General features: G+C 60.1%; 46 protein-coding genes, 3 tRNA genes and 2 pseudogenes (2 of these 51 cut by a window edge). 41 read left to right on the top strand and 10 right to left on the bottom strand.

Annotated features, from left to right (window positions below):
- The 7 genes from GKC41_RS02615 to mtnN all read left to right on the top strand — a co-directional run.
- Positions 1–353, top strand: partial view of a pyroglutamyl-peptidase I gene (locus tag GKC41_RS02615; protein ID WP_029678109.1) — the final stretch only. Its footprint begins 367 nt before the window's first position; only the last 353 of its 720 coding nucleotides appear in the window; its start codon lies off the left edge, out of view; the stop codon is at positions 351–353.
- Positions 354–497: 144 nt separating this feature from the next.
- Positions 498–2,201: a cell division protein gene (locus tag GKC41_RS02610; protein WP_154312813.1), complete on the top strand. Its 1,704-nt coding sequence runs from the start codon at positions 498–500 to the stop codon at positions 2,199–2,201.
- Between the two features lie 319 nt (positions 2,202–2,520).
- A complete protein-coding gene (locus GKC41_RS08990) occupies positions 2,521–3,417 on the top strand; it encodes a CPBP family intramembrane glutamic endopeptidase (RefSeq protein ID WP_195760124.1) in 897 nt (298 codons plus the stop codon).
- A gap of 112 nt (positions 3,418–3,529) precedes the next feature.
- Positions 3,530–4,894, top strand: coding sequence for a C1 family peptidase (locus tag GKC41_RS02600; protein WP_154312811.1), 1,365 nt, complete (start codon positions 3,530–3,532; stop codon positions 4,892–4,894).
- Positions 4,895–5,051: 157 nt separating this feature from the next.
- Complete coding sequence (locus tag GKC41_RS02595; protein ID WP_418904383.1) at positions 5,052–6,173, top strand: 3-deoxy-7-phosphoheptulonate synthase; 1,122 nt, start codon at positions 5,052–5,054, stop codon at positions 6,171–6,173.
- A 77-nt stretch (positions 6,174–6,250) separates the two neighbouring features.
- Complete coding sequence (locus GKC41_RS02590; RefSeq protein ID WP_418904382.1) at positions 6,251–7,390, top strand: 3-deoxy-7-phosphoheptulonate synthase; 1,140 nt, start codon at positions 6,251–6,253, stop codon at positions 7,388–7,390.
- A 65-nt stretch (positions 7,391–7,455) separates the two neighbouring features.
- The gene (mtnN, locus tag GKC41_RS02585) at positions 7,456–8,190 is read left to right on the top strand and encodes a 5'-methylthioadenosine/S-adenosylhomocysteine nucleosidase (protein ID WP_154312809.1); all 735 of its coding nucleotides are present in this window, start codon (positions 7,456–7,458) and stop codon (positions 8,188–8,190) included.
- Positions 8,191–8,388: 198 nt separating this feature from the next.
- On the opposite strand, the gene GKC41_RS02580 is transcribed toward mtnN, so the two are convergent.
- A complete protein-coding gene (locus tag GKC41_RS02580; RefSeq protein WP_229281565.1) occupies positions 8,389–9,273 on the bottom strand; it encodes a substrate-binding domain-containing protein in 885 nt (294 codons plus the stop codon).
- A gap of 201 nt (positions 9,274–9,474) precedes the next feature.
- A pseudogene (locus tag GKC41_RS09080) lies at positions 9,475–9,726 on the bottom strand (DeoR family transcriptional regulator); the annotation flags it as partial.
- 306 nt (positions 9,727–10,032) lie between these two features.
- Between GKC41_RS09080 and GKC41_RS02575 the strand changes: the two are divergent.
- The 12 genes from GKC41_RS02575 (at position 10,033) to GKC41_RS02520 (ending at position 27,487) form a co-directional block, all read left to right on the top strand.
- Complete coding sequence (locus tag GKC41_RS02575) at positions 10,033–11,385, top strand: ABC transporter substrate-binding protein (RefSeq protein ID WP_195760123.1); 1,353 nt, start codon at positions 10,033–10,035, stop codon at positions 11,383–11,385.
- 130 nt (positions 11,386–11,515) lie between these two features.
- A complete protein-coding gene (locus GKC41_RS02570; RefSeq protein WP_154312806.1) occupies positions 11,516–12,505 on the top strand; it encodes a carbohydrate ABC transporter permease in 990 nt (329 codons plus the stop codon).
- Between the two features lie 4 nt (positions 12,506–12,509).
- Entirely contained in the window at positions 12,510–13,409 is a 900-nt protein-coding gene (locus GKC41_RS02565) for a carbohydrate ABC transporter permease (protein ID WP_154312805.1), read from the top strand.
- Positions 13,410–13,412: 3 nt separating this feature from the next.
- Complete coding sequence (locus GKC41_RS02560; RefSeq protein WP_154312804.1) at positions 13,413–14,306, top strand: hypothetical protein; 894 nt, start codon at positions 13,413–13,415, stop codon at positions 14,304–14,306.
- A 101-nt stretch (positions 14,307–14,407) separates the two neighbouring features.
- Positions 14,408–17,065 (top strand): alpha-L-rhamnosidase N-terminal domain-containing protein, encoded by a 2,658-nt coding sequence (locus GKC41_RS02555; RefSeq protein WP_195760122.1) that lies wholly within the window; start codon positions 14,408–14,410, stop codon positions 17,063–17,065.
- A 225-nt stretch (positions 17,066–17,290) separates the two neighbouring features.
- Positions 17,291–17,812 (top strand): 50S ribosomal protein L10, encoded by a 522-nt coding sequence (gene rplJ, locus GKC41_RS02550; RefSeq protein ID WP_015022404.1) that lies wholly within the window; start codon positions 17,291–17,293, stop codon positions 17,810–17,812.
- Between the two features lie 103 nt (positions 17,813–17,915).
- Complete coding sequence (rplL, locus tag GKC41_RS02545; RefSeq protein ID WP_154312802.1) at positions 17,916–18,296, top strand: 50S ribosomal protein L7/L12; 381 nt, start codon at positions 17,916–17,918, stop codon at positions 18,294–18,296.
- Positions 18,297–18,574: 278 nt separating this feature from the next.
- Positions 18,575–20,116, top strand: coding sequence for a glycoside hydrolase family 30 protein (locus GKC41_RS02540; RefSeq protein ID WP_154312801.1), 1,542 nt, complete (start codon positions 18,575–18,577; stop codon positions 20,114–20,116).
- 52 nt (positions 20,117–20,168) lie between these two features.
- Positions 20,169–21,704 carry a glycoside hydrolase family 30 protein gene (locus GKC41_RS02535; RefSeq protein ID WP_154312800.1) on the top strand — a complete coding sequence of 512 codons (1,536 nt, stop codon included), beginning with the start codon at positions 20,169–20,171 and terminating at the stop codon, positions 21,702–21,704.
- 259 nt (positions 21,705–21,963) lie between these two features.
- Positions 21,964–23,535, top strand: coding sequence for an FHA domain-containing protein (locus GKC41_RS02530; protein ID WP_195760121.1), 1,572 nt, complete (start codon positions 21,964–21,966; stop codon positions 23,533–23,535).
- An 8-nt stretch (positions 23,536–23,543) separates the two neighbouring features.
- Positions 23,544–27,254, top strand: a complete 3,711-nt coding sequence (locus GKC41_RS02525) for a helicase (RefSeq protein ID WP_154312798.1) — start codon at positions 23,544–23,546, stop codon at positions 27,252–27,254.
- Complete coding sequence (locus GKC41_RS02520; RefSeq protein WP_154312797.1) at positions 27,254–27,487, top strand: hypothetical protein; 234 nt, start codon at positions 27,254–27,256, stop codon at positions 27,485–27,487. The genes GKC41_RS02525 and GKC41_RS02520 overlap by 1 nt, the downstream gene beginning before the upstream one ends.
- A gap of 9 nt (positions 27,488–27,496) precedes the next feature.
- On the opposite strand, the gene GKC41_RS02515 is transcribed toward GKC41_RS02520, so the two are convergent.
- From GKC41_RS02515 to GKC41_RS02500, 4 genes and pseudogenes are all read right to left on the bottom strand, one after another.
- Positions 27,497–27,907: an MscL family protein gene (locus tag GKC41_RS02515; protein ID WP_418904381.1), complete on the bottom strand. Its 411-nt coding sequence runs from the start codon at positions 27,905–27,907 to the stop codon at positions 27,497–27,499.
- A gap of 718 nt (positions 27,908–28,625) precedes the next feature.
- Positions 28,626–28,964 (bottom strand): annotated as a pseudogene (locus GKC41_RS09075) (SAF domain-containing protein); the annotation flags it as partial.
- Between the two features lie 76 nt (positions 28,965–29,040).
- Positions 29,041–29,253 (bottom strand): FmdB family zinc ribbon protein, encoded by a 213-nt coding sequence (locus GKC41_RS02505; protein WP_198187461.1) that lies wholly within the window; start codon positions 29,251–29,253, stop codon positions 29,041–29,043.
- A 101-nt stretch (positions 29,254–29,354) separates the two neighbouring features.
- On the bottom strand, positions 29,355–30,032 hold the full coding sequence (locus GKC41_RS02500; protein WP_195760120.1) for a 5-formyltetrahydrofolate cyclo-ligase: 678 nt from the start codon (positions 30,030–30,032) through the stop codon (positions 29,355–29,357).
- Positions 30,033–30,111: 79 nt separating this feature from the next.
- Here GKC41_RS02500 and GKC41_RS02495 point away from each other — a divergent pair, with 79 nt between their 5' ends.
- From GKC41_RS02495 to rpmG, 13 genes are all read left to right on the top strand, one after another.
- Positions 30,112–30,765, top strand: a complete 654-nt coding sequence (locus tag GKC41_RS02495; protein WP_154312794.1) for a GNAT family N-acetyltransferase — start codon at positions 30,112–30,114, stop codon at positions 30,763–30,765.
- A gap of 76 nt (positions 30,766–30,841) precedes the next feature.
- Positions 30,842–32,266, top strand: coding sequence for a hypothetical protein (locus GKC41_RS02490; protein WP_154312793.1), 1,425 nt, complete (start codon positions 30,842–30,844; stop codon positions 32,264–32,266).
- Between the two features lie 178 nt (positions 32,267–32,444).
- Complete coding sequence (groES, locus tag GKC41_RS02485) at positions 32,445–32,738, top strand: co-chaperone GroES (protein WP_015022393.1); 294 nt, start codon at positions 32,445–32,447, stop codon at positions 32,736–32,738.
- A 119-nt stretch (positions 32,739–32,857) separates the two neighbouring features.
- Positions 32,858–33,958, top strand: coding sequence for a histidinol-phosphate transaminase (locus GKC41_RS02480; protein ID WP_154312791.1), 1,101 nt, complete (start codon positions 32,858–32,860; stop codon positions 33,956–33,958).
- Positions 33,959–34,136: 178 nt separating this feature from the next.
- On the top strand, positions 34,137–34,625 hold the full coding sequence (gene nrdI / locus GKC41_RS02475) for a class Ib ribonucleoside-diphosphate reductase assembly flavoprotein NrdI (RefSeq protein ID WP_045935729.1): 489 nt from the start codon (positions 34,137–34,139) through the stop codon (positions 34,623–34,625).
- A 65-nt stretch (positions 34,626–34,690) separates the two neighbouring features.
- Positions 34,691–35,686, top strand: coding sequence for a class 1b ribonucleoside-diphosphate reductase subunit beta (gene nrdF, locus GKC41_RS02470; protein ID WP_045925134.1), 996 nt, complete (start codon positions 34,691–34,693; stop codon positions 35,684–35,686).
- A gap of 175 nt (positions 35,687–35,861) precedes the next feature.
- Entirely contained in the window at positions 35,862–36,359 is a 498-nt protein-coding gene (gene nrdI / locus GKC41_RS02465) for a class Ib ribonucleoside-diphosphate reductase assembly flavoprotein NrdI (RefSeq protein ID WP_015022389.1), read from the top strand.
- A gap of 51 nt (positions 36,360–36,410) precedes the next feature.
- Entirely contained in the window at positions 36,411–38,606 is a 2,196-nt protein-coding gene (nrdE, locus tag GKC41_RS02460) for a class 1b ribonucleoside-diphosphate reductase subunit alpha (protein ID WP_154312789.1), read from the top strand.
- A gap of 171 nt (positions 38,607–38,777) precedes the next feature.
- Positions 38,778–39,773, top strand: coding sequence for a class 1b ribonucleoside-diphosphate reductase subunit beta (gene nrdF, locus GKC41_RS02455; protein WP_029678084.1), 996 nt, complete (start codon positions 38,778–38,780; stop codon positions 39,771–39,773).
- A 117-nt stretch (positions 39,774–39,890) separates the two neighbouring features.
- Positions 39,891–39,972 (top strand) — tRNA-Tyr (locus tag GKC41_RS02450).
- Position 39,973: 1 nt separating this feature from the next.
- Positions 39,974–40,045 (top strand) — tRNA-Thr (locus GKC41_RS02445).
- A 4-nt stretch (positions 40,046–40,049) separates the two neighbouring features.
- Positions 40,050–40,123: transfer RNA gene (locus GKC41_RS02440), tRNA-Met, on the top strand.
- Between the two features lie 46 nt (positions 40,124–40,169).
- On the top strand, positions 40,170–40,337 hold the full coding sequence (gene rpmG / locus GKC41_RS02435) for a 50S ribosomal protein L33 (RefSeq protein WP_015022386.1): 168 nt from the start codon (positions 40,170–40,172) through the stop codon (positions 40,335–40,337).
- A gap of 58 nt (positions 40,338–40,395) precedes the next feature.
- On the opposite strand, the gene GKC41_RS02430 is transcribed toward rpmG, so the two are convergent.
- On the bottom strand, positions 40,396–41,727 hold the full coding sequence (locus GKC41_RS02430) for an O-acetylhomoserine aminocarboxypropyltransferase/cysteine synthase family protein (RefSeq protein WP_154312788.1): 1,332 nt from the start codon (positions 41,725–41,727) through the stop codon (positions 40,396–40,398).
- Positions 41,728–42,089: 362 nt separating this feature from the next.
- On the opposite strand from GKC41_RS02430, the gene GKC41_RS02425 reads away from it, so the two are divergent.
- A complete protein-coding gene (locus GKC41_RS02425) occupies positions 42,090–43,322 on the top strand; it encodes an FAD-binding protein (RefSeq protein ID WP_154312787.1) in 1,233 nt (410 codons plus the stop codon).
- A 31-nt stretch (positions 43,323–43,353) separates the two neighbouring features.
- On the opposite strand, the gene GKC41_RS08755 is transcribed toward GKC41_RS02425, so the two are convergent.
- Positions 43,354–43,548, bottom strand: a complete 195-nt coding sequence (locus GKC41_RS08755; protein ID WP_198180466.1) for a hypothetical protein — start codon at positions 43,546–43,548, stop codon at positions 43,354–43,356.
- A gap of 12 nt (positions 43,549–43,560) precedes the next feature.
- On the opposite strand from GKC41_RS08755, the gene GKC41_RS02420 reads away from it, so the two are divergent.
- From GKC41_RS02420 to GKC41_RS02410, 3 genes are all read left to right on the top strand, one after another.
- A complete protein-coding gene (locus tag GKC41_RS02420) occupies positions 43,561–44,565 on the top strand; it encodes a sugar kinase (protein ID WP_154312786.1) in 1,005 nt (334 codons plus the stop codon).
- A gap of 92 nt (positions 44,566–44,657) precedes the next feature.
- Positions 44,658–45,323, top strand: coding sequence for a bifunctional 4-hydroxy-2-oxoglutarate aldolase/2-dehydro-3-deoxy-phosphogluconate aldolase (eda, locus tag GKC41_RS02415; protein WP_154312785.1), 666 nt, complete (start codon positions 44,658–44,660; stop codon positions 45,321–45,323).
- 96 nt (positions 45,324–45,419) lie between these two features.
- The gene (locus GKC41_RS02410) at positions 45,420–46,865 is read left to right on the top strand and encodes a tagaturonate reductase (protein WP_324612009.1); all 1,446 of its coding nucleotides are present in this window, start codon (positions 45,420–45,422) and stop codon (positions 46,863–46,865) included.
- A 354-nt stretch (positions 46,866–47,219) separates the two neighbouring features.
- Here the strand turns inward: GKC41_RS02410 and GKC41_RS02405 are convergent, their stop codons facing one another.
- Both GKC41_RS02405 and GKC41_RS02400 read right to left on the bottom strand, forming a co-directional pair.
- Positions 47,220–48,347, bottom strand: a complete 1,128-nt coding sequence (locus GKC41_RS02405; RefSeq protein WP_144178437.1) for a mannonate dehydratase — start codon at positions 48,345–48,347, stop codon at positions 47,220–47,222.
- Between the two features lie 74 nt (positions 48,348–48,421).
- Positions 48,422–50,008 carry a mannitol dehydrogenase family protein gene (locus GKC41_RS02400; protein WP_324612008.1) on the bottom strand — a complete coding sequence of 529 codons (1,587 nt, stop codon included), beginning with the start codon at positions 50,006–50,008 and terminating at the stop codon, positions 48,422–48,424.
- A 301-nt stretch (positions 50,009–50,309) separates the two neighbouring features.
- Between GKC41_RS02400 and GKC41_RS02395 the strand changes: the two genes are divergently transcribed.
- From GKC41_RS02395 to GKC41_RS02375, 5 genes are all read left to right on the top strand, one after another.
- On the top strand, positions 50,310–51,377 hold the full coding sequence (locus tag GKC41_RS02395) for a LacI family DNA-binding transcriptional regulator (protein ID WP_154312783.1): 1,068 nt from the start codon (positions 50,310–50,312) through the stop codon (positions 51,375–51,377).
- Positions 51,374–52,384: a LacI family DNA-binding transcriptional regulator gene (locus GKC41_RS02390; protein ID WP_154312782.1), complete on the top strand. Its 1,011-nt coding sequence runs from the start codon at positions 51,374–51,376 to the stop codon at positions 52,382–52,384. Before GKC41_RS02395 ends, GKC41_RS02390 begins: the two co-directional genes overlap by 4 nt.
- 154 nt (positions 52,385–52,538) lie before the next feature.
- Entirely contained in the window at positions 52,539–53,981 is a 1,443-nt protein-coding gene (gene uxaC, locus GKC41_RS02385) for a glucuronate isomerase (protein ID WP_154312781.1), read from the top strand.
- A gap of 492 nt (positions 53,982–54,473) precedes the next feature.
- Complete coding sequence (locus tag GKC41_RS02380) at positions 54,474–56,090, top strand: UxaA family hydrolase (protein ID WP_229281564.1); 1,617 nt, start codon at positions 54,474–54,476, stop codon at positions 56,088–56,090.
- A gap of 216 nt (positions 56,091–56,306) precedes the next feature.
- Positions 56,307–57,671: the 5' portion of an amino acid permease gene (locus GKC41_RS02375; RefSeq protein WP_154312780.1), read on the top strand. Its footprint extends 159 nt past the window's final position; 1,365 of the gene's 1,524 nt are visible here — the first part of the coding sequence; it begins with the start codon at positions 56,307–56,309; its stop codon lies beyond the right edge, outside the window.

Below are 57,671 nucleotides of genomic sequence, written 5' to 3'. Positions count from 1 at the left end.
ACGACCGCGAGGCCAGCCGTCAGCCCATCGACCCCCAGGGTCCGGCCGCCTACTGGACACGGCTGCCCTTGAGGGCCATCCTGCACGATTTCGGCACCTGTGGCATTCCCGCCACGCTGAGCTCGGACGCGGGAACCTATGTCTGCAACGCGCTCTTCTACAACTTGCTGGCATGGGCCGCAGGACACAAGGATGTCCTGGCCGGGTTCGTCAGCCTTCCCCTGGTCAACGAAAGCGGCGGTCAGGAGTGCGGCCTGCCCCTGAACCAGCAGATACAGGCTGTGCGCGAGGTGGTCAACGAGACCATTCGCTACTATCGCAGGCCCTCCTCCAGCCCTATTCTTATTGCCTGAGACCGGTATGTAAGGCCAATGTGTCGGCGGCAGGTCAGACGGCGAATTTTGGCCTGCCATGGGGTAGAGTCGAGGTAAATCCACCGGACCGAAGACATTCTTGTCACGGGCCGGCATGTCCTGGTGGCGAAGAGGAGTGTTTCCATGGCCGAAGATCAGTTTCCCGTTGTCCTGCGAGGTTATGACAAGGAGCGGGTCGACCAGGCCCTGGCGGCCTCGCGGAGCAATCTGGCCCGGTTGCGTCAGCAAATCAAGGCTGACGATGACCGCATTCTGAAGCTGGAGGCGGAACTCCAGGAGGCCAAGTCTCGCAAGGTCGAACAGCCGCGCAACTCCTTCGCCTCCCTTGGAGCCAATGCCCAGCAGCTGTTGGCTTCGGCCGAGCAGACCAGCACCGAGCTGCTCAACCGCGCCAAGCAGGATGCGGCGTCCACCAAGACCTCCGCCCAGGAGAAGGCGACGACCCTGGTTAACGAGGCCCAGCTTGAAGCCAAGCACATCGTGGACGAGGCCAACGCCAAGGCCAAGTCCATCGTCGAGGCAGCAAACGACGAAGCCAGGACCGTCACCACCACCGCCAAGCAGCAGAGCGAGCAGAGCAAGTCCGCAGCAGACAAGGTCGTGGCGGAACGCCGTCAGGCCCTGGATCTGGAGCTGCAGAACTCCCGCGAGGAGCACGAAAAGCGGCTGGCCACCAGCAAGGCCACCCAGGACAAGGAACTGTCCGAGCAGAAGGCCAAGGCCGCCAAGGAGATCGCCGACAAGCGGCGCAAGAGCGACGAGGAGATCGCCAAGCTCAAGAAGGATGCCAACGATCAGATTCAGAAGGCCCTGGCCGAGGCCAACAAAAAGCTGGCCGACGTGCGTGAGCAGGTCTCCAAGAGCCTGAATGATGCCCGCAGGCAGGCCTCGGAGATCACCGACAAGGCCAAGTCCGAGGCCCAGCAGATCGTGGACGAGTCCAAGGTCACCAGCGCCGAGACCATGGCCAAGGTGAACGCCGAGGCCGAGCAGGTCCGCTCCGACATCGCCGCCCAGCAGGAGGATGCCACCAAGAAGGTGGGCGAGCTGCTCAAGAGCCTTGAGGAACGGCGGGTCAAGACCGAGAAGGAGTCCCAGGAGCTGATTGAACAGGCCAAGGCCACCCGCAAGGATGCCGATTCGTTCGCCTCCTTCAAGCGCGAGGAGTCCGAACGCAAGGCCAGCCAGCTGCTGGAGGAGGCCAAGCAGCGCGCCCAGGACGAAGTCGAGGCCCATCGCAAGGCCGCCCAGGCTGAACTGGACGGGCTCAAGGACCACATCACCAAGCTGCAGCACCGGGAAGCCACCATCACCTCCCGGGTTGACGAGCTGCGGAACATCTTCTCCAAGTCATTCGGTAACTTCGATGGCTTCCACGATGAGGCTGTGGTCAATGACGAGGACGAGGGGCAGGCTCCCAGTGTTCCCGTAGTCAATGCTGTACCTGCCGCGGATCCGCTACCTGTGCCTGCTCCGAAGGCCGAAAGCGAGGATGATGGTGTCGGTCAGCCCGTCACCGAGAACCAGGAAGAAGCCACTCAGACTTCGGTCGATTCGGTCGCAGAGAGCCAACCGGCCGATGACCTGGCGGCTGATGATGCGGCAGCTGATTCCGTCAAGGATGCCAAAGATGAAGCCAGCGCAGCTGTGGCTGTCCGGTCCTCGGCCAATATGCCGACCCAGGTCCTGCCCTCCCCGGCACCGAGCGTCCTGCCTGATGCATCCGTCCAGGCCAAGGATGGACAGGTGGAGAAGGCGGTCACGGACCAGGAGACTACGGTCATTCCGCCCATCAACGATGACGTGACCCCGACCGATCGGGACTGATCAGCGAACGTCCATATTCGCCAAGGCCGGCTTGCAGGCATGATCTGGAAGCCGGCCTTTCTTTTTCCCATCCTTCCTGGAAATTGCGTGACCCCATGCCGAACCGGCATGGGCGTCAATCTCGATCCGAACCGCTGCCGTGGCCTAGAGTCAGTGGTGAAAGGGTGCAGGCCAGAGGTCACAGGGTTGGGAGAGCATCATGCAGCATTCACAGCACGCATCATCACATGTGTCTGCCACAGATTCGATCGAGACGGATGCGGGCAGACAGAGAGGGTCGAGCGCATCCGAAGGACCTGTACGCTCATGGAGTGCCCAGGTGCGTCGTGGGGTGGATCTGCAATCTCTTTATGCTCTGGTGTACCTGGTGGTAGCCAATCTGATTGCGGGAGTTCTGAATCTACCCTCGGTGGCAGCAGCCCTGGGCATTGCTCGTCAGCCAGGTCTAGCTGATTTGCTGGGCGATCTGGTTATGCTGGTCTTTCTCTTCGGCACTCGCGGCCAGGACCTGCTCGGCCGTGGCTCCAACCCGGTACAGTACAGGGCTCGGACCAATCCCGGTCCGGCCGTGCTGATCGGGGCCATCCTGCTGATCATGCTGGCCAGCAGCATCGAGACGGGCTTCACCTGGGTGGTCAACCAGGGATCCCAGGCCCTGGGGCTGGTCTACCATTCCACCACCTCCCAGATCGCTGCGGGCCAGCACGGGTTCCTGTCGCCTCTGGACACGGCCATCATGGTCCCCGTCGTCGAGGAGTTCCTGCTGCGCGGCGTGGTCATGGGCAGGCTCAGACCCTTCGGACGGACCTTCGCCATCGTCACCTCCTCCTTTATCTTCGCCTGTCTGCACGGGGACATCACCCAGAGTCTGTTCACCTTCCTGCTGGGTCTGGTCCTGGGCTTCATCGCCATGGAATACTCCATCCTCTGGTCCATGGCTCTGCATATCTTCAACAACCTGGTCCTGGCTGACGCCATGATGTGGCTGACCCAGACGGTGCCGGCCCGCACCGGCACGATGATCAACCAAGGAATGACCATTCTGGGCCTGGTTGGGGGACTGGTCGTCCTCTGGCTGATTCGTGGACAGCTGGCAGACTACCTGCGCGCCAACCGCTCACGTCACGGAACCTATAAGGGTTGGATCTCTCTTGGGCTGGCCGTCCTGGTGGTCCTGGCAGTGGTCAATGCAGCCCAGCGCTTCTCCTTGGCTTGATAGGTACAGTTGTCCACATCCTCCTCCAGGCGAACCCTCGATGACCGATTCCCGCTATGCTGGATGCAGGGATGCAGATACATCCGCATGAAAGGAAACAAGGATAAACCGTATGACATCAGCACTGACACCACTGGATCAGACCCGTTTGGAGGGCCTGCGCACCGCCTTCGATGAGCGCGAGGCCAACCACGTCGCCATGAACGCCGTCACTCAGGTAGGCATTGACGAAGTGGCCCACAACTATAATCGCTCCCGCCTGCTCCAGCACCGATTTTCGGTCAGCATCGACAATGGTACGGTCACCTCGCAGGCGCACTCGGGCCGCTGCTGGCTCTTCAGCTCGCTGAATGTAGCTCGATTCGTTGCCCGCAAGGCTCTGAACATTGACGGCGAAAGCACCGCCAACCCCATGGGCGACTTCGAGCTGTCCCAGAACTACGCCATGTACTATGACAAGCTTGAGCGCGTCAACTACTTCCTGCGCGACGTGGGGGCTCTGGTGCGTGCGGGCGAGCCCGTCGACTCCCAGCTCATGCGCTTCCTGATGGGCGATGCCATGGGCGATGGCGGCCAGTGGATCATGGCCATGAACATCTATAAGAAGTACGGCGCAGTGCCCAAGCAGTACTATCCTGAGACCGCCTCCTCCCAGAACACCAGCCAGATGAACGATCAGCTGCGTCGTCTGCTCCATCAGGCCACGGCTCACATGGTGGCCAAACCGGACGGAATCGATGAGATCATCGACCGGACCCTGGAGGCCGGTCACCGTATCCTGACCATTCATCTGGGCACCCCGCCCACCAGCTTCGACTGGGAGTGGACCGACAAGGACAGCGTCTTCCACCGGGATGGGCGGATCACCCCGCAGGAGTTCTGGAAGCGCTATGTGAATGCCGGGCTTGAGGACTATGTCTGCCTGGTTGACGATCCGCGCCCCGAGCACCCCAAGGGTCGCAAGATCGGCATCGAGCATCTGGGCAACGTGGCCGGCGGCGACCCCACCGAGTACCTGAATGTCCCGGTTGAGGTCATGAAGGACTGTGCCCGTCGTCTGATGAGCGAGCAGGGTCTGCCGGTCTGGTTCGGCGCCGACTGCCACCCCATGATGGACCGCAAGGCCGGTCAGTGGGCAACCGACCTGTTCGAGTACGGCCGGGTCTACGGTGTGGACTTCGATATGGACAAGGAGCAGCGGGTGCGCTTCGGCGACTCGGCCCAGAACCATGCCATGGCATTCGTGGGCGTGGACGTGGCCGATGACGGTCGGACCACCAACCGCTGGCGGGTGGAGAACTCCTGGGGTGGGGACATCGCCAACAAGGGCTACTTCACCATGAGCGACGACTGGTTCAGCCAGTATGTCTATGAGGTGGCTGTACCCAAGTCCATGTTGTCCGAGGAGTATCGCAAGGCCTTCGACCAGGAGGCCATCATGCTGCCCGCCTGGGACCCCATGGGTGCCTTGGCCTGAGCTTACCTATCTGACTGTTCGCTCCCGTGGTCTACAGGGGTCGCGGGAACGGACTGTCCACATTGACCCGGATGTGGGCGGTCATAAGCAATTCGGGCATGATCGTCGTAGCGCGACAGAGAGGAGAGCGACCGTGGCATTCGTCAAGGAACCGGATATCATCCCGGAAGAGGAGCGGCAGTATTTTGCCGATACGGCCGTCTTTCCCGAAACAGTGGATGTCAACATTCGTCAGCTGGATCCCATCCCGGCACCTAGGGTTTTTCTGCGCTCGCGGCCCCTGGATTCGAAGCGTATGGAGCTGGTCCGGGACTCCCGCCAGGCCATTCGCGATGTTCTGCATGGCAGGGACGACCGGTTGCTGGTCATCACCGGCCCCTGCTCCATTCACGACCCGGAGGCTGCTCTGGAGTACGCCCGTCGTCTCTCGGCCGTCAATGAGCGGTTGAAGGATCGGCTGCTGATTGTCATGCGGGTCTACTTCGAGAAGCCCAGGACCACGGTCGGTTGGAAGGGGCTGATCAACGACCCCGACCTGGATGGAACATTCAACATTCGCAAGGGGATTCGTCTGGCCCGTCAAGTGCTCTGGCAGGTCCTGGGCCAGGGGATTCCGGCGGCCACAGAATGGCTGGATCCCATCACCCCACAGTATCTTTCCGACGCGGTCAGCTGGGGGGCCATAGGTGCTCGGAATACGGAGAGCCAGGTCCACAGGGAGCTGGCCAGCGGCATGTCCATGCCCATGGGCTTCAAGAACTCGACCGAGGGCAGTGTAGAGGCTGCGGTCGATTCCTGTCTGGCTGCGGCATCCGAGCATCATTTCCTGTCCATCAACCTGGACGGTCATGTCATCGCTGCGGAGACCATGGGCAACCCCGACTGCCACATTATTCTGCGCGGTTCCAGTCATGGGCCCAATTACGATGCGGAATCCGTCCGGTCCGCCCTGGAGGTCCTGCATCAGGCACCGCTGGGTCCTGGTGCATGCCGGGGTCTGATTGTGGATGCAGCCCATGGCAACTGCGGCAAGGACCCCGTACGCGAGGCCCAGGTGGTCGAGGAGCTGGCAGACCGTCTCGCCAAGGGCGAGCAGGGCTTGTCGGGGATCATGATGGAGAGTTTTCTTGAGGGCGGTCACCAGAAGCCGGCCCCACTGGATCAGCTGGTCTTCGGTCGGTCCGTCACCGATTCCTGTATCGCCTGGGACAGGACCGAGGAACTGCTGCAGATCCTGGCCGATGCCGTGCAAGCCCGTAGGGAAAGGATGAAGGCATGAGTGGGATGAAGGATGATCCACAGGAGCCTCTGCCCCGACCCAGCAAGGCCTATGAGGTTGAACTGGTGCACAAGGCGCTGGCGGCCGGCGTCAACCCCCTGCAGACCGGGAACGTGCCCAGGTGGGAGGACGAGGTAGGCATAGGCCGGATCGTTAACAGGCGGGTCTTTGAGCTTGACCGCCTGCCTTCGCCCGCGCAGATGCTGACCCGATATCCCTTGGATGGACCGGCCAAGGACCTGGTCATCCGCTCCCGGCAGGAGATTGTGGACTGCCTGCATGGGCGGGACGACCGGTTGCTGGTCATTGTGGGCCCCTGTTCCATCCACGACCCCGATGCTGCGCTGGACTATGCCCGTCGTCTGTCGGCCGTCAATGATCGGTTGAAGGATCGGCTGCTGATTGTCATGCGGGTCTACTTCGAGAAGCCCCGGACCACGGTCGGCTGGAAGGGGCTGATCAACGACCCCGACCTGGACGGCAGCCACAACATCCAGAAGGGACTGGTTCTGGCACGGCGCATCCTGCTGGGTGTGCTGGAGGCCGGACTTCCGGCGGCCACTGAATTCCTTGAGCCTACATCACCCCAGTACATTTCTGATGCGGTCAGCTGGGGGGCCATCGGTGCTCGGAACACGGAGAGCCAGGTCCATCGGCAGCTGGCCAGCGGCATGTCCATGCCCATCGGTTTCAAGAACGCCACGGACGGCAGCGTGGATGTGGCCATTGACTCCTGCTATGCGGCCTCTCAGCGCCACACCTTCTTCGGAATAGACCACGAGGGTCAGGCCGCAGCCGTAGCGACCATGGGCAACCCCGACTGCCATCTGGTCCTTCGCGGCTCCAAGTCCGGCCCCAACTACGATCAGGATTCGGTGCGCGCGGCTCTCGCCGTACTTCGCCAGCGCATGCCCAAGGACAGCGCGGCTGCCCACGGACTGCTCATCGATGCCTCCCATGGCAATTCCGGCAAGGATGAGCGGCGTCAGATCCAGGTTGTCCATGAGTTGGCCCAGCGGATAGGCGACGGCGAGGAGGGCTTTACCGGGCTGATGATGGAGAGTTTCATACGTGGCGGCAATCAGAAGCCGGCCCCGCTGGACCAACTGGTCTACGGGTGCTCGATCACCGACCGCTGCATCTCCTGGCCCGACACTGAGGATCTGCTGAAGGAGCTGGCAGAGGCAGTGGAACGTCGTCGTAGCACGGCTCGTTGACTCATGGCTTGCAGTAGGCTGGTCGGGCCGCAGTCGCAGGTGAAATCATGGATAAGGAGTCAGGCATGAGTGAAACAGACGGTTCCCTGGAGGGTGAAGATCGACGGCCGGTTGTCGTCATAGGAGCCATGGACGAGGAAGTGGCCCTGATTGGCCAAGGCCTGAAGCAGGCGGATCAGGATCCGCACGCCAGTGATGCTGGACTGAAAGTCATATGTGGCACCCTTGATGGGTCGCAGGGCCCGGTTCGATTGGCTGCCACCGTGGGCGGCATGGGCACCGTCAACATCGCCGCCACCACACAGTATCTGATTGATGCCTTCCATCCCAGGGCCGTCATCTTCTCCGGCATTGCAGGCAACCTGAACAAGGAGCTGCACATCAACGACGTGGTTCTTGGAGGCACCCTGCGCTATCTGGACACGGACATGCGGTTGGTGGCCCAGTCGGTCCCAGGAACCGAGGAGTTCCACTCGGACCCCCACCTGCTGGATCTGGCAAGCCGGACTCTGGATACTATGGGAATCAAGCACATCGTCGGCACCATTGCCACAGGCAACTACTTTGTGGATAGCCCGGAGAAGATCGCCCAGGTCAAGGAGCAGACCGGGGCTGATGCGGTCGAGATGGAGGGGGCGGCCGTCTGCCATGTGGCGGCCCGCAACAAGGTCCCGGCTCTGGTCATCCGTGCTCTGAGCGACAACGCCGATACCGACTATGAGGTTTTCCGCGAGTTCGACATCTCTGAATATGCCGACACGGCCGCCAGGCTGGTGCTGGGCATCGTGCGTGAACTTTAATTGCCGACCAACAGGGATTCCCTGTTTGAGGGGCTTTTGCCTGTTGGAGGCTGTTGGCTGTGGGTTGACGGACTTTGCTTGCGCATTCATTGGCTGGTTATTCATCGATTACATGGTTATTGCGGCCACTCTGGCCTTGACCGGTTTTTGGGGCAGCTGCTTGCCAGTTGCTCCATGCAGGCCATAGGGAGACGCTATCTACTTGTCAGCCATGTCGGCAACTGATCCCCTGTCGATGAGTGCGGGTTCTATGTAGGCGTGCTCGGTGCGCTGGTCCGGGTCTTGTATCCGCCGCACCTGGAGGCGCAGAGCGGCGGATGCCAGATCCTGGGCCGAGGATCGCAGGACGGTCAGGCGCTTGGTGTAGCCATCGATGGTGATCATGGATAGATCGTCGGGAATACGGCACCCCCGTTTTCCCAGTGCCGGGACCAGAGCGATGGACAGGTAATCCGGATGGACCAGGACAGCCGTTGTGTGTGTGTCGAGAATCGTCTGGACGATCTGCTCGACATCCTCGGCTGCATATGGCTGCTTGTCCTTGAGCAGGAAGGTCTGTTCAAGCCCGTTTCCTTCTCGCATCATCAGCTGCCAGCCCAGCTCGATATCGCCTGCGGTGGGTGTCCTGCCCAGAGCCAGTCCCACCCGGTGGTGGCCGTGCTGACGGAAGTGCTGCAGTCCCCGGCGGACTCCGGCTGGATGGTCGGTATGAACCGAGTCGAAGAAACCGGGCATCCACTGTGGCGGATGGCGTTCCAGAATGGTTACTGGCAGTTGGCACTCGGTCAGCCATTGCCAGGTTTCCGGCGCGACATCCGGTTCAATGCTTGGGGCCACGATCAGTCCAAGCATCTGTGGATCAGTGGCCAGATCTTCCAGAATATCTACCTCAGGAAAGGTCTCATAGGAGGTTTCCTTGGCCACGACCTCCAGTCCGAATTGCTCAGCCGCCATACGTCTGATGGCATCGTTCACTGAGGGCCAGATGAAGCTGGGCTCGGGCAGAGCCACCCCGATTCGGCTTCTACGAACGACCGCTTCTCTATCCTGGCTGGAGGCTTTATCCATGGTGATGCTTGACATACCATCACTGGTTTTGCCGTTGGTGCTTCCACTGCTGCTGGCTTGATGTGGGTTGCCCTTTCTTCTGGTTTTCCTTTTTGAGGCGACTTTCGTTCTGCCTGATGACTCCGGTATTCCAACCAAGGCTGGGTCAGAATTGTTGGAGGATGAGATTGTGAACGATTCAAAAGATTGACCTTGGGAATCCAGCGATTTGACCGCCAGGGCACCCCCACGTACTCGTCTGACGAGACCAGCTCTGGCCAGATTATTCAAATCCCTTCGGACTGTTATTTCAGTGGTGCCCATCATCCGCGCCAGGTAGGGTACTCTGACTACGCTCTCTCTAAGAAGTGCGTTGAGGATCAGCTCTCGTCTCTGAGCCGGGAGCCATCCTGCTGCCGGGGGCTTTGGAAAGGACCCCTCAGCGGGGTCCTGTCTTTTACTCCCTGCCCCTGATTTTCTTTGATCCATGCCCGGCCTCGATGCTTTGCTACTATGCTGATGAGGGCAGTCAAGACGGCCAACATCTCCGATTTCTAGCTTCCCTAACTTTCATAGTGTATACCTGAGTTATGGCCTAAGAGCGATGGAAACAGACTGCAACAAACTCTTCAGGTCATTTTCCGACCAATTAGTCTGGATTTGTTCGTTCGGAATCTTCATGGGCAGGTAAGCCAACAAAGGTTCACCTGGAGACTGTGATGAATCTGGAGCGAGAGAGGGGTCGGCCATATCCGGCCTCTTCCCCGGCATTGTCGCCGAAGGAAAGGGATGACCATGAACGTGAAAACTGTAACCAAGGCTCTGGCGGTGACCACTGCGGGCATTATGTTGCTGGCCGGTTGTGGAGGCGGCGGCTCAAGCAAGCAGGCCTCCTCGGGTAGTGACGGATTCGACAGCAAGGCCAAAACGACCATCACTTTCGCAGGATGGTCGTTGGATATGACCCCTGAGTTCAAAACTCTGGCTGACGCTTTCCATAAAGCCCACCCCAACGTGACCGTCAACGTTAAGCAGTACTCCGCTGATGACTATGACAAGCAGCTGACAGCAGATATCTCCTCTGGTGCCCAGCCGGATGTCTTCCCCATCAAGAACATGCTCAAGTACGTCACCTATTCAGATTCACAGGGACTGGCGGATATCTCCGACATCGCCAAGAGCTACCAGGGCAACAAGTACATTAATCTGGACGGCTATGAGCACAATGGCAAGTACTTCGCCCTACCCTACCGCAGTGATACCTGGGTGCTCTTCTACAACAAGGACATGTTCAAGAAGGCCGGGGTTGAAGAGCCGAACGCCAAGTGGACCTGGGATGATTACGCCAAGGCTGCCAAGGAACTCAAGGAGAAGCTGCCGGCAGCAGGTTACGATGCCAACAGCGTCTACCCCATGTACATGCACAACTGGCAGTCAGTCGTGCAGTCCTTCGCTCTGGCACAGTGCGGCAAGTCTGCAGACAGCACCTTCCTCAAGGCCGACTTCTCCTACATGGAGCCTTTCTATAAGAGGGCCTTGGAGTGGCAGAAAGACAAGTATACGATCGACTGGAACACCTCATTTACCAACAAGGTTCAGTATCAAGCGCAGTTCGGCACTCAGAAGGCCGCTATGATGCCCATGGGCACCTGGTACGCCGCCACCCTTGTCAGTCAGCAACAGTCAGGCGAAGCCCAGAAGTTCAGCTGGGGCATGGCTCCGGCTCCCCAGAACCCCGACAAGAAGCTGCCCAAGACCCCGATTACCTTCGGGAGCCCTACCAGTCTGGCAATCTCTTCCAAGTCTTCCGGCCAGAAACTGGCTGCTGCCAAGGAGTTCGTCAAGTGGGCCACAGGTCAAGGTGGTGCTCTTGAACTGGCCAAGCTCTCCACCACCCCCGCCTACATTGACGACAAGGTGACCGAGACCTTCTTCTCTCCTGAGGGTATGGCCTCCGACCAGGCCTCCAAGGATGCATGGAGCAAGCACGACATGAAGATGGAAGCCCCCGTGGCCACGGCCACGGATACCATCAACTCCATCCTCAAGGACACCCACTCCTCGATCATGACCGGTGCCAAATCTCCATCCGATGGGCTCAAGGAGGCAACTCAGAACGTCAAGGACCAGGGCGTGCTGGACGAATAGTCTCCGGTGACGCAGGGAGGCTTCAGGATGCATATACGTGTTCTGAAGCCTCCCACTGAGCCAATTGGAGTAAGAGCGGCTGGGGACTGCTCAAACCCACGACGCGTGATGGTAGTAAGGAGAGGCACAGATGTCAGAAGAAATCGGTGTGGTCGACGATCGACAGGCGGTCGCTGATCACAAAACGGGGTCTCATGGGCCCGGCGGCGGGCGACGAGCCCCCAAAATTAAGCAGGGCAAGTTCAACGCCAAGGCTATTTCACGAAGGAACCTGCGCAATGGCTTGATATTCATATCGCCGAATTTCATAGGTTTTATCTGCCTGACTCTCCTGCCCACCCTGACGCTCTTTTATATAGCCTTTACCAAGTGGTCGGCTTTCGGCAACCCAGTCTTGAACGGTGTGAAGAACTGGGTCAGGCTATCCCACGACAAGATCTTCATGACCTCGGTGTGGAACACCATTTACTACTCGATAGTCCACATCCCCCTGACTCTGGTCCTGGCCTTCGCCCTGGCCGTCCTGCTCAACTCCAAGCTGCGCGGGCGCGCCTTCTTCAGAACAGTGGCCTTCTTCCCCTACATCACCTCCATAGTGGCTGCGGCCCAGGTTTGGGGAATGCTCTTCGACCCCAAGTCCGGCCCCATAAACTCCTTCCTGCGGCTTTTCATCAGCAATCCCCCGGGGTGGCTGGGCTCGACGGCCTGGGCCATGCCTGCCGTCATCGTCGTGGGCACCTGGCGTGAGGTTGGCTACTATATGATCCTGCTCCTGGCAGGTCTGCAGACCATCCCCTCAGAGCTCTATGAAGCCGCTGAGCTTGATGGCACAAACGGATGGCAGCGCTTCTGGCATGTGACCGTTCCCATGATGCGCCCCACACTCTTCTTCGTCATGGTCACCCTGACCATCGGATCCTTCAAGATCCTTGATCTGACACTGGTTATGACCGATGGCGGCCCTGGCACCAGCACTCTGGTTCTGGCGCAGTATATCTACCGTGTAGCCTTCGAACGTGGTGACTTCGGCTATGCTTCGACCGTCTCCCTGGTTCTTCTGGCCATCTGCATGGTGGTCACGCTGGTCCAGTTCTGGTACAACAACCTGAAGGAGGACTGAGATTATGTCCACCAACACAGTCTCTGCAACCGTTCCCTCGCCTACTGGTGAGGAGATACCCTGGAACAAGAAGCAGGTCCCCCCGGCCAAGATCGTCGGCACAATCATCGGGTATCTGGCCATGATTGCTGTCTCCGCCTTCGTGCTCCTGCCATTCTTCTGGATGTTCCTGTCCTCTCTGAAACCCAACAATGAGGTCTATGCCATCCCCATTAAGTGGTTCCCATCGGTCTGGCACTGGGAGAACTACGTAGCCATCTGGACCAAGTCCGATATGACGACTTGGTTGCTCAACACCATCTTCTTCGCTGTTATTGTGACCCTCTTGCAGGTCTTTACTGGATCCTTTGCAGCCTATGGCTTCTCGAAGATCCCCTTCAGGGGGCGTACCACCCTCTTCCTGATCTACATCGCCACCATGGCCGTACCTTGGCAGGCCTACATGATCCCGCAGTTCAAGCTGGTTTCCGCCGTCGGTCTCTCCGATACGCGATGGTCCATCATCCTTCTGCAAGCCTTTGGAGCCTTCGGTGTTTTCATGATGAAACAGTTCTACGACACCATACCTGAGGATCTGTCTGAGGCAGGCAGATTGGATGGACTCAGTGAGTTCGGCATCTATTGGCGCATCATGCTTCCTCTGTCGGGACCGTCCCTGGCAGCCTTGGCCATCATCACTTTCACTAATACGTGGAATGACTACATGGGTCCGCTGATTTACTTGCGTTCCCAGAAGCTCTACACAATCCAGCTGGGCCTCAAGCTCTTTATTTCCCAGTACAATGCTGATTTTGCCATGATCATGACCGGCTCGGTCCTTTCGGTTCTGCCCATTCTAATTGTCTTCCTGATCGGGCAGAAACAGTTCATCGCCGGCATTGCGACATCCGGAATGAAAGGCTGATTCTTGGCTGGAAGCGATGGCGACCAGGGGCGTCCCGCCAAGGGCTACGCCATGCGTGCCCTCTTGGGGATCACCAACTCAATTGCTGTGGTGCTCGGTGCTGGGTGCTGCTCCCTGCTGGGGATGCTGCCCTTGGCTGCTGTATTGATCTTTCTGAGAGATCCGCAGTACTTCCCGACCTATCTGCTGGCAGCCGTGCTGTCTGCGCCTGGTCTAGCCGCCCTCTTTGCTATCTACCGCGATCATCCAGGCCTGTCCTCGGCCTCTGCCCGGGCCAGGCGGCAGGCCATGGATTCCATGATAGAGCGTGGGCAGTCTCTGCCGGATTGGATAGCGAAACCCTATGTGGATTCGGGGACGGTCTATGGGTTCTTCCGTGCATATTGGCGGGCCTACAAGATTCTGGCCCTGAGGTCATGGGCTACTTGGTTACCTCTGGGGTTCATTGCTTTCGCGCTGATTTATGATCTGCAGATCATGTCACAGCTCTCATGGGGTCAGATCATGTTCCTCCCAATCCTGGTATGCCTGCTGCTCCTTGTGCAGACCGCCTTGGTCTCTCTGGTGCTACTGGTGGAATATCCTCGGGCGCGCATCCGCAAGGTCTTGGTCAATGGCCTCCTCCTGTCGGTGCGCCGCTGGTACATGCTGGTTCTGTCGCTGGCGATCCTGGCTGGGTATGTCTGGGGGCTGATGCGCTCGCCCATTCTGGTGGCTCTTCTGGCCACTGGCCTGATCTGGTATCTGGTCTGGGCAGCTGTGCGGTGGCAGGCTGACCCCTTCTTCCGGCAGATGGCCCGTGAGAGCGAGGACCCAGGCGTCCAGGTCATGTATGGACTGCCGGCTGCTGGACCCAAGGGCTCCTCCTTCACTGCGTTGCAGGACTACCGGCAATAGCGGTTCATGAAGAAAGTTGCATTTGAGAGCAGGCTCAAGGAGGATTTGCTGGAATGGGCTGTGAGCCTTTGCAGGTGTTGATCGAGGATCGGGATTGTCCTGTGGATATCGAACCGGGACTCAGGCCCATGGTCAGGTGGAGGCTGGACACTTTGCCGTCCTGGGCGGATAGGGTCCGTTTGGCCAGGGTGCGAGTCTTCGAGCAGCCTAAGGGGAGGATACTTGTAGACACCGGCATCCAACCTGCGGACGAGCTCAATGGCAGCAGGCTCCCTGGACCGGATATGGGTCCTTCGCGACGGTATTGGCTGACCGTTCTTCTGTTGGATGCACAGGGCCGTCGGTTGATAGGGTCTGAACCCATCACCTTTGGCACGGGGCCTGGCCCGGTCTGGCATGCTCAAGCCATTTGGTCCGCAGAGGACGAAAAGAACCCCTCAGGTTCTCAGGGTAATGCCAAAGGTTGGGCGCTGATGCGTGGTGTGGTCCGGCTGCCCCCGGGGCCGATCCTCTGGGCTAGCCTGTATGCGACCGCTGACAGCACTGTGCCTGCGCGTCAATTTGTCTATCGACTATGGCTCAACGGGCGGTTTCTGGGCTGTGGTCCAGTATTCCCCCTGGATGGAGAGGATCGCTACAGGGGTTACGAGGTCACCGACCTTTTGCGTCCGGGGGCTCAGAACGTTCTGGGCGTGGTGGCATATGCCATGGAGGGCCGCCGTTTCCAGGCCCAGTTGGATGTTGGTCGGCCTGATGGCAGGGTGGAGCACTATGGCACGGATGCCGAATGGAAGGCTATTAGCGGGGCCAAGGCATTTCCTGACAGCGCCTCTATCGGCACAACCTACTATCAGGCTCCGGCTGAGGACATCGATCTGTCCCGATACCCCTGGGGTTTTTCCGGCCCGGGCTTTGATGACTCTGCCTGGCCCAAGGTCCGGATTCGGCCCCCATTCTCCAAGTGCCTGGCAGCTCCTGCAGATGGCACCAGACTGACCCGGGTGGATGTTCGTCGGGTTTTGGATGCTGCTCCTGGTCATCTTCTGCTGGATTTCGGCTCCGTACGGCTGGGTGGCATCGGTCTGCGGGTGGATCTGTCGCAACATTTGGACTTGATCGTCCGTTACGGGGAGGTCCTGGACGGCCAAGGTGGCGTTCGCTACCACCTGGCCACCTCCAACGTCTATCAGGATCGCTGGCGGCTGCAGCCTGGCCGCAACCGGGCACAGACTTGGGGAATCCGGGTCTTCCGATATCTGGAGCTGATATGGTCGGCGGAATCCGAACCTGAAGGGCTGCTGGCGAGCCTGTCTGACAGGGGCCTGTGGGCAGAGTGCCTTGAGGCTCCCGTATATGACGACCACGCCAGGTTTCATTGCGACAGGCCTCTGTTGGATGAGGTCTGGCAGCTGGGGCGAAACACCATCAGGGGACTCAACGCTGACATCTACGTCGATTCCTGGACCAGGGAACGGGCTCCCTATGAGGCTGATGCCTGGATCCAGCAGCGGGCTCATATGGTGTTGGATGATGCGCCTGCCCTGGGCCGTTACAGCGTGGACTATCTGATCGCCAATAGAACCTGGCCCACCGAGTGGCCCCTCTACAGCATTTTGGCTGTTCACGATGCCTGGATGCACACCGGAGATCTGACCCAGGCGGCAGACCAGTACGACCGGCTGATGGGACTGCTGCCAGACAGGTATCTGGACCAGGACAGCGGGTTGATTGTCAAGGACCCCGGCGTCTCCAGCCAAATGGATGGAGACCTGGTCGACTGGCCGCCCGTTGAACGTGATGGATATGTCTTCGGTCGTGTCAACACGGTCATCAACGCACTGGCCAGTGCCGCCTATAAAGCCATGGCTCGTCTGTCACGGGCGTTGGGACGTCGTAACCGAGCTGCCCGTCTGGCAGAGGTGTCCCGGAAAATGCAAGAGGCCTTGGACGAGCGGCTCTACGATCCAGCGGTTGGTGCCTACCGGGATGGTCTGCTTGACGGTCCCGACGGTCCGGCCATCAATCACTGTGCCATGCATGCTTCGGCCTTTGTGCTGGCTTTTGCGCCTCCCTCTGATCCCGCTCGACTGGAGGAGGTCGGTGCCTATCTGCGTCGTAGGGGAATGGCCTGCAGTGCCTACGGGGCCGCCGTGCTTTTGGATGGACTTTATCGATCAGGCCTAGGAGCTGATGCTCTGGCTCTGCTCTCAGCAGGGGAGGGTATGCGCACCTGGAAGCACATGTTGGACCAGGGTGCTGGAGGCACCATGGAGGCCTGGGACCCATCGATCAAATCCAACACCACCTATTCGCACCCCTGGGGGGCCTCGCCTGTCTGGCTGATTTCCAGCGGGCTGATGGGACTGCGGCCTTTGAAGCCCGGGTACCGTGAGTTCCTTGCCGCCCCACAGCCCGGAGGCCTGGCCCGGGCCGAGCTGACCATGCCCGTGCCCACGGGGGACATCCATATCTCCTATACGATCACGGGAAGAGTGGATAACAGGCCAGGGTTTGTCCTCCTGCCGGATATCGATCTGGAATTGACCGTGCCCCAGGGCTGCCGGGGTTACTTGGTCCTCCCTCCTGTGCTCGGCGTCGGACCAGGGGTTCAGGTCGAGGTCTTCCTGGACGGGTCGCCGATCATGCTGAAGGCCTTGGATGCCGAGAGCCGGGTGGCCGGCGTTCGTTGCAGAGCAGGATCCCTGGTTACGGATGCGCTGCCCTGCGGCCATCACCATCTGATGGTGCCGCATCTATAGACTTGACGGTCCTTGTTTATCTGTGTACTATTAGCCGTTGCATACCAAAGACCGTTGGTCGGGACCCTTGGGTCTCCTAAGTTCGGTTGATCGAGCCAGCACAGGTTGAGTTTCAAATCGGTCCTCGCGGCCTGTTTTCCGCTCTGCCTGTCGGCAGGGCTTTCTTTTTGCCTGTCAAGCTCGGTCGTCCGGCTCCCTCCAGAGGTCTGTCTAGGAAGGAACGCCATGAAAAGGCCCGAAAAGGAAGAGGCTGTCGCCAGGCTGACGGACAAGTTCCGTGACGCCGATGCCATCATCCTCACCGAGTACCGCGGGCTCAGTGTTCCGCAGGTCGCCGATCTGCGAAACAAGCTAGGCCGCGATACTTCCTACAACGTGGCGAAGAACACGCTAGCCCGGATTGCGGCCAAAGAGGCTGGAATCGAGGGTCTCGATGAGATGCTTGCCGGCCCCTGCGCCATCACCTTTGTCAAGGGTGATTACGTCAATGCCGCCAAGACGCTGCGTGATTTCGCCAAGGACAACCCGGCACTGATCGTCAAGGGCGGCTTCATCGATGGAGCTGTTGCTGACGCGGATGCCATGGAGAAGATCGCGGATCTGGAATCCCGCGATGTTCTGCTCTCCCGGATGGCCGGCGCGCTCAAGGGCACCATGTCCAAGGCCGCCAACCTGTTCGTCGCTGTGCCTACCAAGGCCGTGCGCACGTTCGACGCCCTGCGCGAGAAGCAGGAAAAGGCCGCCTGAGTCCACGGCCATCGGCCCGGATTCATACGGCAAATACAAGAAAAGATGTTCGGTGATCGGCCTACCAGTCAATGCCGGTCGCCACAAATGAAAGGAAGCCATTATGGCCAAGCTCTCCGCTGACGAGCTCATCGACGCGTTCAAGGAAATGACCCTGGTCGAGCTGTCCGACTTCGTCAAGAAGTTCGAGGACGAGTTCGATGTTGAGGCCTCCGCCCCTGTGGCCGTGGCCGCTGCCGCCCCCGGTACTGCTGCTCCGGCTGAGGAGGAGAAGACCGAGTTCGACGTCGTCCTCTCCGCCATCGGCGACAAGAAGATCCAGGTCATCAAGGCCGTCAAGGCCATCACCAACCTGGGCCTGGCCGATGCCAAGGCTCTGGTTGACGGTGCCCCCAAGGCCGTCCTGGAAGGCGCCAAGAAGGAAGACGCCGACAAGGCCAAGGCCCAGCTGGAAGAGGCCGGCGCCACCGTCGAGCTCAAGTAGTCATCGGCTCTTCTGAGCCTTTGTATGTTGAAAAGCCTCGCACTGCAATTGATGTGGTGCGGGGCTTTTCCTATACCCTGTCCTACCGTGCACGCAGGGGTGATTATGCTTGCCCGAGCCGATTTGCATAGGTCATTTCGGAGCGTAGGATGACCATCCAATCGTAATGATCGAAGTTGATCGAAACAGTTTGTTCATGATTGTAATCGCTGCTAAGCTAAGGCCCTGTCCTATCGACCGTGACGCCGATGCCCAGATATGACAATGAGAGAGCAATCATGACCATCACCTTCACAAACCAGTTCTGGACCGTGACCTCAGGAGACCTGACCGATCGCCGCCGGCCCCTGCAAGCCCCTCCGATGGGGGAGAGACCCAAGGATGCCAAGCCTATCGTCATTGACCCCTGCCAGCGGCATCAGCCCTGGCTCGGGGCCGGAGCCGCCATCACCGATGCCGCGGCCTCGCTGATTTGGGGCAGCCAATCCGCGCAGCAAAGACATGCTCTTCTAGACGATATGTTCAACCCGGACAAGGGCGGCTTTTCAGTCATCCGCATACCGCTGGGCTCCTGCGAGCCGTCCTCACAGCCCTACTACACCTACGACGACATTCCCTACGGCGAGCATGACAAGGATCTGACAAGGTTCTCCCTGGGCGAGGGCGAGCCGGGCGCTCCGGACGCCACCAAGGACTACAAGTACATCATCCCCGTTGTCCAGGAGATTCTGTCCATCAATCCTGCGGTAAAGATCATCGCCTCGCCTTGGAGCGCCCCGGCCTGGATGAAGAACACCGGCCACCTGTGCATGGGCGGCCACCTGCGCTTCGACGAGTGGACCGGCAACGGCTATGATCCGCTTGAGGATTCCATAGAGGGTGTCTATGCCCGGTACTTCGCCCGCTACATCGACGAAATGGAAGCCATAGACATCCCTATCTGGGCGGTCACTGTGCAGAACGAGCCCTCCAACGCCGCCCCTTGGCCGGCCATGACCTGGACTCTGGCCCAGCAGGCCGACTTCGCCCACCGATTCCTGCGTCCTGCGCTGGACCGTCTGCACCCCCAGGTGCGCATCTTCATCAACGACGACTCGGCACATTGCCTGACCGGACCGGTCGACAAGGATGTCACCGCCGAGCAGGCCCGCTCCATCAACGGCTTGACTCTGCACACCTATGACAACGACTACCCGCAACTGGACTATGCCAACCGGGTCTATCCGCAGTGGATCTATGGCATGACCGAACGTCGCTGCATGCTGGACCAGACCCCCGAGGATGCCGCTCACATCATGTCCGGGGTCATCGGCAACTGGCTGGTCCGCCATGGCTCTTCCTTTATCACCCTATGGAACATGGCCCTGGACGAGCGTGGGCTGCCCAACCAGATCGGTGCCGACGGTAGACGCGGGGTGGTCACCATTGATCATGGCAGCGGCAAGGTTCGCAGGAATCTGGAGTATTTCATGCTCCGTAGTTTCGGCCAGGATGTGGAACCCGGTTCGGTAGTGATTGACTCCAGCAACTACACTCCGGACGGCTGGAGCGGATCTTTGGGCTCCGTGGCTTTCCTGGGCCCGGACGGATCCATCGCCGCCCATATCTACAACCCCACGGGCGAGCCGATCAAGGCGGCTGTCACCATCAACGGCTGGGGGGACCGCTGGCAGAGTGTGACCGTGCCGGCCTGGGGGACCGTGACCATGCATGCGACGACCAGCGAGCGGATCAACGATTCGGCGGTGCCCGAGGATGAGGACTTTGCTCTGCAACTGCCTGAGTACACCGTGGATGACAAGGCTCCCGGACAGGACTAAGGACCGGAATGGCGATGCCGGGAAAGGGCCCGGCGGAAGGAGACATACGAACATGAAGGAGATTTGGACCGCGACGGCAGGGGATCTGTCCCAGCGGCGAGAACCGATAGCGACCCCGGAGACGACGAATGGGCCCGGTGCAGCCGTCCCCATCGTCATTGATCCGACCAGACGCTACCAGTACTGGGAGGGGGCCGGTGCTGCTCTGACGGACTCCAGTGCCTACCTGTTCATGACGGCCATGGATGCCGACCAACGTCATCGGATTCTGACCGAGCTCTTCGACCCGGCTCAGGCGGGCCTGTCCACCTTGAGGATCTCCATGGGGTCCTGCGACTTCTCCAGCCAGCGCTACTACTCCTATGATGAGCTGCCCGAGGGCGTGATGTCGGATTCGGATATGACCTACTTCTCCATTGGGCAAGGGAAGCCTGGATCGCCCGAGGCCACCAAGGACATGAAGTACGTGGTTCCCGTTCTTCAGGAGATCATGGCCATCAACCCGGGCGTGCGGATCCTGGCCTCTCCCTGGAGTGCACCTGCATGGATGAAGGACAGCGGTCGGCTGGACGGGGCTGGGCGTCTGCGGCTGGGGCAATACTGCGGTAATGGCTACCGTCCGCGTGACACGGTCGATGCCGCCTATGCTCGCTATTTCGTGCGGTTTATCCAGGCTTACCAGGAGCTTGGCATTCCCATTGCGGCCGTCACCATGCAGAACGAGCCTTCCAACAATCCTTCCTGGCCTATGACGACCTGGACCCCCGAAGAGTTGGTGCGCTGGGGGGTGGACTACCTGCGTCCGGCACTCGATCGCAGCTTCCCCGAGGTGGAAATCTTCTTCGGCGATGACGGCCTGAGGTTCTTCAGCCGACCGGTCAGCGACTATATGACTCCTGTCGAGGCCCAGAGCTTCGCCGGGACAGCCATGCATACATATTCCGGTCTGCCCAAGTGGGTGGTGAACGCCACCAGACAGTTCCCCGGATGGCGCTCGGTCATGAGTGAGCGCCGTTGCATGTTGGACGAGCAGGTGGATGAGGCCAGCCACGTTATGTTCGGGGAGATCGGCATCGGATTGGTCCGCCAGGGCGTGGGCATGATCGACCTGTGGAATCTGGCCCTGGATGAGCGGGGTCTGCCCAGCTGGGCGCGAACCATGGGCCGGCGCGGGGTCATCACCGTCGATTCTCAGACTGGCGGAGTCAAGCGCAACCTGGAATATTTCATGCTCCGTAATTTCGGACAGGATGTGCCGGTCGGCGCTCGCAGGGTGGCCTCCACCAGCCATACCCGTGACGGCCGGACCGGCGGCCTGGGGTCGGTCGCCTTCGTTCGCGACGACGGCGAGCTCAGCGTCGTCCTCTACAATCCGACCGGAGAGCCCATCCGGGCTGCCCTGACCGTCAATGGCTGGGGCGCTTGCTGGCGACCGGTGAGCGTACCTGCCTTCGGGACGGTCTCCTGTCACATGTCAGACTCCGAGCGCCTCAACCGCAGTACGGTGCCCGAGGACGACCAATTCGTCGTCCATATGACTTCACATCCAGCAGACGACCACGATGAGGGCGAGGTCGACCAGGACTGATCCGATGAAGGCGTCCGCTGCTTGACTCTGATGGTTTTATCCAGAGCAAGAGCGGGCGCCGTTTCTTGTCGCTCGAGTCGATCGCGTCGTTGCTAAAGCCCTGCCTGCAGGGAGGGTTCACTGCGCTGACATGCCTGCCAGTCTTTCATGTGTCCTTTATCAGTTAATTCGGCACGCAATCAATCCTATCTCTGGGTTTCATGACAGAATAGGCGATAGTACCGAGTGAAGGCGGCTGCAGATTTGGGAGGTCGAAAGCGTGAGTGACGATCGGCGACCGGGGCAGGTGTGGATAATCAAGTTCAATGGGGCGGAAGAGACCCGGCTCAAGCCTGGTGAGACTGTCGAAATCGGCCGCAAGCCTCTGCGTCCGCTGGCCGATGACGGCCGGCGTCGCCTGGAGGTGCCCGATAAGACTAAATCCATGTCCAAGCGACATGCCATTTTCGCCGTCGACCAGGACGGTCTGGCCACCCTGCGCGACATGGGTTCCACCAACGGGTCCTATCTGATCCAGTCCGACGGATCACTGGTCAGGCTGCCTGTGGACGCCGCCTTCCCCCTGTCCAGCAGCTCGGCTCGTTTCCAATTCGGTGATGTCCCCGTCGACTTCGTGCGCATCAACAATCCCGAAGACGATAAGACCGACCCTTCGACCCGGGTGCCCGACCTCTTCTCATACTCCACACAGCCCCGGGGCATGGTGGAGCCTGATGCAGCTGAAATGTCCGTCGATGACATTCTGGACATGCGCGCCGGTGAGCCCACCGGCATCTTCAAGGCCGACGGAGTCCGCAACCGGGTCACTGCCCTTCACGATATGGCCCTGGGTGCCGCCAAGACAGCCGATTCCTCCCAAGAGGCCGACGGTGCTTCACAGGATCTTTCCAAGTCTGCCCCAGTCGCTCACGACTCGCGGGACAATCCGTCGCGGCCTTTCGCCGATGGGGCCGCGTCCGCAGAGTCGCGAGGCTCGCAAGCCCGGTATTCTGACGATTCTGATTCAGCCGAGCGTGGCCGGGCTGACAGGGGGCCGGCCGACACGGGCTTAGCGGATGGTCAGGGATCTGACCGTCGCAGAGGCTATGCGGACCAGCGTGCAGGTGACTTCCAGGCCCCGGATGCTCGTGGCGAAGCCCGTCGGCCTCTGCCATGGCAGGAGCACGAATCCGAGCAGGGCCTGCCGTTGGTTGGCACGCAGGAGGAGGACAGCCAGCCTGTCGACCGTGACCTTTTCGCTGATGCTCGTCGTTCCCGTTCCGCTGAATCTGCTCCTGATCAGAATCGCTCCGACCAGGATGCTCGCGATGTTCGTGATGCCCGTGACGGCCGTGGTCATCGTGATGATCGTCCAGCTTCCGGCCGCAGGGGCTACGCGGACGGCCAGTCCCGGCAAGGCCAGGGGAGCAAGGCGGACTCGGCCCAGGGGTTCACCCCGCTGGGAGCTGTAGAGCTGGCCCGCCTGTCCAGGAAGGAATCGGACCAGGCCCGACATCACCAACCAGCGGATGAGCAGGATAATGACCAGCGTTATCAGCCGGCCTTCGAGCCCGGATCCGTCTTCGAGCGGGTCTCCAAAGGGGACTATGACCGTGGCCATGAGGCCATCGTGGTGGATGGGATGAGCTCCGATGATGCCAAACGCACCGGGGACTTCGCCCTGCAGTTCGCCATGGCCAAGCATCGGCAGCTGCTGCCTTTCCTGGCGATGAACCCTGCCCTCTATGATGATCTGTACGCCTGGTTGGAGGCTCAGGGCGACCAGGACATCGACGCAGCCCTGCGCAACAATGACGGGTATCACGAATATCTGAACGCCGTGCGGAAGTGAGTGGACGGATGAGCGAGACGGTAATGAGCACCGGGGAATCGGAAGAGGACAAACGGGCTGAAGATGCACAGGCATCAACGGCCGGCTCCTCCTCCGACCGCGCGGCAGAAGAGGTCAAGGCCCCGTTGACTCCACTGGAGCGAATCCGGGGATGGCGCCAGGATTACCAGAACCAGGTGGGCCTGACCCCCTTGGAGAATGTGTCGCAGCTGGCAGCGCAGATGGACCTGACGCATGCGCATCCTTCAGGCATCGCCCAGCTCTTCGCCAGTGGCCAGGTTCATCTGGATGCGCTCTTCCGAGACCGCGGCATGCTGCGTGCGGCCCACCGACGCATGGAGCGGGTTCTGGACGATCAGGCCGCCAAGGAGCGCGCCAGTGGTTTCGCCCAGCTTTCCATGGTGGTGGGGGTGGCTGCCTGGCAGGGGCGCGACATGCCCGTGCTGCTCTATCCTGTGCGCATCGACGAGAGCACGCAGGGAGCATCCAGGGCATCCATCAGATTCACAGGCAAGGTGGACCTTAATCCTGCCTTGATCTCGGCCATGCGTGAGCGGGGCATCACCCTGGATCCGGATCGTCTGTTTTCCGCCTCCCATTATCAGGGCGGCACCCCCGAAACTTCATCCCTGTTCAAGGACATGACGGCCCTGATCACGCCGCATATCAGCGACTTCACCATCGAACGGAAAATCGTTCTGGGATGCTTCATTGAGCCATCGGCCCAGCTGCTGGGCGAGAGCCTTCGGATTCTGGACCGGATGACCGCCGGGTCCACGGGCAACGATCTGCTGGATGCCTTGGCTGGCGACCAGGCTGCCTCCGAGCGGCTCAAGGGCGGGCCTGTGCCCGATTACAGCCCCTTTGATGCTGACCCTCACAGCGAGTTCGAGGCCGGAGATGTGGACAACCGGGTCCGCTATGCCGCCCAGCTGGTGGCGACTGGGCACAGCGTGTTTGTCGATGAACAGACCGGCCGCCACAGCGCCGACGATGCTCTGGCTATCGCCTCGCGCTGCGTCACCGCTGGAAGAACCGTGCTCTATGTGCCCTGTGTGGTGGAGGAGAAGCGACGCTTCCAGCATCGTCTGGATGCCGCCGGGATGGCGGACATGGCTCTTGACCTGACCGACGATCAGCTTGGCCGGGTCCTGGATCAGCGGCTGATCGATGCAGTGGGGTTCAAACCCGGCAAGGCCAGCGAACACTTCGATCAGGTGGCTGACGAGCTTGTGGGTGTCCGCTCCCGCTTGACCCGCTATTTGGGTGATCTGCATGGGGTCGATTCCAGCTGGGGGGTTTCGGCCTACCAGACCATTCAGAATCTGGCCAACATCGCCAATATGCCTACGCACCCTGCCACCCGTGTTCGTCTGGGCGCGGCCACAGCCCACAACCTGCAGCCTGAGCTGGATGCCTGGGCAGACAAGCTGGAGAGGGCTGCCGAGCTGGGTGAATTCGTCATCGGTCCCCAGGACACGCCTTGGTTCGGTGCCACCCTGGTCAACGAAAACGAGGCTGTGGACGCTTACTCCCGCGTGGTTCGTCTCCTGCAACGGCTTCTGCCGGACACCCGCGAACAGGTCAAATCAACTGTGGAGACCTGCGGATTCCCCGTGCCGGCCACCGTCAAGGATTGGGGACGGCAGGTGGTGGTCCTCAAGAATCTGCGCCGGGTTCTGGATGTCTTCCAGCCCTCCATCTTCGAGCGTGACCTTCCTGCCATGATCGAGGCCACCAAGTCCAAGGCTGATCGCAAGGCCAATGGCACCAATCTGGGATTCTGGGAACGTCGACGTCTGGTCAAGGAGGCCAAGAGCCTGCTCAGGCCCGGTGCCCAGGTCGAGGATCTGCATGAGTCACTGGTGGTGGTATCCAAGCAGGCCGAGCAATGGCGGACCTTCGTCCCCCACGGCGGCTGGCCGGTCCTGCCGCCCAAACTGGATGTCATCATCGACACTCAGGAATCCCTGATCCGCGACATGACGGCTCTGGATACCGTTCTGGCCTCGACTCCAGCTGGTGGCGATCTTGAGACCATGGACTTGAACAAGGTGGAGGAGCGGCTCAAAGCCCTCTTTGACGACCATACAGCCCTGGATACCTTGCCTGAGCGCTGCGCCCTGGAAGGCGAATTCAACAAGGCGGGGCTGCAGGACCTGGTCCAGGACCTGCGTAACCGCCAGGTCGGGGGCAAGGCGGTACGGGCTGAATTGCAGCTGGCCTGGTGGACCACGGTCTTCGACGACATCATGCGCTCCTCGCAGATCATCTCCAACCAGGACGGCTCCGCCCTGTCCAACGCAGCCGACCGCTTCAGCCAGGTCGATGCCCAGCACGTGGCCAGCGTAGGGCCCATGGTTGCCCAGGAGAGCGAAAAGCGCCTGTCCGAGCTGCTCTTCTCCCGCACCCAGGAGGCCAATCAGCTGCACACCATGCTGGCCGGCAACCCTGGTGCCTCCCTTGCGGTCTTCCAGCAGGCCCACCCCGGCATCCTGTCGGCGGCCAAACCCATCATCATCGCAACTCCGGCCACGCTGGCGACCAGGACCAATCCGACACAGCTGGCCGACACGGTCATCATCGATGCCGGAGCCCATATGCCTTCCATCCAGGTGCTGACTGTGCTGGCTCGTGCCCGGCAGGTGGCCGTCATCGCCCACCGGCCTACCATCACCTCGGATGGCCTCTTGCAGCTGGTCGACCAACTGGTCCCGGTCACTGTCAAAGCCCGTCCCTCGCGCCGTTCAATTCGGCTGGACACCTTCCTGAAAGATCATGGATATGGGGATCTGTCGGCGCCTGTGCCCGATTGCCGGGAGCCTGGCAGGGTAACTCTGACCAGGGTGGAGGGCGCTGGGGTCCCTGTCATGGCCACTGGGCTGGTCGAGTCCAGCCAACAAGAGGTGGCCGCCGTTGTCGACATGCTCCGACGCAAGGCCGGATCCTTCTCCCTGGTGCCGAACAGCTATCTGCTGACTGTGGTCACCCTGTCGGCAACCCACCGCTCCAGGCTGGGCGCCGAACTCAAGTCGGCAGCGGCCAAGGACAGGGCTTTCGCCAAGTTCCTGCGGCATGTACGCATCGTTGGCATTGACGAGGTCTGCGGAGCCAGGGCCACGGACGTGATCCTTACTCTGGGTTTTGCCAAGACCACCCACGGCCGTCTTCTGCAGCAGTTCGGCGATCTGGAAGGCGAAGGGGGCAAGGGCATGTTGCTGGATGCTCTGGTCCTGCCGGATCGGAATCTGGATATCGTCGCGGCGTTTTCCGCTGATGATCTGGAGGACGACCGCATTCACCAGCCCGGGCCGCGTTTGCTCAAGGATCTTTTGACCTGGATTGAGCATCCCGACGCTGAACCCGCCCGGCCCGAACAAGCCGAACAGTCCACCAATGTGCTCTTCAGGGATCTGGCCCAGCGGCTGCGGACCCGGGGGCTGGATGTGGCCCTGGATTACGGGTACGACCTGGCCCCCCGAATTCCGCTGGTGGTGGGACTCAAGAACAAGCCCTATGCCTTGGCCGTGTTGACCGACGATGCAGAGTTCATGCACACCCAGTCCACTCGGGAGCGTCACCGGTTCACCACCGAGAATTTGCAGTATCTTGGCTGGTCGGTCATGACCGTCTGGAGCGTTTCAGCCTTTGTCAACCCCGACAAGGAAGCCGACAGGATCGTTGCCCGTCTTGCCGATATCTACCAGCAGGCGCGTTGATGGAGGACGATCAGCTAGACCGGGGGAACCAGACCGGTGAGCCTTCAGCTCCGCGACGGCGTCGCCATCGGCGGGTGGTTCGTCCAGGCAAGGAACGGTTCGATGTTGATGGCACCGAGGAGGACCCCCAGGACCGGGTATGTGCGCAGGATCGTCTTGACGGGGATGACCGGCGGATTCTGGGCGAGCTGCCGCCTCACTGGGGGCTCTTCCCCAATGAGCGCGGCGACTGACTGTCGGTCCTAATCCTGGTTCCTGGGCAGTCCGGTTCCAGCCTGCTGACTGTCTGCATTTGTCGATTGGTGGATGTCGTTCGCAATCTGGCGCAACAGCTGCAGGCTCTGGTCCTGGGGGCTGGGAGCGTTGGGCTGGTCCTTGATGCCTGAGGCCGCCCGGCTCAGCTGCCGCAGCTTGTTGATGGGCATGATGATGCAGAAGTATACGGCGATGGCGATCAAGAGGAAATTGAGCAGGGCTGTCAGAATGGCGCCGAAGGAGATGGTGGCGTTCCGGTAGGTGATGGTCAGGAGTCCTGAGAGGTCCGGTTTGCCGAAGATCATGGCAATCAGGGGGCTGATCAGATTGTTGACGATGGCGTTGACCACGCTGGTCACCGCCGAACCCATAACCACGCCCACGGCCATATCCACCATGGATCCGCGCGAGATGAACTGCTTGAACTCGCCCAGCACGCCCTTGTTGCTGATCTGCGAGATTTTGTGGACTGCTTCGGCGGTATCCTTGGCCGCCACCTGATTGATCGAGGCCATCCTGCATCCTTCCGTAGCTGATGTGAGGCATAGAGCACCTATGCCTGCTTCTTCCTCCATTATCGCGGGCCCAGGATGGTTTCGGTTTTCCGACATGAATGGAGGGTGTCGGTGCAGAAGTTCTGTCGGGGCGGATGGCAATGACAGGTGTAGATGGATCCAGCGATAGCAAGAGCAGAGCCTGACTGGCATCAAGGGCGAAGACCGCCTGGGACGCTTGCCGGACCTGGTTGCCCTCCCGTCCTTCCAGATCTGATCGATCCCTGGCGATGGTCTGTGCCGGCTGCAGAGCCAGTGCCTGCTCGGCTATCATGCAGTGTCCACCGCCTGGGGTCTGCTCGGGAGTCGGTGTCTGCCCGCCCTTGACTTGCTGGACATGGGAAAACTCAGGTTCCCTGTTAGCGCCAGGCCGGTCTCGCGCTGAGGAGGGTGGCAGAGGATTCTGATGTGCGGAATGCGCGCCGGCACTGGCTGGGCAGTCTCCCGAGGCCAGCAAATTCACCTTGTCGCCAGCCTGCAGGTCTCCTGGATCGTCGGCCAGACGGACGGTCACCGGGGTGGTCCCGGGTGGCTGTGCCGGTCTGCTGCTGATCATGGCCGTGGTCAGCGGTTGCCCTGTGTGGAGGCTGATCATCAGCCGCCGCCCACGTACTTGCCCAAATGTAGAAATCAGGCCGGGCAGCCGTCCCCTGCCATGCAGGATACGCGTTTCAACCATGCCAGGCTCGATAGCTGATCCGCGCGCAATAGGCCGCGAGGCGACCAGTACAGACAGGCGGCCCTGGGCCTGGACCAGAATCTGCAAGGTGCAGAAGACCGCCAGCCCCAATGCCAGGGCGGCTCCCGCACGTCGCAGCTTAAAAAGCCGCCGTCGTCGGGTCAGGGAACCGGTGGTAGCTGAAGGCCTGTTCTTATTGGTGAAGACGGAAAAATCGACCATGCCCCCAGCCTGTCAGGATTTTGGCAGGCATATGGGTCTGCATGGCCGATGTGGTCGAATGTGCCCTCCGGTCTGCTTACTTGCTGCTTGTGGAGCTTGAAGATGAGGATGAGGCCCCGTCGGTCCGGTAGAAACCATGGCCCTTGAACTCGATGGGCACTGCGGAGAAGACCTTGCGGACCTGCTGCTGCCCGCACTTGGGGCAGATGGTGATGGGCTCGTCGTTGAAAGACTGCTCCTTGGTAAAGTCGTATCCGCAGTTCTTGCAACGATAGTGATAGGTGGGCACCGTTCTTTCCCTCCGCTGATGGTCGGTTCGCGCGACGATTGGTTCAACACCCAATATCCTAGTGGTGGCTTCGACCAGAAGAATCGGCACCGGGCCTCTCGTCAGTCTTGTTCATCACCATTATGGTCCGCTCCGGGCCTTCGTGACAGACCTGCGGCTGTGGGCGTGAAACCTTCGGGCGTCAGGACGGCATCCACAGGAAGATCGTGGTCCAGATGGGGCAGAGGGTCTTCCACGAATTCGCCAGGCCAGCAGATGCCCACCACTGGAGCCTGTTCGGCGCGCAGGTCCAGAGCTCGGTCATACCAGCCGCCGCCCCGACCCAGACGAATGCCGGCGTGGTCGATGGCCAGTGCGGGCACCAGAATCAGGTCGGCCTGATTCAAGGCCTGTGCTGGCAGGGCCGACATATCGGGCTCGTTCGGCCGCCAGCCGGGAATCCGCTTCATGCCATCCAGATCCTGCTTTGATTGCAGGCGTCCCCAACCTACTTGGATGCCCGTGCCAAGCATAGGGATAAGCACCTGGTAACCCCGGCCCAGCAGAAGGTCCAGGCTGGGGTCCATGGCTATCTCCCCTCGAATGGAGGAAAAGGCAGCCACGATCAGGCTCTGGCGGCCTCGGGAGCCTTTGAATCTGGCAAGCACCTGACTGGCCAGCAGATCGGCCAGCTTGCGGCCTGCTTCCAGGCATTGAGCCCGGTCGATGTGCCGCCGGACTTCAAGTAGCCGGTCACGCCGATTCTGCTTGTCCTTATTGATGCGTCCCTGTTCGTTCATGTCCTCAGTTCTACCAGCAGGGGCTTTCCCCAGTGGACGCATGCCTGCCTCGGTTGCCTTCCGGTGAGAATATGGGGTTATGTCGGTTCTGCATACCTTCCGCCAGGTCTGGCAGGGTTCCCGTGCCCGCTCGGCCCATGCACTGGATCTGCCTGATCGTCTGACTCCGCCCCCAGGCCATGGGGACTTCCTGCTCAGGCCCATTTGCGAGGGTGACCAGGCAGCCTGGAATGCGGTTCGTTGGAGGAACCGCGATTGGCTGGCGCCATGGGAATCAGGGGACCCCCGCCATGGACCTGGCATGACCTATGCCCAGTGGATGCAGGAGCTGGAGCGTGCCCGGCAGGAGGGCACTTCGGCGGTCTTCCTGATGGAGTTTCATCAGAGCATCGTAGGGCAGATCTCCCTGGGCGCCATCCGATACGGGTCCATGCGCACGGGGGTAGCGGGCTACTGGGTGGACCAGGATTGGATTGGTCACGGATTCGCGCCCCTGGCCTTGGCGATGTTGGCGAATTGGGCCTTCAGGGACAGGAAGGGGCCTCATCTACACCGTCTGGAGGTGGCGATTCTGCCTGAAAACCAGCGTTCCCTGCGTGTAGTCCAAAAGCTGGGCATGGAGCCGGAGGGACTGCGCCGCAGCTACATGTATGTAAACGGACAGTGGAGGGACCACCTGACCTTTGCCTGGATCAGCGACCGATTCGATCCCGATCTGCTGGATCGTCTATGAACCTCTGGGGCGGATATGGTCGACACGCTGGGTTTGACTTGCCGCTTGGGGCATACCGTCAACTAACGTAGTACCTATGGTTTATGAATCACTCAGCAGCATCGTGGTTTTGGTGATTGCGGTGATTCTGGTGCTGGGTTGGCTGCCGTTTCGCACTGTCAAGGGTATGAAGCGGGCCTCGGAGCATCGCCAGGACAGGCTTTCCACCTCCCTGCACATGGTCGGGCGGGAAGACGGCATGAGGTTCTGCGACAGGCAGTCGAGGACGGTGAAAGGGTTGGTCATGCAGCAAGGGCAGCAGGATGGCAACCGGCGCAGTCAGGCCCAGCGCATCAAGCAGATCAGACAGTTGCGCCGCGCGGCCATACGCCGTCGTCGCATCCTGGTCCTTGTCCTCTTGGTCGTCACCCTGCTGGTGGCTGGGCTCTCTTTCCCCTTGGGCTACAGCCCATGGTTCACTTTGATTCCTCTGGCCTTGGTGATAGTGGTGTTGGCGGCAGGCGTGCATGCTTCAGCCCAGGCTCGGGCCTGGGAGCGCAATTTGGCCCAGCGGCGTGCCCGGCAGCGTCGTCAGCAGGCGGCCAGTCTGACCAAGAGCAGGACCTCCGGCAGGCCTGGGCAGACCAAGAATGAGGGCCGCACGGACACTGCCACGGATGTGCTTGACCAGGGTGAGATTCGTCGAACGCTGGCCCAGGCCAAGGCTGATCAGCAGGCAGCCCTCAAGGCCAGGCGGCACAATTCGGCCCAGCCTGCGAAGTCGACGGTCAACAACAGCAAGGCCAAGGGTTCGGCCGGGTCCGTCCAGTCGACGAAGAAGACCGCTGCGCAGACCGGACATGCGTCGAATAGTCCGTCCGTCGCCAAGAAGGCCTCTGAACGGACCCCAGCCAAACAAACGGCTTCTGGGCCGACGGCTTCCAAACCGGCAACCACCAAATCTTCAAAGGCTCAAGAGACTGCCTCCAAGCCCACAGCGCCTAAATCGTCAGTGAACAAGTCTGCTGCCTCCAAGTCTGCGGCCCGGCCGACTGCGCCGGAGTCCGTACCTGCCCAATCCGCCGCTGCCCATTCAGACCAGCCCGGATCGGTCTCTGCGTCTGCTGGCAAAGAGCGCCCAGCTTCATCGTCCTTGGTGAAGGCCCAGGACGATGCCACCAATGAGCTCGAGCGCATCAGTCCTTCTCCGGCCTTGGACGCCTTCGGCATGGCGGCGGGCCAGGATCTGATCTCCTTCTCCCTGGGATCAGCCCGTGGCGAGGGATCAGGCAAGGATGGCAAGAGCAGCGAAGACGAAGGTCCCCAAAGCCTGGAGATCAAGTCCACCCGGCAGGTCTCTGTGGCCCGTCCCCCCGAAAAGAAGAAGGCCGATGGGCAGCCCGACGACTTTCACAAGCGGGAGATGCAGGCCCAGGTCGAAGCACCTGATCGCAGCGAGGACTCCCTGTCCATCGGTGTCGAGGCCATATTGGCCCGGCGTCGTCCGGCAGACAAGTCCTGAGGGGCCAATCTGCAAGTTATCTTTCACCACCAGCGTTAGCACTCAAGTTGGCAGAGTGCTAATTTCGCGCTACTATGGCTTGTAGCGCAAAGGAATGCGTGGTGAGTGTTCGTCAGCCTCTCATCGACGTTCCGGCGTGGGTTCATTGGCTGTTCTCACAAGATGTAGGAGGTCCACAGTGTCGATTTCACTCACACCGTTGGAAGACAAGATCGTCATCAAGCAGGCTGAGGCGGAGACCAAGACCGCTTCCGGGCTGGTCATTCCAGATACCGCCAAGGAGAAGCCCCAGCAGGGCGAGGTGCTGGCGGCAGGCCCCGGCCGTCGTGACGACAAGGGCGAGCGCATCCCCATGGATGTCAAGGTTGGCGACAAGGTTCTGTACTCCAAGTACGGCGGCACCGAGGTCAACTACGGCGGCGAGGACTACCTGATCGTGTCCGCGCGCGACGTTCTGGCCATCCTCAAGTAAAGAAGCGGTGATAGTGGCCCCTGGTCCTGCGGAAGGACCAGGGGCCATTTGCGTCTCGTCAGTACCGTCCAACGGAACAAACACGTCAGGGACATATAGCGGCCACTAGCATGGTGCTCATGTACTATCGTCATCGCGCCAGCATTGATTCCCTCCCCGGATACCGGCAGGGTAGCCCGGCACCAGCCGTTCCCGGGTTGACCAGCTACAAGATCTCCAGCAACGAGAACCCCTACCCGCCCCTGCCAGGCGTGGTTCAGACCGTTTCGGAGCAGGCCTTGGGTCATCTGAACCGTTATCCGGATATGAGTGGCGCCCTTCTGGTAGAGCGGCTGGCCCAGCTGCATGGGGTGGATCCCGCATGCATCCAGCTGGGATGCGGGTCCACGGAGGTCATCACCCAGCTGGTTGACCTGGTGGCCGGTCATGGCGACCAGGTGGTCTATCCCTGGCGTAGTTTCGAGGCCTATCCCATCATCGTCACCATGGCTGGTGCCACCGGGGTGCCGGTGCCCCTGGATAAGCAGGGACGGCATGACATCGAAGCTATGATCGCCGCAGTCAACGACCACACCAAACTGGTCATTGTCAACAATCCCAATAATCCGACTGCGACCAACGTCGACCACGACCAGGCCGAACGTCTGCTACAGGCTCTGCCCGCCGACCTGCCGGTACTCTTTGACGAGGCCTACATACAGTTCAACGATGACCCCGATCGAGCCGACGGATTGTCGCTCATGCGGGAACATCCCAATGTGATAGTGGCCCGCACCTTCTCCAAGGCCTACGGGCTGGCGGGTCTGCGGATCGGATACGCCGTGGCTGCCGAGCCGATCATTGCCGGCATGAACAAGGTGGCCCTGCCCTTCGGCGTCACCGATGTGGCCCAGACGGCGGCAATGGCCAGTCTGGACGCACAGGATCGACTGGCCGAACGGGTCCAGGCGCTCAAGCAGGAACGGGCCAGAATCCTGGCTGGTTTGCAGGATCAGGGGTGGAAGATTCCTCAGCCTAGGGCCAACTACTACTGGCTGCCTCTGGGCGAGGCCGCGTCGCAGGCTGATCAGCGTTTCCGCGATGCCGGCCTGTCGGTCAGAACCTTCCCCGGCGAGGGCATCCGCATCACTGTGGGGGAGCGGGAGGCCAACGACCGGGTCCTGGAGGTTTGCGCCGACCTGCGTCGACAGGGTTTGCCGCAGAATCCGATCCCTGACTAAAGGTCGTAAGGGCGCCAGCGTAAATGTAAATGATGGCCGTCTCCGTTCTTGTATGGAATCTCACAGCGGGGGCGGTTTTGCTCCTGTGAACTTGTGTCGCCCTGGATAAACCTATATATTGTGGTTGGCTGGCCAATTTTATCCAATATATAGTGTTTACCAAGGAGCAGCAGTCACTATGTCCTCAGCAGATGTGGATCGGCACGATCCTCCCGATGGCGCCTCCAGGCTGGTGTATTTCTCCAGCGTCTCCAACAACACCCACCGCTTTGTACAGCGGCTGGGCGTGGAGGGGCCCATCCGCATCCCCCTGTATGAGCGGCGCCAGCCCATGCCCGTTATGGATACGCCCTACCTTCTGCTGGTGCCCACCTATGGCGGCGGGTCAGCCAAGGGAGCCGTGCCCAAGCAGGTCATCCACTTCCTGAACAATCCGGTCAACCGCGGGCTGATTCGCGGGGTCATCACCTCGGGCAACCGAAACTTCGGCAGCGCCTATTGCGCAGCCGGCCCGTTGATAGCCCGCCGGTGCGGCGTCCCCGAGCTCTATCGCTTCGAGCTGCTGGGCACCTCGGAGGATGTTCAAGCGGTCAGGGCCATTCTGGCCGGTATGGGAGTGCAGCTCCAGCAGCAGTCGACTGATTCACGAAAGGCGGTTTTGTCATGAGCCAGCAGGAAAGCACGCAAGAAAGCACCAAGTCAGAGGCCGGCGTCTATGCCGACGACGAGATGATGCGCCAATCCATCACCCCGCCCCAGTACCGTGTCACCCCTGAGGCCAGGATTCGCCCGGTCAACTGGAACAAGATCACCGACGAGAAGGATCTGGAAGTTTGGAACCGCCTGGTCTCCAACTTCTGGCTGCCCGAGAAGGTGCCGCTGTCCAACGACATCCCATCCTGGAACACGCTGACCGATCACGAGCGCCAGACCACGGTCCGCGTCTTCACCGGACTGACCATGCTGGACACCACCCAGGCCACCATCGGCGAGCTGGTGCAGATCGATCATGCCCGCACCGAGCAGGAGCAGGCCATCTACACCAACATCGCCTTCATGCAGTCGGTCCATGCCCGCTCCTACTCCTCGGTCTTCTCCACCCTCTGCTCCAGCGAGGAGATTGACAAGGCCTACCGCTGGGCCGTGGCCAACGACGTCCTCCAGGAGCGCGTCCACACGGTCCTGCACGAGTATGTCAGCGAGGATCCCCTGAAGCGCAAGGTGGCCTCCACCATGCTCTCCTCCCTCATGCTTTATGCGGGCTTCTACCTGCCTCTCTACTTCTCCAGCCATGCCAAGCTGATGAACACGGCTGACATGATCCGTCTGATCCTGCGCGACAAGGCCATCCACGGCTATTACTCGGGCTACAAGTATCAGCGGGGTCTGGAGGAGAGGACCCAGGCCGACCAGGCCATGCTGGAGAAGTTCACCAATGATTTGCTGGACAAGCTCTATGATCTGGAGATGGTCTACTCCGGGCAGATCTATGAGGGCTTCCCCTTCGTCGAGGATGTCTTCGCCTTCGTTCGCTACAATGCCAACAAGGCGCTGATGAACCTGGGCTACCCGGCCCGGTTCGCAGCCGACCAGACCGATGTCAGTTCGGAGATCCTGGCGGCCCTGTCGCCATCGGCCAACGAGAACCATGATTTCTTCTCGGGTTCGGGCTCCTCCTACGTCATGGGGCACTCCGAGTCCACGGACGACGACGACTGGGACTTCTAGGCCAGTTGGAACCGGTGTGATATTGGGCACAGAAAACCCTATATATGCTCACCGTTTTCGATATCGATAGCACATATAGTAGTTCAGGCTCGCGCTGGGCGGGTTCTGATCGGTCCGTCCTCTGGGCGGACATCACCGTCAAGACAGGCTCTGGATGGCCTGATCAGGAGGAAGCATGGAGCAACAGCAGACCGCCGGAACTGATTCGGAGCTCAGCGCTCCCGAGTTCGCCGCCCAGGGTCAGCGCCTGGGGGCCGTGGTCTACTTCTCGTCGGCCTCGCGCAACACCGCCCGGTTCATCGCCAACTGCCATTTGGATGACGAGGGGATTGACGTCTTCCGCATCCCGCTGAGGCCCAAGGACCCGCCGCTCAACATTCGGCAGCCCTACATCCTGATCGTCCCCACCTATGGGGGAGGGTCAGCCAAGAAGGCGGTCATGCCGCAGATCAAGCGCTTCCTGAACGATCCGGCCAACCGGGCCGGTATCCGCGGGGTCATCGCCTCGGGCAACACCAACTTCGGGGAGGCCTTCTGCATGGCGGGGGATATCATCTCCCGCAAGTGCAATGTGCCCTTCCTCTACTATTTCGAGCTCATGGGCACCAAGGAGGACCAGGAGAAGGTCCGCCGCGGGGTCGTGGATTTCTTCCGCAACCACCCCGAGTCCTGAGCCGATTTCATTACTCGTATCATCATCGTCATATTCATGAAAGGACACCCGATGGGAGCAAACGAGGACACGTCCCTGGCCCTGGATAGGACCGCATCTGAGGATGAGGAGACCTTCGATCCGGCTCACGACTACCATGCCCTGAACGCCATGCTGAACCTGTACGACAAGGACGGCAGGATTCAGTTCGACAAGGACCACGAGGCAGAGCGCCAGTACATGGACCGGCACGTGGGGCCCAACACCATGACCTTCCCCTCCACGGCCGAGAGGATCGCCTACCTCTTGGACCACGAGTACTATGACCGGAAGGTCTTCGAACGTTACACCCCTGAGTTCCTGGATAGGATCTACAAGCATGCGGCCGAGAGCGGCTTCGAGTTCGAGACCTTCCTGGGCGCCTTCAAGTTCTACACCTCCTACGCGCTGAAAACCTTTGACGGCAAGCGTTACCTGGAGGACTTCCCCCAGCGCTGCGTGGCCGTGGCCCTGGAGCTGGCCGACGGGGACGAGCAGGCCGCCATGAAGTACACGGATGAGATCATCTCAGGCCGCTTCCAGCCCGCCACACCAACATTCCTGAACCTGGGCAAGGCCCAGCGCGGCGAGCCGGTCTCCTGCTTCCTGGTGCGCATCGAGGACAACATGGAGTCCATCTCCCGCGGCGTCAACGCCGCCCTGCAGCTGTCCAAGAGGGGCGGCGGTGTGGCCCTGCTGCTCAGCAACCTGCGCGAGATGGGCGCACCCATCAAGCACATCGAGAACCAGTCCAGCGGCGTGGTCCCGGTCATGAAGCTCCTGGAGGATTCCTTCTCCTACGCCAACCAGCTGGGTGCCCGCCAGGGTGCCGGCGCCGTCTACCTGTCGGCCCACCACCCCGATATCATGCGCTTCCTGGACACCAAGCGGGAGAATGCAGATGAAAAGATCCGCATCAAGTCCCTGGCCCTGGGCGTGGTCATCCCTGACATCACCTTCGAGCTGGCCAAGCGCAAGGAGCCCATGGCCCTCTTCTCGCCCTACGACGTGGAGCGGGTCTACGGCAAGCCCTTCGCCGACATCTCCATCACCGAGCACTACGAGGAGATGGTCAAGGACAAGCGGATTCACAAGAAGTACATTGACGCCCGCGACTTCTTCATGACCCTGGCCGAGATCCAGTTCGAGTCCGGCTACCCCTACATCCTCTTCGAGGACACGGTCAACAAGGCCAACCCCATCGACGGCCGGATCACCATGTCCAACCTCTGCTCGGAGATCCTGCAGGTCCAGGAGCCCAGCACCTACTCCGAGAACCTGAACTACGAGCATATCGGCCGCGACATCTCATGCAACCTGGGGTCACTGAACATCGCCAAGGCCATGGACGGCGGCCTGGCCGACACGGTCGAGACCTCGGTGCGGGCCCTGACCTCCGTCTCCGACCACACCAACATCGAGGCCGTCCCCTCAATTAAGCGGGGCAACGACGAGGGCCATGCAATCGGCCTGGGTCAGATGAACCTCCATGGTTTCCTGGCCCGCGAGGGCATCCACTACGGATCCGAGGAGGGGCTGGACTTCACGGACATGTACTTCATGACCGTGGCCTACCATGCCTACAGGGCCTCCCATGCCCTGGCCGTGGAGCGGGGTAAGGCCTTCGCCTCCTTCGCCAAGTCCGACTATGCCAAGCCGGCAGGGCAGGGGAACTACTTCGACAAGTACACCGAGGGCAGCCGTTCCCTGGAGCCCAGGACCCAGCGGATCAAGGACCTCTTCGACCAGTACCAGGTCCACATCCCCACGGTTGAGGACTGGAAGGAGCTCCAGGCTGCCATCCTCAAGGACGGCATCTACAACCAGAACCTCCAGGCCGTCCCCCCGACCGGGTCCATCTCCTACATCAACCACTCCACCAGCTCCATCCACCCGATCGCCTCCAAGATCGAGATCCGCAAGGAGGGCAAGATCGGGCGCGTCTACTACCCGGCCCCCTACATGACCAACGAGAACCTGGACTACTTCGAGGACGCCTACGAGATCGGCTGGAAGAAGATCGTGGACACCTACGCCGAGGCCACCCAGCATGTGGATCAGGGGCTCTCGCTGACCCTCTTCTTCCCCGACACGGCCACCACACGCGACCTGAACAAGGCTCAAATCTACGCCTGGCGCAAGGGGATCAAGACCCTCTACTACATCAGGATCCGCCAGCAGGCGCTGGAGGGCACCGAGGTCGAGGGCTGCGTCAGCTGCATGCTCTAAGGCACCTGTCCTCAGGCATGTGCAATCGATGGCCGGTGCCGTCTTTGAGGGCGGCGCCGGCCCTTTGGTATCCCGCATACACAGGTCGGGTCCGTCCATGCGGTAGACTGGCGGTCCTGTCATGATCCGCGTCGCACCGTCAAACACCCATCCAACAAGGAGCAATCAACCATGGTCCCACCCATTTCCATTCCCCGGCAGCCGCTGAAGCTGATTGACCGGGTCTCCGCCATCAACTGGAACCGTCTGGAGGACGAGAAGGACCTGGAGGTCTGGGACCGTCTGACCGGCAACTTCTGGCTGCCGGAGAAGGTCCCTGTCAGCAATGATCTGCCCTCCTGGCAGGCCATGAGCGAGGAGGAGCACACCCTGACCATGCGTGTCTTCACCGGTCTGACCCTTCTGGACACCATCCAGGGGACCGTGGGCGCCGTCAGCCTGATCCCGGACGCGCTGACCCCCCATGAGGAGGCGGTCTACACCAACATCGCCTTCATGGAGTCGGTCCATGCCAAGTCCTACTCCTCCATCTTCTCCACCCTGGCCTCCACGCCGCAGATCGACGCCGCCTTTGAGTGGAGCGAACACAACGAGTTCCTCCAGCGCAAGGCCCAGATCGTCCTGGACTACTACGAGGGCGACAACCCTCTAAAGCGCAAGGTGGCCTCCACCCTCTTGGAGTCCTTCCTCTTCTACTCGGGCTTCTACCTGCCCATGTACTTCTCCAGCCATGCCAAGCTGACCAACACGGCCGACCTGATCCGTCTGATCATCCGGGACGAGGCCGTCCACGGCTACTACATCGGCTACAAGTACCAGAAGGGGCTGGCCAAGGTCTCCGACTCCGAGCGTCAGGCCATGAGCGACTATACCTATGAGCTCCTGGGTGACCTGTACGACAACGAGGTGGAATACACCGAGAGCCTGTACTCCGGGGTGGGCTTGGTGGAGGACGTCACCAAGTTCCTGCGCTACAACGGCAACAAGGCCCTGATGAACCTGGGCTATCCGGCCCTCTTCCCCTCGGACACCACCGATGTGAATCCGGCCATCATCGCTTCGCTGAGCCCCAACGCCGACGAGAACCACGACTTCTTCTCCGGCTCGGGCTCCTCCTACGTCATGGGGAAGGCCGTGGAGACGGACGACGACGACTGGGATTTCTGACCTGTCTGGTCCCGCTCTGGCACGGAAGACACGACGTTGGAGCGGGACTTGCGGAAAACGGAAAAACATGTCATTATAGGCAAGTTGCCGTACGGAGCTCCGGTTCTAGTGCGGCATGGCGGATTTCCCAAGCGGTCAAAGGGAGCTGACTGTAAATCAGCCGCGTAATGCTTCAGAGGTTCGAATCCTCTATCCGCCACGCCTCGGTAGCTCAGTGGCAGAGCACTTCCTTGGTAAGGAAGAGGTCGTGAGTCCGATTCTCACCCGAGGCTCTCTGGCGGGGTAGCTCAGCTGGCTAGAGCGTACGACTCATAATCGTAAGGTCAAGAGTTCGAGTCTCTTCCTCGCTACTGTGGCCGACATACGTCGGTCGTGCAACGACTATAGAGGTGAACCATGGCAAAAGCCGCAGATATCCGTCCTGGCATTACGCTGGCGTGCACCGTGTGCAAGGAGCGTAATTACATTACGACCAAGAACCGTCGTAACACTCCTGACCGTCTGGAGCTCAAGAAGTTCTGCCCCCGTTGCGGCAAGCATACCCTGCACCGGGAGACCCGCTGAGTTCTTCCCGTCTTTTGGCTTCATCGGAACCCGACCAGATGGTCGGGTTCTTTTTTATTCAAAGATTGCTCTGGTAGGCGGCTGCAAAGGCCTGATCCAGGTCGGCGATCAGGTCACCCGGGTTCTCCAGGCCCACGGAGATTCGAATCAGATCGTCGCCCACACCGGCGCTGAGGCGGTAGGGGCCTGGAACCTCCCTGTGGGTGATCCTGGCCGGGTCCACAATCAGGGTGCGGCAGTCGCCGATGTTGGGCATGTAGCTCATGAGACGTACCGAGTCCACGATGCGCTTGACCTGCCCGTAGCCTCCCTGGACCTTGAAGGAGAGGATCGTGCCGACGCCCTTGGGCAGCAGGGTCGAGGCCAGGCGGTCCTGCTGGCCGCCATCGCCCTGGTGTCGGCCCTCGGGAATGCCTGAATAGTTGACCTCTTCCACCTGGGGGATGGTCAGCAGATGGCGGGCCAGGGCTTCTGCCGTCTTCACCTCGGTGGCGACCCGCTGGGCCAGAGTCTCAAGTCCGGTCAGCTGCAGGTAGGCGGTGAAGGGGCTCATGACCGCCCCGAAGGTGTGCAGGTACTTGGTATGGACCCTGTGCAGGAAGGCCATCCTGCCGAAGGCATCCAGAAAGCTGACCATGGACTCGTGCCGCTCGTCGCTGATAATCAGTTCGGGCTGGCTCATCTGCGGGAAGCGGCCGTTGCCCCAGTCGAACCGTCCCGCATCCACGATGGCCCCGCCCAGGGCATTGCCATGGCCGCTGATCCCCTTGGTGGTCGAATGCACGACGATGTCGGCGCCGAAGTCGATCGGGTTAAGCAGGTATGGCGTGGGCACCGTATTGTCGATGATCAGGGCCAGTCCATGCCGGTGGGCCAGTTCGGCCAGGCCAGGGATGTCGGCTATGGCTGTGGACGGATTGGCCACGGACTCGGCGAAGATGGCCCTGGTGTCGTTCTGGATCAGGGATTCCACCGCGTCAAGATCGTTGATGTCGTCCACAAAATCCGTCTCGATGCCGAAGTTGGGGAAGAAGGTCTTCATGGCGTCCACCGAGGTTCCGTAAAGATTGACAGGGGAGATCAGCCTCCCGCCACCTTCGGCTGCGCACATGAGGGCTGACGATACGGCGGCCATCCCTGAGGCCATGGCTACGGCCCCCTTACCTCCCTCAAGGCTGGTCAGGCGGTCCTCCAGGACCTTGACCGTGGGGTTGGCCAGGCGTGAGTAAGAGAATCCTTGAATTTCACCGGCGGCCAGGGCATCACCCCGGTCGGCAGTGACCATGTCAAAGGCGGCCGACTGGTAGATGGGGACGCTGGCCGCGCCTCCGCCCAGGCCTTGACAGTCATAGCCGTCATGGACGGCTCTTGTTGCGAATCCTTTGCTCATGACGGCCCGCTCCTCTGAATGTGGCCTAGATGCTCGCGTGCTTCACGGATCATCAAACCCGTTTTCAGATGCCGAGACAACGGTGCCTCTATAGGCGTTCCTTATAAAAGGTTATTCATCCTCCGCCGTCCTTGTCGGTATGCATCTCGGCTGACGGGGGTTCAATCAAGAGAACACACCCATGGGTGGCTGTATTTTGCTTTTGTCTGCTGTTTGCAGGCTAAGGACACATGGTGTGCCTGCCGTAATTCACCGAATCGAGCCAGTGGGTCGAGAAAGCGGATAAAGACAGCAGACCGAGGGCCGGCAGAGAGGAGGGGCTTCGGACCAGCCCTGTCACCTGCGATGATACAGTGAAAGACATGCCAGAAGCAGTCACCTCCAGTATCTCAACTCCGACATTTGCTGATATCACCACCATGGGTGTGGGAGGACGCATTGCAGCCTTTGTTCAGCCACACGACAGGGTCGGGCTGATCGAGGCCGTGGAGGGCGCGGATTCCAAGGGGCTGCCCCTCTGCCTGATCGGTGGGGGATCCAACCTGCTTGCCTCTGACCAGGACTTTCCCGGCGTGGTTGTGCGTGATACCCGTCAGGACATCAGCGTGCCTGACGAGGTGGCCCCGCCTGAGGGCGGAGTTCCCGTCGTCCATATCAACGCCACGGCTGGGACCAACTGGGATGACCTGGTCTCCTACTGCGTGCGCATGCACCTGATCGGGCTGGAGGGCCTATCCGGCATCCCAGGGACTGTCGGGGCCTCGGTGGTCCAGAACATCGGCGCCTACGGCCAGGAGGTCGGACGCCTTGTCGACTCGGTCGAGGTATGGGACCGCCAGGACAAGGTCACCGCCTATCTGCGGGCCTCGGATCTGGATTTCGGATACAGGACCTCCCTGCTCAAGCAGACCATGTACCAGGCGCCGGCTGTGCCCGATGCAAGGTTCTTCCCCACGCCCCGCTATGTGGTCCTTTCGGTCACCCTGGTCCTGCGACATGGGTCCGCCGCTCGGGTGGATTCGGCCCAGCTTGCCAAGGCCCTGGGCGTGGAGCCCGGAGCAACCCTTCCCCTGGAGCGGATTCGACAGGCGGTCCTGACCGTCAGAGCAGGCAAGGGGATGTTGGAGGATCCTTACAGGTACCTGACCGACTGGATGGGATTATGCCGTCGAACCTCCGACTCGGAAGAGGCTCTGGAGGCGGTCCAGGATGACCTTCACGGCCCCAGGGGCGAACGGGTGCTGCTTGACCGCCACAGCTGCGGCAGTTTCTTCACCAATCCGATCATCAGTCGTGAGGCCGCGAATGCCCTGCCGGCTGATGCCCCGCGCTATCCTGTCGAGGGCTCGGCATTGGTCAAGACCTCGGCGGCTTGGCTGATTGATCATTCAGGCTTCCACAAGGGCTTCTCCTTGGAGGAGGGGTCGGCTGCAGCCCTGTCCGACGTGCATACGCTGGCCTTGACCAACCGGGGAGGCGCCGGCTCCGACGACATGGTGGCCTTGGCCCGTGCCATACAGAAAGGCGTAGATTCCACCTTCGGCATCCGCCTGATTCCCGAACCTGTCACCCCGGGTATCGACTTGGCCTGGTAACCCCTGCTCCAAGCTCCGTTTCTTCCGACCCTCAGATCGACGCAAAGATCTGGGGGTCTTTTTTTAAAAAAGCGTTCATAAAAATGCCGGGATAAGCAACAGCTGGCAACATATTCCTCCGCCACCGCTCTATCACATAGCTTGAAAACATCAATGGACGAATCGGACCGTCACCTGCGTTGTCGCTGGTTGAAACAGACCTGTCGGATCCATCGGTCCTGGTCATGGAAGGAATGGTATGGCGGTTTCCCACGACATAGCGGTCAGCGGCGTCCGTCCCGGCAAGGTCCTCCTGGTCGGCGAGGGTATGGGGCTCTTCGCTGCAGGCGAGGAGGGGCCCTGTAGCGAGGTCGGATCTTTCAGCGCCTCGGTGGCAGGTGCGGAGCTCAACGTGGCCATTGGCCTGGAGCGATTGGGCCAGCATCCGGTCTATATGACTCGCATAGGTCAGGATCCAATAGGCGAACGGATTCTGTACTTCATGCGGCAGAACGACTTGGACACCTCCTTGGTCGGCAAGGATGCCACTCGTTCCACTGGCTTTATGATGAAGTCCAAGGTAGATCAGGGAGACCCCAAGACTTATTACTTTCGTAAGGGATCAGCGGCTTCGGCCTTGGGTCCGGCCGATGTCAAGGCCATCGACTGCAGCGGAATCTCGCTGATGCATATGACCGGAATCCTTCCGGCGCTTTCGGAAAGTGCCCTGGAAGCCAGCAAAGCGCTGGTTGAGATGTCATGGGCCAATCACATTTTCGTTTCCTTTGACCCCAATGAACGTCCGGCTCTCTGGAAGAGCGACAAGCAAATGAAGCAGACGCTTCTGTCCTTGAGCGCCAAGGCTGATCTGGTCCTTCCAGGCATTTCCGAAGGCAGGCATCTGTTCGGGCTGGACAATGTCCGCGATATCGGCCAGGCCTTCATTGACAATGGCGCCCGTTATGCGGTGGTCAAGGACGGGCCCGATGGAGCCTACGCGACGGACGGTCACGATGGCGTCTATGTTCCTGGTTTCAAGGTTGATGCGGTGGTGGACACAGTCGGTGCCGGCGACGGTTTCGCAGCCGGTGTCTTGTCGGCCCTGCTTGAAGGCCGACGCATGTCCGAAGCCTTGGAGCGCGGGTGTGCCGTTGGCGCCATGCAGACCCAGGTGGTATCCGACAACGAAGGCTTGCCTGACAAGGCCCGGTTGAATGACTTTATTGCCCGACACCAGCGGGCGGTGGTCAGACAGGTTGGCTGAGCCGTTTTATCTGGGCGACGATCAGAAGTCCTCCATGGACAGGCGATGGATTCGATTCAACAAGTTCAATTCCACAAGAGAAGGAAGCAGGCATGAGCGAGTTTGACAAGGCGGATGTACCAGAGGAGCGAATTGGATTGATTGATCTGATCAGAACAATCAAAGTGGTTCCTCTGGTGACCCTGCATTCACCTGAGGAGGCGGTTCCTTTGGCCAGGGCCCTGGCTGCCGGTGGAGTGCCCATCGCAGAGGTCACTTTCCGATCGGCTGCCGCCTTGGACGGGATGCGGGCTATTCACGACCAGGTGCCTGAGGTGACCCTGGTGGCAGGAACCGTGCACACGGTCGACCAGGCACGCCAGGCAGTGGAGACAGGCTGCAAGGGTATCGTTTCCCCGGCATTCAGCGATGCTGTGGTCGACTGGTGCCTGGGCTCTCGGATACCGGTCTTGCCTGGAACGGCGACTCCCAGCGACATTGAGAAAGCCTACGATCTTGGGCTGCGTTTCACTAAGTTCTTCCCAGCCGAGGCTTACGGCGGCGTCAAGACCTTGAAGGCGCTCTCTGGCCCCTTTGCCGAGATGAACTTCTTGCCCACCGGGGGAGTCGGGTTCGGGAACGCCCGGGAATACATGGACCTGCCCAACGTCTTTGCTGTGGGCGGGAGTTTCCCCGTACCATCCCAGGCCCAGCGCCAAGGCGACTGGAAGGCCGTTGCTGATGCCTGTGCTCAGGCCAGGCAGGTGGTGCAAGGCTGAGTGTCTGGGTCCCGGGTTGGTCATCGGTCGCCAAGTTCGATGGTCTGACCGGATCTCCTATATGGGCGGGATGCAAGCGGACGGAAAGGAAGCATTGTGGAAAGACTACAGGAAGCAGTGGCCGTGCATCTGGGGCTGACTGGTACACAGGCAGCTCAACGACCCATCAAGATCATCCAGTTCGGTGAGGGAAATTTCCTCAGAGCATTCGTTGATTGGATAGTCCAGCAGCTCAACAACAAGGGCTTGTTCGGGGGGAACGTAGCAGTTGTCCAACCCCTTGAAAACGGCAGGGTCCATTTCTTGGAGGACCAGGAGCGGCTCTATACAGTCATTCTAGAAGGTCTCAAGGATGGTAAGCCCGTCCGCAGCCATGAGCTGATTGACTCTATCGGCAAGACGGTCGACCCCTACCGGGACTGGGATGGGTTTCTGGCTCTGGCCGATGATCCCGATACGAAGATCATCATCTCCAATACCACCGAAGCAGGCATTGCCGTCAACGATGGGGATAAGGTCACGGACCAGCCACCAGCGGGATATCCGGCGAAGTTGGCTCATCTGCTCAAGCGTCGGTTCGACAGGTCCATGCCAGGCTACCTGATTATGCCCTGCGAGCTCATCGCTGACAATGGTCCGGCCCTGCATCGTGCTCTGATAAATGTCGCTGAACGGTTCGGGTGGGGTAAGGACTTCATCGAGTGGCTTGATCGGGAGAACACTTTCGTATCCACTCTCGTGGATCGGATAGTCCCCGGCTACCCGCGTGAAGATGCCCAGGAGCTTTGGGAGATGCTGGGCTACGAGGATCAGAACATGGTCAAGGCCGAACCCTTCCTGCTTTGGGTCGTAGCCGGTGACCAGACCGCCCAGCGCAAGGTTGATGAGCTGCTTCCCGCGCGGAAGGCAGGAATCGACCTGGTGACCTGCGATGCTGTACAGCCCTACCGTGAGCGCAAGGTTTATCTGCTCAACGGTCCTCATACCACCATGGCCCAGGTGGCTCGGCTGGCCGGATTCAAGACCGTAGGGCAGGTCATGGGCGATAAGACCATGCGCTCTTTCATTACCCGCGAGATGGAGGAGGAGATCATTCCCGTCCAGACCCTGCCCAAGGAGGAGCTGGAGAACTTCGCTGCTGCGGTTCGCGAGCGGTTCGACAACCCCTTTGTCCAGCATTCTTTGGACTCCATAGGGTTGAACTCGGTCTCCAAATTCGTCTCCCGCCTTCTCCCGCTGGTCACGGCCAACGTAGAGCAGGGGCGTGGGCTTCCCGAACGCATCATCCTGGCGCTGTCCTGCCTCTTGTGGACTTATGGCGGCAAGGCCGGTGATGCTGTGAAGATTCAGGATGATCAAAAGGTCATTGATGCCTTCCACGAGGCTGCCGGTCAGGGGGATTTTGTCAGTCGGATTCTTTCCGATGCTTCCATTTGGGGCCATGACCTGACCAGGATTGCTGGACTAGTGGAAGCTGTACAGAAGAACCTGGACGATTTGGCCGACCGGGGTGTCCAGCCCCTGATTGACCGATTGGCATGAGCCAACGGTGCAAACGAGGGGGTCAGTTGCTTCGAGGCAATTTGATTCCCGCGTTTGCAAGTATGTCGGCTTTCCCAGGTTAAAGGAAACTTCCCACAGGGCGTGGTCCTGACGGGAACACTGAACAAGTGTCTGATGCCGGCTCGGGTTTGCGATTGACCCGGACTAGCATCAGACACTTCCTTATTGTTAAGGGTTTCTTCTGCTCCACATTCAGGTCTGCTTCGCTGTCGGGCCAGACATGTCTTGACGGATGAGACCAAGCAATAAGTTACTGGAATGGTGGCAGTGAGAAAATAAAGGGCCCCCTTGCCGAACAGCATGACAAGGGGGCCCTTGCTTGATTTTGCCCCATCAACGGTTGTAGCGGTAAGCGTCCCAGACTCCAAGCAGATACTGGATGCCCATGGCGCGGTCATAAAGGCCGTAGCCTGGCCGCGGTCTACCGGCCTCCGTGTTCTCGCTCCACAAATGCCGTCCGTGGTCGGGGCGGATGTAGCCCTGGTAATCGGCCTCGGCGTAAGCCTTCATGATGCCGACGGTGTCCACGTTCCCCTCGCTGGCCCGGTGACCCACCTCGTAGAAAGAGCCCTGCTCGTCGGTGAACCGGATGTTGCGCACGTGGCTGAAGTAGATCCTGTCCATGAAGGTCTTGACTGCATCCACGGCATCGTTACCCCGTCTGGATGAGAAGGATCCCAGGCACAGGCACAGTCCGTTGCAGGGGCTGGGATTCAGATCCAGCACTCGTTGGATCCCCTCCTTGCTGGAGACCACGCGCGGCCAGCCGAACAGGTCGAAGGCAGGGTCGTCGGGGTGGACGGCCAGCTTGACCCCGTAGCGCTCGCAGGTGGGGATCACGGCATCCAGGAAGTACTTGTAGTTGGCGTACATCTGCTCGTGGTCCATTCCCTGATAAGCTTCCATCAGTTCAGGCAGATGGGCAAGCCGTTCAGGTTCCCAGCCGGGCACAGTCAGGGATCCGGCCCCCTTCAGGGTTTCGTCGATGATTCCCTGCGGGCTGAGCTGGTCCACCTGGTGCTGGTTGTAGTAGAGGGCGGTGGACCCGTCTGGGCAGGGGTGGAACATCTCCGTGCGCAGCCAGTCGAAGACCGGCATGAAATTGTAGGTGACGACTTTGACCCCGGCCTTGCCCAGGTTGGCTACGGTCTCGATGTAGGCGTCAATGGCCTGGTCACGGCTGATCCCGAGGACCGTCGAACCGGTCTTGATGGACTCATGAACGTTGACCGACTCAACCACATCGGCGTTGAAGGTCTTGGTTATGCCTGCCGCCCGATCCCTGGCAGACAGCTCGGTGATTGTCGCCATGGCCTCTTCGATTTCATCCGGCTGCCAAACCTCGCCGGCCTGTTTATGGTGCAGGGACCAGACAATGGTCTCCACCCCCGGAATCTGACGAATATCATCTAGGCTGATGGTGTCGTTGCCTTGGCCGTACCAGCGGAATCCCATGTGCATAATGCTCTCTCCTTACATCCGGATCGGGCGGACCCGGTCATTGTGTGCCTTGCTCAGTCAGTGGATTGCCGATGTCACCAGGCGCTTGCAGCCTTGTGAAGGGTGCTCGCTACAGCGCCATTGCCCTGGCACATGGCGGTCAGGAAGGTCTCGATTTTGTCGGCCAGAGGGGTGGCGTTCAGATCGGTTCCGAAGATGGAGGTATCGGCCAGGATGGACTTGATGGTCGTCGTCAGAGTCTCCTTCTTGGCTGACCCATTGAGTGGGATGTCAACCAGAATCCGTTGAAGCTCCTCCAGGCGCGGGTCTGGGCTCAGCTTGACCGGCCGTCCTGCATCGTCGGTTCCATTGCCGTCCGAACCGATCAGCAGCCGCAGCCAGGCGGCGATGATTAGTGGGATGGCTTCCAGATCGGCGGTGTCAAGGTCCTTGGCTTGGATGTACTTGCTGATGGTGATTCCGTATCTGACCGGAATCTTCTGAGAGGTGTCGGCGCAGATACGCGCCGGTGTATCGGGCAGACCAGGATTGGGAACCCTGATCTCGATGACCTGGCGGAGGAACTCCTTGGGGGAGAAGATGCCCGGGTCCTCGACCACAGGCAGTCCTTCCACATACCCCAGGCGGGTGACCAGGGCCTTGAGGTCCGGGTCGGCGATGGTCTTTGACATGGTCGGATACCCTAGGAGCATCCCGAAGATGGCCAGGGCCGTGTGCAGGGGGTTCAGGCAGGTGGTGACCTTCATCTGGTCGGCGGCGTTGACTGTATCCTTGTCGGCCATGTAGACCCCTGCTTTCTCCAGAGGCGGGCGGCCTGCGGGGAAGTCGTCCTCGACCACCCAATACCAGGTTTCCTCAGTGTTGGTATAGGGGGCCATGGCGGTTCCGCCCCTGGTCCGGAAAGGTTCCGCGTCGGCGATGCCCAGAGCCTTGAGGCGGCGACCCACCTCCTTGTCGGGGTTGGGAGTGATTCTGTCGATCATGGTCAGCGGGAAGGTGATCTTGTTCTTGTCTCTGAGGTAGTCGCCGAAGCCTTTTTCGGCCAGGCCCCTTCCTATCCACTCGTCAGCCATCTGTCTGACGGCTTGGCCGAACCGCTCCCCGTTTCGTGAGAAGTTGTCGGTGCTGACCAGGGCCAGTGGAAGGGCACCGGCCTGGTAGCGCTCCAGCAGGAGGGCTGTGATGACTGCGATGGCGCTCTTGGCTTTATCAGGTCCGCCCTCGAATTCCGGAGCGATCCACGGCAGCGGCCGACCTTGGGAGTCGACCAGGGCATAGCCTTTTTCGGTGATGGTCGTTGTGACCATCTGCAGGCTGGGATTGCGGAAGACCAGCCTCAGATCACGTAGGGGCTTCGGATCCTCGCCCAGCGGGTAGGCGCCCGCAACGGAGGTGACCAGGGAGGTTTTCATGGATCCGTCTGCTTTCAGGATGACCTGAAGATAGCGGTCGTCGAAGGGAGTGTAGGCCTGATCGACAATGGCGGGGTCGAAGGATTCGGCCACCAATATGCCTCGGTCGGTGGCGCCTGAATCCAGAAGTTTTTGGGCAATGGGAGCGTGAACCGCCCTGAAGAGATTGCCGGCCCCGAAGTGAACCCAGGTAGGCGAGCGCTTGGTGGTCTGGCGCATGGCTTCGATGTCGTAGGTTGGCAGAGTCACGCCGGCCTTCTGCCAGGCTGCGGACTCATTATGTATATCGTCACTAAGGTGAAGCATCAGTGCCTTCCTTTATCAAAAAAACATATCGCGGAGACCAGGCGTAAACGCTTGCCCATCCTGCTTCCGAACCTACCAAGTCAGTGCCCGTATGCTTTCGGAGTTGCAATTTGTTTCTCATCAAACTGCTGTCGGCTGCTGTGGGACCGGGAAGTCACTTATACTTGGATGTTAGAAGTGCTCGGCGCCGTTGGCGTGCATTTCATGCGATATGGGGCATACGAAGGAAGGCTGATACATATAGATGAAGACCGGAGCAGATTCGGGTAGTGATTCCTCCACGGACAACCGCCGTATCACCATATATGATGTGGCTCGCCAGGCTGGAGTATCACCTTCAACGGTCTCGCGTACCTTCTCGCGCCCGGATCGGGTCAGTATTTCGACGGCTCGAATGGTTCAGAAGGTCGCTGATGCACTGGGCTATCACAGCGATATCGTCGACAGCCGGTCAGGTTCGCAGGGCAGGGGGCTGGTAGCGGTCATTGTGCCTGACCTGGGCAATCAGTTTTTCACCGGCGTCATTCGCAGCATCCAGGACGAGTGTGAGCGCTTCCGCTTTGAAACCCTGATTCTTGATACCCGGGAGTCCATCGCCAGGGAGCGAACGATCGTCGATACGGTCGCCCCCGTGGTCTCGGGAATCATCCTGGTCTCCCCAAGGATGCCCGATGCCATGATCCGCAAGTGCGCCCAGCTGCGTCCCCTGGTCAGCGTCAACCGTGACGTCAGGGGTGTATCCAGCATTAGCATCGACGTGGCCAAGGGGGCCTGCCAAGCGGTCGACTACCTGTACTCATTGGGCTATCGGAGTCTCACCTATTTGGATGGTCCGGCAGCCTCATGGTCAGGAGGTATCCGGTGGCGGCATATCTTCAATGAATGCGACGCCAAGGGGATGAGCGTCAAGCGCTCGCTGCCTTGCGCTCCTACCTTTTACGGAGGCTATTCCTTCGCAGAGAAGTACATGGACGACCCCACAGGTGCGGTCATCGCCCATAATGATCTGATGGCAATCGGCCTGATCGTGGCCCTCAGAAGGCTTGGTTGCGAGTGCCCTCGTGATATCTCCGTCATCGGGTTCGACAACGACACCATGTCCATGGTGAGCAGTCCGCCTCTGACCACCATTCATATGTCCCTTTCAGTCCTTGGGCGGGGGGCTGCCGACCTCCTTATGCGGCGTCTTTCCGGAACCGACCTGTCTGTAGCCCCGAGGGTTCCAGCCCGTCTGGTCATCAGACAGAGCACGGGTGCCAGGTCGAGCAAGCCTTTGGGCCTAAATGAGGCAGAGAAGGAATCTCGGCCATGAGCGGTCATGACCGTTCCAGGCGTGTGACAATCAGAGAGGTGGCTGACATGGCCGACGTCTCCCCCTCCACGGTATCAAGAGCATTCGCTCGGCCTGATAGGGTCAGTGCGGCCACGTCCAAGCGGATATTCGCCGCAGCCGACGCACTGGGGTACTATACGGAGCCGGTCGATACGGTTCCGTCCAGGACGCTGCAGGGCATGATCGCCATCATCGTTCCGGACATCACCAATCAGTTCTTCTCCGACATCATCCGTTCCGTACAACACGAGTTCAATCTGGCTGGATTTGCCCTTATCGTCGCGGAATCAGAGGAAAGTGCCAGTAGGGAGCGGCAGGCCTTCAATAGGATCGCCGCCTATGTGGACGGGGTAATTCTGACCTCATCGAGAATGCCTGATGCCATGATCCGCAAGTGCGCTCAGACCAGGCCCATCGTCGTGGTCAACCGGACTGTGCGTGGGGTGCCCAGTGTGGTCATCGATATTGGCACTGGTATCCGCCAGGCCGCTGAACTGTTGGTTTCCATGGGTTTTTCACGAGTGACCTATCTCGATGGCCCTTCTGCGTCATGGTCTGTGGGAGTCAGGTGGAATCACACTTACGAAGAGTTCCGTAAGCGCGGAGTGACTGTTAGACGAATTTGGCCGGGTCTTCCCACCTTCGTCGGTGGGTATGCCTTGGCGAAGCAGTATCTGAATGATCCTACGGGCGCCGTCATTGCTCACAATGACCTGATGGCCTTGGGTTTCATGGCTGCTATGCGTCGTCAGGGTATTCGCTGTCCGGACGACTATGTGATCATTGGATTCGACAACGACACTATGGCACAGGTAAGCGATCCGCCATTGTCCAGCGTGGGTAACACCCCGCCGAAACTGGGAAAGACAGCAGCCGGCATCCTTCTGGATCGGCTGAATGGCCGAACTAATCCGGCGCAGAGCATCACGATTCCCTCCCACCTGATCGTCCGGGAAAGCACAGGTAAGGCTACATCAGGTTCCTGATCAAGGAAGGTTCCGACAAATCATGGCAACATCGAGACCGTCCCTTTGCAGGCACGCATAGGCTGACAAATAGCATATGTGAGTTCCGATTGTGTGACTGTTTCGCCTGTCTGTTGGTCTGTACAGGAGGATTCTGAGCATCGCGGAAATTCGAATGCCGGACTTGCTGTTTTTGATTAAGGAGTTTGTAGTGGCTTTCCTGGATGACGATTTTCTTCTCGGGACGCGGTTGTCTCGGGAGTTGTTCCATGACGTGGCTGAGAATCTTCCCCTGGTGGATTATCACTGCCATCTGCACGCCAAGGAGATCTATGAGGACCCCAACTTCGATAATATCGTCGATGCCTGGCTGACAGATGGACACAATTATGGAGACCACTATAAATGGCGACTGGAGAGGGCCAATGGTGTTCCGGAACGGCTGATCACCGGGGACGGCGACCCTTGGGACAAATTCATGGCTTACGCCCGGACCATGGAACAGGCTGTGGGCAGCCCGGTCTATCTATGGACCCACATGGAGCTGCGGAGGTACTTCGGCATCTACGAACCCCTGACCACCAAGACCGCCAGGTCCATCTTTGATCAGACCAACGAGCTGCTGGCCACCCCGGACTTCTCGCGAAGAGCACTTCTGCGTCGCATGAATGTCAAGATTATCTGCACCACGGATTCCCCTGAGGATAATCTGGAGTACCACGATCGATTCGCCAAGGAGGGGGAGCCCTTTAGGATGGTTCCCGCCTTCCGTCCGGATGCGGCCCTGAATCCGACCGCCAAAGGGTATGGCGATTGGATCGGCACAATGGAGTCGGTCTGTGGCAAGCCGATCAATGACTTCAGCGGGCTTGTCGACGCTCTGCGTGATCGGGTGGATTACTTCCACCGGCATGGTTCCAGACTCTCCGACCATGCTGTCGATGTGGTGGAGTTCGCTCCGGCGACTGCTGAGAATTTGGATGCCATTTTCAGCAAGGCCAAGGCCGGACTGGGCCTGGACAGGCAGGAACAGGCCCAATACCGTGCGGCCGTCCTTCTTGAACTGATGCGAATATACAAGGATAAGGGCTGGACCATGCAGCTGCACCTTCAAGCCAGTCGCAACAACAACTCGACGGCTTTCCAGAAGCTTGGAGCCGACACGGGTTACGATTCCATGGCTGACAACTCGGTTGCCGCCCCCCTTGCCGCCCTTCTTGACCAAGCGCAGAGTTCGAACATTTTGCCCAGAACCATCGTCTATTCCCTCAATCCCAACGACTACATGGCCATAGCCACTGATTTAGGCTGCTTCGGAGGCGATGACAGGGGCCAGCTTCAGTTGGGCAATGCCTGGTGGTTCAACGACACCGTCACCGGGATGCGTCGGCAGCTCGAAGTTCTGGCTGAAACCTCACTCCTGGGCAATGCGGTAGGAATGACCACGGACTCCCGCAGCTTCCTGTCCTTCCCCAGGCATGAACTCTTCCGCAGGGTGCTCTGCGGGCTCTTGGGCGACTGGGCCGCCCAAGGTATCATACCTGATGACAAGGAGTATCTGGCTCCTCTGGTGCGTGCGGTCTCCTATGGGAACGCTCTGGCCCTCTTTGAGGGCTAAGGCCCGAGTAGTCGGCGGTAGACTTGCGCTATACGGTTTGGCGGTGGACAGTTCGATTCGGGGGTAACAAGGGTCTTGGGCAAAATGGCTCTCGGGTCTACGGCCTTTCCTGACTTTGTCTCGCCTACGCCCTCACCGGCCACGCCGATTACTGTGGATGGTCAGGGTTCCACTGAGCAAGGCGTTATGCCGAACGTGACTCTGGTGCCTTATAAACACAGAGTGAGGGTGGGGCCAAGCTCTCCTTTAAGGTCAAGGATCAGCCTCAGCATGGTCTGCTTACTATGCATGAGGAGGTGCCTTCTGGCTTCTCTTGCGGGAATCCTCATGGGGCAGGCGGCTCTCATTGGGATTAACCGGCATCTCAAGTCGGAACGCTAGTCAAATATGGCCCGCGGACCCAGCCTTAGAAGAGGGGGTCCGGGGCCTTTTTCTGTGCAAAGGCTGGCAACAAAGTGACTGGTATCATAGAGGACTTGTTAGCTTGACAATATGAGTGACGCAAAGAAGCATTGCATGATTCCAGAGGGCGGCTCCACAGGATTCGTCTCCACCTGTGGTGACGGCAAAGCCGCTGGTTTGAAACATGACTATATCAATGATATACCGGCGCGGACCGGTCAGGATACGATTCTGCTTAATCCTACGGATATGGTGGCCGTCGCTGCCAGAAATCTGGAGCCCGGCGAAAGGGTCGTGGTAGAGGGTCGTGGCGAGGTGACGGTGCTTGACCGAATTCCTCGCGGACACAAACTCGCGCTTCAGGACATTGCCGAGGGTGAGGACGTCATCAAGTATGGCTATGCCATCGGCCATGCCAAGGAGGCTATCACTACGGGACAATGGGTCCACACCCACAATGTGGACACCAACCTGGGCGCCGATCTGAACTACCGTTATCAGCCGGTTACCGACACTGTCAAGCCGGGCAGTCCGACCGGGACTTTCCAAGGATATCGGCGCGCTACAGGCAAGGTGGGCATCCGCAACGACCTCTATATCGTCCCAACCGTAGGCTGCATCAATAGTCTGTGCAACGCCATGGCACGATCTTTTTCAGCCCGCCATCCCGGCAACGGGTCTTTTGACTCGGTGATCGTGGCGCGTCATCCTTATGGATGCTCCCAACTCGGCGGCGATCTGGTCTACACCAGGCGTTGTCTTCAGGACATTGCCACCCACCCTAATGCCGGGGGTGTGCTCCTCGTTGGTCTGGGGTGTGAAAACAATCAGATGGAGGACATGCTGAGCACCCTGGGCGAATATGACACGAACCGGGTTCGTTGGATCATATGCCAGGAGGTGGAGGACGAGCTGGATGAGGCCGATGCCCTCCTGGACCAGATTAACGAGGCGGCCAAAGGTGATCACCGTGAAGAGGTGCCCATGTCCGAACTCAAGGTCAGCGTCAAGTGCGGCGGGTCCGATGGAATGTCAGGCATCACGGCTAACCCGCTGGTCGGTCGGTTCGCTGAATGGGTGGTTACCCAGGGCGGTTCCGTGGTTCTGGCCGAGGTCCCTGAAATGTTCGGGGCCGAGCAGGTCCTGATGAGTCAGGCACGCGACGAGCGGGTCTTCCATGATATCGTCGACCTTATCAACAATTTCAAAGGATTCTTCCGGAAATACGGCGAAGTTATATCCGACAATCCCTCTCCAGGCAACAAGGAGGGCGGAATCACGACTCTGGAGGATAAATCCTTGGGCTGCATCCGCAAAGGCGGTCGTTGTGAGGTCGAGGATGTGCTCAACTATGGCGACCATATCTCTAGACCTGGGCTCTCTCTGCTGCAGACGCCAGGCAACGACCTTGTCTCCAGTACGGGAATGGCCGCGGCCGGAGCGCAGGTAGTCCTCTTCACTACAGGCCGGGGCACTCCATTCGGAACTTTCGTGCCTACAATGAAAGTAGCCACCAATACGCCTCTGGCCACCAAGAAGCATCGTTGGATTGACTTCGATGCCGGCCGTCTTCTGGATGAGCCCGGAGATCAGGTTTTCAACGATTTTCGTAATAAAGTCCTTTCAGTGGTCAACGGCGAGCAGACCTGCAATGAGCGTAACGGCATGCAGGACATTGCCATCTTCAAGGATGGTCCGACTGAATAGAGTGCGGGTTTCACCAAGTGGGCACCCTGGCCGAAATAGCTGGGGTGCCTTGTTGTATATTGGCGGATACTTGTGCCTTGATCGAGTTGCCGATTCCGGAAGACTTGTCAACGGGTAATATCCCGAAATGAGCAAAGTCCGGACTTGTGTATTCCCATCTCCTATAGTGATGGGCCGGAGGAGCTTACGGCACAATAAGTCACGATTGGGAGCGGGATGGAATTATTCAGGAAGAAATCGGTTGAACAGACTCTGGCAGAGACCGGGGAGGAGGGCAGGTCGCTCAAGCGGACGCTGACCACCTGGGATCTGGCCATCATGGCCGTCGCAGTGGCCGTGGGCGCCGGCATCTTCTCGGTGGGGGCACAGGCGGCGGCCTTCCATGCGGGGCCGGCCGTCATCATCTCCTTCGTCATCGCAGGCATCGTCTGCGCGGCAGCCGTCATGTGTTACGCGGAGTTCGCCTCCATGATCCCGGTTTCAGGCTCGGCCTACACCTTCACCTACAACACCATGGGCGAACTGGTGGCCTGGATCATCGGCTGGGACCTGATTCTGGAGATGCTTATGGCTGCCTCGGTCATCTCCAAGTACTGGGGCGTCTACCTGAACGACTTCATCCATCTTATGGGCGGCACCTCATTTAGCTCCAGCTTCCACGTGTGCCTGCTGGACGTGGACCTGGCCCCGCTGGCGGTCGTCACCCTCTTCACGGTCCTTCTGGTCCTGGGCACCAAGCTTTCTGCCCGGTTCGACGGCGCCTTGACCGTCCTCAAGATCGGCATTGTGGTCTTCGTCATCGTGGTGGGCTTCTTCTACGTCAAGTTGGACAACTATAGGCCCTTCATCCCGCCGTCCGAACCGGCCTCGGCTGTTCCGGGTGCCAGCGTTCCGGGAATCATGGGTCAGCCGCTCTGGCAGTGGGTCTCTGGCATGCAGCCCACCATCTACGGTGTCCCTGGCATCCTCTCAGGCGCTGCCCTGGTCTTCTTCGCATTCGTGGGCTTCGATATCGTAGCTACTACCTCCGAGGAGGCCAAGGAACCCCACAAGACCATTCCTCGCGGAATCGGCCTGGGCATGCTGATCGTCATCACCCTGTACATCCTGGTCGCCATCGTCACCACCGGCATGGTCTCCTACAAGGACCTGGCCAAGGCCAAGAACCCCTCCCTGGCCACCGGCTTCGAGATGGTCGGCGCTCCCTGGGCTGCCAAGATCATCTCCTTCGGCATCGTGGTGGGGCTGACCACCGTGGTCATGGTGCTCCTGCTGGGGCTGACCCGCATTGTCTTCGCCATGAGCCGTGACGGGCTTCTTCCCCGTGCCCTGTCCCGCACCGGCCGTCACGGCACGCCTGCCCGCATCCAGATCCTGGGCGGCATCGTGGTGGCCGTGGTGGCCTCCTGCTTCCCCATAGACGTCCTGTCTGACATGGTCAACATCGGCACGCTCTCGGCCTTCCTGCTGGTGGCCATCTCCCTGCCCATCATGCGCAAGCGCCGGCCGGACCTGCCCCGGTCCTTCAAGATGCCCGGTAACCCCTGGGTTCCCATTCTGATCGCCCTGGCCTGCCTCTGG

This window comes from Bifidobacterium asteroides, assembly GCF_009683175.1.
GTDB classification, from domain to species: Bacteria; Actinomycetota; Actinomycetes; order Actinomycetales; family Bifidobacteriaceae; genus Bombiscardovia; species Bombiscardovia asteroides_H.
The sequence above is the reverse complement of the archived record's forward strand: the minus strand, read 5'-3'. Positions and strand labels throughout refer to the sequence as shown.

Coding starts and splice junctions, on each gene's coding strand:
- GKC41_RS02610 (WP_154312813.1), top strand. CDS start 498: ATGGCCGAAGATCAGTTTCCCGTTGTCCTGCGAGGTTATGACAAGGAG.
- GKC41_RS02600 (WP_154312811.1), top strand. CDS start 3,530: ATGACATCAGCACTGACACCACTGGATCAGACCCGTTTGGAGGGCCTG.
- mtnN (WP_154312809.1), top strand. CDS start 7,456: ATGAGTGAAACAGACGGTTCCCTGGAGGGTGAAGATCGACGGCCGGTT.
- GKC41_RS02580 (WP_229281565.1), bottom strand. CDS start 9,273: ATGTCAAGCATCACCATGGATAAAGCCTCCAGCCAGGATAGAGAAGCG.
- GKC41_RS02575 (WP_195760123.1), top strand. CDS start 10,033: ATGAACGTGAAAACTGTAACCAAGGCTCTGGCGGTGACCACTGCGGGC.
- GKC41_RS02570 (WP_154312806.1), top strand. CDS start 11,516: ATGTCAGAAGAAATCGGTGTGGTCGACGATCGACAGGCGGTCGCTGAT.
- GKC41_RS02565 (WP_154312805.1), top strand. CDS start 12,510: ATGTCCACCAACACAGTCTCTGCAACCGTTCCCTCGCCTACTGGTGAG.
- rplJ (WP_015022404.1), top strand. CDS start 17,291: ATGAAAAGGCCCGAAAAGGAAGAGGCTGTCGCCAGGCTGACGGACAAG.
- rplL (WP_154312802.1), top strand. CDS start 17,916: ATGGCCAAGCTCTCCGCTGACGAGCTCATCGACGCGTTCAAGGAAATG.
- GKC41_RS02540 (WP_154312801.1), top strand. CDS start 18,575: ATGACCATCACCTTCACAAACCAGTTCTGGACCGTGACCTCAGGAGAC.
- GKC41_RS02535 (WP_154312800.1), top strand. CDS start 20,169: ATGAAGGAGATTTGGACCGCGACGGCAGGGGATCTGTCCCAGCGGCGA.
- GKC41_RS02525 (WP_154312798.1), top strand. CDS start 23,544: ATGAGCGAGACGGTAATGAGCACCGGGGAATCGGAAGAGGACAAACGG.
- GKC41_RS02520 (WP_154312797.1), top strand. CDS start 27,254: ATGGAGGACGATCAGCTAGACCGGGGGAACCAGACCGGTGAGCCTTCA.
- GKC41_RS02515 (WP_418904381.1), bottom strand. CDS start 27,907: ATGGTGGATATGGCCGTGGGCGTGGTTATGGGTTCGGCGGTGACCAGC.
- GKC41_RS02500 (WP_195760120.1), bottom strand. CDS start 30,032: ATGAACGAACAGGGACGCATCAATAAGGACAAGCAGAATCGGCGTGAC.
- GKC41_RS02495 (WP_154312794.1), top strand. CDS start 30,112: ATGTCGGTTCTGCATACCTTCCGCCAGGTCTGGCAGGGTTCCCGTGCC.
- GKC41_RS02490 (WP_154312793.1), top strand. CDS start 30,842: ATGGTTTATGAATCACTCAGCAGCATCGTGGTTTTGGTGATTGCGGTG.
- GKC41_RS02480 (WP_154312791.1), top strand. CDS start 32,858: ATGTACTATCGTCATCGCGCCAGCATTGATTCCCTCCCCGGATACCGG.
- nrdI (WP_045935729.1), top strand. CDS start 34,137: ATGTCCTCAGCAGATGTGGATCGGCACGATCCTCCCGATGGCGCCTCC.
- nrdF (WP_045925134.1), top strand. CDS start 34,691: ATGCGCCAATCCATCACCCCGCCCCAGTACCGTGTCACCCCTGAGGCC.
- nrdI (WP_015022389.1), top strand. CDS start 35,862: ATGGAGCAACAGCAGACCGCCGGAACTGATTCGGAGCTCAGCGCTCCC.
- nrdE (WP_154312789.1), top strand. CDS start 36,411: ATGGGAGCAAACGAGGACACGTCCCTGGCCCTGGATAGGACCGCATCT.
- nrdF (WP_029678084.1), top strand. CDS start 38,778: ATGGTCCCACCCATTTCCATTCCCCGGCAGCCGCTGAAGCTGATTGAC.
- rpmG (WP_015022386.1), top strand. CDS start 40,170: ATGGCAAAAGCCGCAGATATCCGTCCTGGCATTACGCTGGCGTGCACC.
- GKC41_RS02430 (WP_154312788.1), bottom strand. CDS start 41,727: ATGAGCAAAGGATTCGCAACAAGAGCCGTCCATGACGGCTATGACTGT.
- GKC41_RS02425 (WP_154312787.1), top strand. CDS start 42,090: ATGCCAGAAGCAGTCACCTCCAGTATCTCAACTCCGACATTTGCTGAT.
- GKC41_RS08755 (WP_198180466.1), bottom strand. CDS start 43,548: ATGACCAGGACCGATGGATCCGACAGGTCTGTTTCAACCAGCGACAAC.
- GKC41_RS02420 (WP_154312786.1), top strand. CDS start 43,561: ATGGCGGTTTCCCACGACATAGCGGTCAGCGGCGTCCGTCCCGGCAAG.
- eda (WP_154312785.1), top strand. CDS start 44,658: ATGAGCGAGTTTGACAAGGCGGATGTACCAGAGGAGCGAATTGGATTG.
- GKC41_RS02405 (WP_144178437.1), bottom strand. CDS start 48,347: ATGCACATGGGATTCCGCTGGTACGGCCAAGGCAACGACACCATCAGC.
- GKC41_RS02395 (WP_154312783.1), top strand. CDS start 50,310: ATGAAGACCGGAGCAGATTCGGGTAGTGATTCCTCCACGGACAACCGC.
- GKC41_RS02390 (WP_154312782.1), top strand. CDS start 51,374: ATGAGCGGTCATGACCGTTCCAGGCGTGTGACAATCAGAGAGGTGGCT.
- uxaC (WP_154312781.1), top strand. CDS start 52,539: ATGCCGGACTTGCTGTTTTTGATTAAGGAGTTTGTAGTGGCTTTCCTG.
- GKC41_RS02380 (WP_229281564.1), top strand. CDS start 54,474: ATGAGTGACGCAAAGAAGCATTGCATGATTCCAGAGGGCGGCTCCACA.